Origin of the sequence: Nonomuraea sp. NPDC049400 (genome assembly GCF_044466425.1) — a bacterium.
GTDB lineage: Bacteria > Actinomycetota > Actinomycetes > Streptosporangiales > Streptosporangiaceae > Nonomuraea.
Genome location: NZ_JBITMP010000035.1, coordinates 54,833 through 108,644 on the forward strand (window position 1 = coordinate 54,833; position 53,812 = coordinate 108,644).

A 53,812-nucleotide genomic window follows, 5' to 3' on the forward strand; every position below is an offset into this window, starting at 1 on the left:
CTGAACGAGCGGGGGCTCGTCGACGCCGTCCGCGCCCTGGCCCTGGACGTCCCCCTCCACGTGGCCGTCAGCGCCTACGCCGACCTGCGCCTGGACCCGCCGATCGAGGCCGCCGTCTACTTCGGCGTCGCCGAGCTGCTGACCAACGCGGTCAGACATGCCCAGCCGTCCCGGGCGCGTATCTCCCTCTCCCGGGACGACGGCGATCTCGTCGTCGAGGTCGAGGACGATGGGCGGGGCGGGGCCAATGTGCGCGCCGACGGCGGACTCGCCGGTCTGCGCCGCCGCCTCGCGGTCTTCGACGGCACCCTGGAGATCACCAGCCCGCTGGGCGGCCCGACCCGTGTGAGAATGGCACTGCCATGCGACTCGTTGTAGCCGAAGACCTCTACCTCCTGCGCGACGGGATGGTCCGCCTGATCGAGGCGTACGGACACCAGGTGGTGGCCACGGCGGCCACGGGCCCCGAGACACTGGAGGCGCTACGGAGATGGCGCCCGGACGTGTCCGTCATCGACGTCCGCATGCCGCCGAACCAGTCCGACGAGGGCCTGCGCGCGGCCCTCGCCGCCCGCGCCGAGATGCCCGGGCTGCCGGTCCTCATTCTCTCCCAGCACGTGGAGCAGCTGTACGCGCGGGAGCTCCTGGCCGACGGCTCCGGCGGCGTCGGCTACCTGCTGAAGGACAGCGTGTTCGACGCCGACCAGTTCATCGGCGCCCTGGAGCGCGTCGCGGACGGCGGGACCGCCATGGACCCGGCGGTCATCGCCAAGCTGCTGTCCAGCAGTTCCCCAAGCCGCGGACTGGAGCGGCTCACCGAACGCGAGCACGCCGTGCTGGCCCTCATGGCCGAGGGACTGTCCAACCAGGCCATCGGCCGCCGCCTTTTCCTCAGCGACAGCGCCATCAGCAAGTACACCACCTCCATGTTCGGCAAGCTCGGCATCGTCGACGACGAAGACACCAACCGCCGCGTCCGCGCCGTCCTGGCCTATCTGAACAAGCCCTAGCTTGATCGGGCGCCTGGCACGTTCACCGGACCCACTCATACCCGTCGAACATGGCCTCCGCCCACCACCCCCGCCCTCGCTGTCGTCGGCATCCAGGCCGTCGGGCTGGGCTGGTTCCGGGCCACCCGCCGCCCGGCCAGGCGGCGGCGAACTCGGTACGCCGGCGCTGACCTCAACGCCAGGCCCGCCGGCCACGATCATGGTTCTTCCATCGGAGTTCGTCCAGCCCTTCGAGCAGGCGGAGACGGCGGGCAGCAGCAGAACCAGAGAGAGCAGTGCGAGGCGGGAGGGCAAATCGATGCCCAGACCCCGTCAGTCGTCCTGGCCGCAGCGCATACGCCCATCAGGCCTGGTCGACGTCACCCTTGACCGCCGCCACGACTACCAAGATCAATCTCACCGATAACGGCTGTACCGCTGTTCCTCAGCCCCGGGCTTGCGCGCCGGAGGTGCCTGTCCGCCAGCGCCGTCCGCTTCGGTGGCGAGGACCTCGTGGAGCCAGGCGCGTTCGGCGTGGCTGGTGGCTCGGGCGATCCGCAGCATGCCGCGCCGGTAAGGGTCGGCGATCTCCTGGGCGCGCAGAGGGCGCTCTCCCTGGTAGAAGAAGCTCGCCGGCTCCTCCAGGAACTCCAGGCGCCGGCGCAGCACGGCGTGCTGGTCGGCCAGGTCGGGGAGCAGGGAGAGGAAGGCCAGGATGGTGAAGAAGCGGCCGGCGTCGGTGATCTCGTGGTCCGCGGGCTTGCGCAGGCGCTGGAGCAGCTCGGCGCGGCCGGCGTCGGTCAGGCTCAGGACGTGGCGCTGTACGGCCGCGGATCCGGGTTCGACGCGGCGGTCGAGCAGGCCACGTTTGAGCATGCGGTTGATGGCCGGGTAAAGGCTGCCGTCGCTGACCGGCCGGGTGTAGCCGGACAGCTGGGCAACACGGCGGCGCAGTTCGTAGCCGTGCAGCGGGCCATCGGCCAGGAAGCCGAGTATCGCGACTTCGAGCACGCCACCACCCTGCCACATCGAATCGAGTTATGTCGAAACGACGTATGGGCCCAATGGCTATTCAGGGGCTGCCACGGCCCGTCCGGAGTGGCGGTCACCGTGCCGGTTGCGCCGTTGTCGGGGGATGAAGGGCGGCCGCAGTCGCGAGCGCGCCCTGGAGGGCAGGCAGGCGGCTGCTGCCGTCCCCGCCCTGATTCAGAGGCGGCGGTGCAGGAGCATGCCGGGCCACTCCCCCACGGTGAACGGCGCGCTGCGGGTGAAGCCGCAGCTTTCGTAGAAGGAGACCAGCCGGCCGTCGCCGCCCGCGTAGCAGTCGACCCGCAGAAGGGCGACGCCGCGCCGGCCGGCTTCGTCGTGCGCCCAGTCCAGCAGGGTACGGCCGACGCCGTGGCCGGCGTAGCGGCGGTCGGTGACCAGGGCCTGGACGTACAGCTCGGGTTCGGTGGCGGGGGCGACGTAGTCGTGGGCGGCGCCGACGACGATGCAGCCAGCGGGATGGCCGTCGAGTTCGGCGATGCGCATGTCGCCGAGCTCGAGCCAGCCGGTGACCTGGCGGGTGCGCCGTTCGTTGCCGGTGAAGGGGCTGCTGCCCCATTGGCCGGTGCGTCCCTGGGCGGTGAGCCAGGCGACGGCGCTGTCGAACATGCCCAAAACGATGGGGACGTCGCCGTCGCGGCCTTGGCGGATGTGCATCATGCCTTGCTGTTCTTCAGGGCGCTACCCTTCTTCCACTGGGAGAACGACATCTGCCAGAAGCCCCAGCCGTTGTTCCACTCCAGCTCGCGGTTGGTGCCGATGATGTCGACGACGTCGCCGCGCTGGAAGTTGTCGTAGAACCATTTGGCCTGGTCGGGGCGGGAGTTGATGCAGCCGTGGCTGACGTTGCGCACGCCTTGGGCCCACACGTTGTCCTTGGCGTGGACGTACTCGCCGGAGTTGGAGATGCGGACGGCGTGGTTGATCATGACGTCGTAGTAGCCGGGGTCGCCCTTCTTGCGGCCGGGCGAGATCATGCGGACGGGGTTGCCGCGTTCCATGGTCAGGTGCACGCCGGACGTCGTGGTGTATTCGCGGGTGGTGGCCATTCCCGCACTGATGCGCATGGTTTGTACGCGTTTGCCGTCTTTGTAGACGTACATCATGTGCTTCTTGACGTCGACCTTGCTGATCTGCTTGGCGCCGATCTTGAGCGTGGCCGAGTAGTCCTTGACCCCGTACAGGCCCTTGCCGCCCTTGATGCCGGTGATGCGGGCGTTGAACTTCACCTTCTGGTGGGCGGGCCAGTACTTGGCGGTGCGGTAGATGGCGACGGTGTCGTTGATCCAGCGCCACGCGCCCGCGACCGGCTTCTCGGCCTCGACCTCCAGGGCCCGCTCGATGGTGGCCTTGCTGGTGACGGGCTGGTTGAAGGTGACGATGATGGGGGCGCCGACGCCGACCGTCTCGCCCTTGGCGTTGGGAGTGACGTCGGCGATCCGCAGCGCGCGTTCGGGCTTGACGGTGGTGAACGTGCTGGTGGCGGTGGTGGCGCCGGCCTTGGCCGAGACGGTGTAGCCGGTGGAGGGCTTCAGCGCCGTCTTGGAGACCCACTTGGTCTTGTCGGTGTTGAAGGCGCCCTCGATCTCCTCGCCGTCGGCCTCGACGGTCACGCTCTCCAGGGCGCCGCCGTCGGAGGTGACGACGACCTTCTTCTCCGGGCTGACCTTGGAACTGCCCTCCGCGGGGCTGATCTTGACGGTCGGCGCCTGGGGGGTGGCGCTCGTGGTGGCCTCGGGCGCACCGCCTGATCCCCCGTCGGCGACGGTGCCGCCACCGCCCGATGAGCACGAAGCCGTCAGCGTGGCCGCCGTGAGCAGCGCGACTGCGGTGGCGGGCTTCCTCCAAGCGGGCGTAACGTTCAACACTGTCCTTTCCCCCTACGGCACCAAACGCACCCCAAAAACCTTAATGCTCCTGCATGTAAGACGAGAAACCATTTGGGGAAGTTCGGTCACATTTCAATTACTTGTGACCGAATAAGGTTCTGGTCAGAGGCGGTGGGTCAGGCCGGTGTGCCGCCGCCCGGCCCCCTTGGTGCGTACGGCCTGCGCCAGAGCCCGGCGCGAGCCGACGATGACGACGAGCTTCTTGGCCCGCGTGATGGCGGTGTAGAGGAGGTTGCGCTGCAGCATCATCCACGCGCTGGTGGCCAGCGGGACCACCACCGCGGGGTACTCGCTGCCCTGGGAGCGGTGAATGGAGACCGCGTAGGCGTGGGCGAGCTCGTCGAGCTCGTCGAAGGCGTAGTCGACGGCCTCGTCCTCGTCGGTGACGACGGTCAGCTTGTGCTCGTCGGGCCGGATGTCGGTGACGATGCCGACGGTGCCGTTGAACACCCCGGCGGCGCCCTTGTCGTAGTTGTTGCGCAGCTGGGTGACCTTGTCGCCGACGCGGAAGACGCGGCCCCCGTACCGGCGCTCCGGCATGCCCTCGCGGGCCGGGGTGAGGGCCTCCTGGAGGGCGATGTTGAGGGCGCCGGCGCCGGCGGCGCCGCGGTGCATGGGCGCCAGAACCTGCACGTCGCGGCGCGGGTCGAGGCGGAAGCGGCGCGGGATCCGGCGGGCGACGACGTCGACGGTCAGGGCGGCGATCTCCTCCGGCTCCTCGCATGGGAACAGGAAGAAATCCGTCATGCCCTGCAGGATCGGGTGGTGGCCGGTGTTGACGCGGTGGGCGTTGACGACGACGCCGGACTCCTGGGCCTGGCGGAAGATCTGCGTCAGCCGCACGCGCGGGATGTCGTCGGCGGCCAGCAGATCCTTGAGCACCTCCCCCGCCCCGACCGAGGGCAGCTGGTCGACGTCGCCGACGAACAGCAGGTGCGCGCCCGGGGCGACGGCCTTGACGAGCTTGTTGGCCAGCAGCAGGTCGAGCATGGAGGCCTCGTCGACGACGACGAGGTCGGCCTCCAGGGGGTTGTCGCGGTCGAAGGTGGCCTCGCCGCCGGGCCGCAGCTGCAGCAGCCGGTGCACGGTGGTCGCCTCGTGGCCGGTCAGCTCGGCCAGCCGCTTGGCGGCACGGCCGGTGGGCGCGGCCAGGATGACCTTGGCACGTTTGGCGCGGGCCAGCAGCACGATGGAGCGCACGGTGAAGCTCTTGCCGCAGCCCGGCCCGCCGGTCAGCACGGCGACCTTCTCCGTCAGCGCCAGGCGGACGGCCTGGCGCTGCTCGGCGGCCAGCTCGGCGCCGGTCTGGCCGTGCAGCCAGCTCTCGGCCCGCTCCCAGTCGACATCGGCGAACGCCTTGAGCCGGTCGTGCCCGGAACGCAGCAGCGACAGCAGGCCGGAGGCGAGCGAGACCTCGGCGCGGTGGAAGGGCGGCAGGTAGACGGCCGGCACCACGTTCTCACCCGCCGGGATGGGCTCGCGTACGACGCCTTCGCTCGCGACGAGCTCTTCCAGGCAGGCGGCGACCAGGTCGGCGGGCACATCGAGGATCTTGACGGCGTCGGCGACGAGGTTGGGGGCGGGCAGGTAGCAGTGGCCGTCGTCGGCGGCCTGCGACAGGGTGTAGCGCAGGCCCGCCTTGACGCGTTCGGGGCTGTCGTGGGGGATGCCGACCGCCTGGGCGATGGTGTCGGCGGTCTTGAACCCGATCCCCCACACGTCGTCGGCCAGCTGGTACGGCCGGCTCTTCACGACGGAGACCGACGACTCGCCGTACTGCTTGAAGATGCGCACCGCGATCGAGGTGGACACGCCGACACCCTGCAGGAAGATCATCACCTCTTTGATGATCTTCTGTTCCTCCCAGGCGGCGGCGATCATCTTCGTCCGCTTGGGGCCCAGCCCCGGCACCTCGGCCAGCCGCTGCGGCTCCTGCTCGATTACCTCGAGCGTGTCGGTGCCGAAGTGGTCGACGATCCGCTCGGCCATCTTGGGGCCGATGCCCTTGATCAGGCCGGAGCCCAGGTAACGGCGGATGCCCTGCACGGTGGCCGGCAGCACCGTGCTGTAGGACCACACCTCGAACTGCCGCCCGTAACGAGGGTGGGAGCTCCAGCGTCCGTGCAGCCGCAGCGACTCGCCGACCTGCGCGCCCAGCAGCGGGCCGACCACGGTGAGCAGCTCGGAGCCGGAACGCTCGGTGGCCACACGGGCGATCGTGTAACCGGTCTCCTCGTTGGCGTAGGTGATGCGCTCAAGCACGGCGGAAAGTTCGGTACCGGGGGCACTAGCCGCACTTTCGCTCACCGTTCACCCTCTCCTGCTGGATCGCTTCCCGGGTCAGAGTAGAGGAATGGCCGGACAATAGGCGCTCCCGGTCGCGAGGGGGCGTCCGGTACGCCGCGCCGGAGACCGTGCTCCGTCCGGAGAAATCCGAAGAGCGACAACACCCGCCGGCAGGCGGCGCGCTCTTCCGCCAAGGCTTTGCCCTGCAAGCCGTAAAGAGAAGGATACGAACCACCTGCTGACCGGTTTCTTCATAATGGGAAGCGTAAATTGGAGCATGTAACAGATGCCTGGCGGCAAAAACGCATTGGAGCGTCAGCATGGCTAAGCAGATTCAAGAGATCTTCATCGACGACATCGACGGCAGCGAGGCGTCGGGCACGACCAAGTTCGCTCTCGACGGCACCAACTACGAGATCGATCTGTCGGGCAAGAACCGCGACAAGCTTGAGAAGGCACTTGCTCCCTTCATCAACGCCGCACGCCCTGTTCGTGCCGAGCGTGGCCGTGGCCGGCGCGGAGCAGGTGGCGCCGCGCGCGCCATGAGCCGTGAGAAGTCCGCCGAGATCCGGCAGTGGGCCAAGACCCACGGCCTGCCGGTCAGCGAGCGTGGCCGTATCGCGTCCTCGGTGGTCGAGAAGTACGAGGCCGCGCACCGCAAGTAAGCACAATGGCCCCCCTCCTCAGGTGAAATAGGGGGCTCGTCGTGCCGTTCCGCAGGCGGCATCCAAATGACGGCCGGCGGCACGCCTTTCCGGGCACCGCTTTCGGGTTCGCCCGGCCGCTCGAGGACACACATCAATAACATTGACGACGTAATATGTGTCCTGGTATTCGCAATGTCAGCGTTCATCGACACGTCGTGCACATCGGATCGCCGATCAATGTCGTCAGCGCTTCCCCGCCGGTGCCAATGCCGTCGTCCCGTACGCCGGCCACCACCCGCACACCCGCCGGCCCGCGGCTGGTGCTCAGCCAAGCGCTACTCTTGTCGCCCATGAGCCAGGTGGGAGATGCGACGGCGCGCGCCCTGCTGCGCAGGCTGGCCGTCGAGCAGGCCGAATGCAGGGTGCCGTCGCTGGTGGCGGCGATCGTGCGCGACGGGCGGCCGGCATGGTTCGGCGGGCGCGGCCGGGTGGACGGCGCGCCGCCGACCGCCGCCACCCAGTACCGGATCGGGTCGATCACCAAGAGCATGGTCGCCGTCGTGGTCATGCGGCTGCGCGACGAGGGCGCGCTGCGGCTGTCCGACCCGCTCGAGCAGCACCTGCCCGGCACGCCGCTGGGCCACCTGACCATCGCCCAGCTGCTGTCGCACACCGCCGGCCTGACCGCAGAACCGCCCACCGACTGGTGGGAACGCACCCCCGGCGTCCCCGTCACCGACCTGCTCGAACGCCTGGGGCCCGGCGAGCTCAAACACCGGCCGGGGCGGCGCTTCCACTACTCCAACGTCGGCTTCGCCCTGCTCGGCGAGCTCGTCGCCCGCGCACGCGGCACCACCTGGCTCAAGGCGTTGCAGGCCGAGGTGCTCGACCCGCTCGGCATGAACGACACCACCGCCCGGCCGCGCGCCCCGCACGCCACCGGCTACGCCGTCCACCCGTACGCCGACGTCGTGCTGGCCGAGCCCGAGCACGACGCCGACGCGATGGGACCGGCCGGGCAGCTGTGGTCCACGCCGCACGACCTGGCGCGGTGGGCGGCGTTCGTCGGCGGCGACACCGGCGACGTGCTGAGCCCCGACACCGTCGCCGAGATGCGCGAGCCGGTCGGCGTGGACGACGGGGACGCCTGGACCGGCGGCTTCGGGCTCGGCCTGCAGCTGGCCCGCCTCTCGGGGCGGCGCCTGGCCGGCCACACCGGGTCGATGCCGGGGTTCCTGGCCACCGTGTGGGCCGACCCCGCCGACGGGGTGGGAGTGCTGTTCATGGCCAACACCACCACCGGGATGACCGGCACGCTGCTGACCGACCTGCTGGACATCCTGCAGCAGTACGAGCCGCGCCTGCCCGAGGAGTGGCAGCCGGTCGCGGCCGATCCCGAACTGCTGGCGCTGACCGGGCTGTGGCATTGGGGGCCCAAGCCGTACATGCTGCGGCTGCTGCCCGATCGCGGGCTGTCGCTGGAGCCGGTCGGCGGCAGCGGACGGGCCTCGCGGTTCGTGCCCCAGCCCGACGGGACGTGGCTGGGGCTGGACGGCTACTACGCCGGGGAGACGCTGCGGGTGGCGCCCGGCCACCTGGACCTCAACACGTTCATCTTCACCCGCACCCCGTACGACCCGGGCGCGCCGGTGCCGGGCGGGGTCACCGACTGGCACGCCTGACCGCGCCCCCCTTCTCACCGGAGGGGTCCCGGCGCGGCGCAAGGGGGGTCGCCGCGCCGGGAGTCAGGGGATCACTAGTCGCAGGCGCGGTCGTCGGTGTAGATGATGACCGACTGCCAGGTATTGGTGATTTGCGAGTCGTGAACGGCGTGCGCCCGGCCAGGGCTGAGGCAGCGCGAGTCGCCGGTGCCGTTCGGACCGGTGAACAGCTTGACGTCGAAGCGGGTGTTGTTCTTCGCGCCGGTGACGTTGTAGAGCTTGCGGTCGGCGAAGTTGTTGAGCTGCGGGCTGGAGAACGGGTCCCGGTAGAGGTAGTCGCTGCCGCGACGGTCGAGCCACCCCGATATCAGGCGCTCCCAGACGCACAGGTGGTCCGCCGGGCAGGCCTTCCTGGCCTGAGCACTGATCGCGCCGGTGGCCGCGGAGACGCTGTGAGCGGGTGAAGCCGCCTGCGGCCCGGCGAGCGCCACCACGACGGCGGCGACGACGGCCCAGCGGCCACTCCAGGCGCGCACAGTGAGCTTGTTCATCAGCGACCCTTTCTCTGGGTGACGATACGATGACGCAGCGTGTTGCCATCGACTTGATAATGGATCAGAACCGGGCCGGACGGAACAGGTTTTCTGCGGCCGTGTCGATCGCGGTCGCGGGCGGAGGTCTGGATGCAGCAGCCGGAGGGCGAGGACACCCCTGCGTTCGGGGCGAAACTCCGCTCGAAGGCGCATCGAAGCGGGTAAATCGCTCAAAGACCTCGCACTTGCGGGTCGCGGCTGTTCGGCGATCGGCTGCTTCAGCCCGATGCCTTCTGTGTTCGGCGGAAGGCGCCGGGCGTGGTGTGGGCGTGGCGGGCGAAAAACTTGCCGAAGTTGGTGGGGTCGGCGAAGCCGAGGCGGCGGCCGATGTCGGCGACGGGGACCTCGGTGTAGGCGAGCAGGCGTTTGGCCTCCAGGACGACGCGGGCGTCGATGAGGTGTTTGGCAGGGTGGCCGGCGGCGGCGACGCACGCGCGCGTGAGGTGTTTGACGGTGTAGCCCAGGCGGGCGGCGTAGTGCTCGGCGGAGCGGGTGAGGGCATAGGAGCGTTCGAGCTCGGCCTGGAACCGGTCGAAGAGTTCGGCGGTGGCGGAGTCGACGCGGCGGTCGTCCTCGGTAGGCAGCCGATCGATCCGCAGGAGCAGGACGGCCAGCAGGTGGCGGAGCAGGGCGACGGGCATCGCGTGGACGGACGCGGCGCGTTCAGCGGCGATCTGGTCGATCGTGGTGGAGATGGCGGTGAGGTCGGGTCCGGCCGGGGTCCAGCGGGGAGTGGCGAGCCAGCCGGTGAGCCGCGGCCCTGCGCTGCCGAGATCGGGTGGGAAGTCGGCGGTGAACAGGACCACCTTGCCGTCGAGGCTGCCGGGGTGGTGGAAGCGGTGGGCCTGTCCCGGCCGTACCCACAGCAGGGTGCCAGGCCGGCAGGGGTGGGAAGCGAAGTCGATCTCGTGTCGGCCTTCGCCCGTGGTGATCAGGATGAGGATGTGGAAGTCGGCGCGGTGCGGTGAGGCCAGGGTGTGGGCGGGGATCCGGCCTCTGATGTCGGCCATGGTGACGACCTCGATCCCGACCGAGCGGCCGTCAACTGGCCGGTACCCGAACTGAGGCACACCAACTTGTCGCCGATTGACCATCGTGGATCCCTTATTCACCAGGCTGATCGCTGTTCCCATTATCGCAAGCGCGGCATGGTGGCCTGAATGACCATGCCGGGCGCGATGAGAGGACCAGGATCCGACAACGTCGGACGAACGGAGCGGAGTACACCATGAACGCGAAGGACACTGTTCTGCAGGCCGCCGCTGAGCTGTTCGGGGAGAAGGACCCCTCCGCGGTGGATCGCTGGGTCGCGCCCGGCTACCGCCAGCACAGCTCGCTGGCCGCCGACGGGCCCGAGGCGCTGCGCGCCCTGGTCGCCTCGCTCGGCGACGACTTCCGCTACGAGGGCGTACGCGTGATCGCCGACGGCGACCTGGTCGCCCTGCACGGCATCTACCACGGCTTCGGCCCGGACCCGCTGGTCGCCTTCGACCTGTTCCGCGTCGAGAACGGCAAGCTCGCCGAGCACTGGGACGCCCTGACCCCGCTGGCGCGGGCGACCGTCAGCGGACGCACCCAGACCGACGGCCCGACCGCGCCAACCAACCTGGATGAGACCGCGGCCAACCGCGGCCTCGTTTCCGAGTTCGCCGAGAAGGTCCTCAAGGGCGCCGATTACTCGGCGCTGACCGACTACATCTCCACCCAGGCCTACCACCAGCACAACCCGGAGGCCGCCGACGGCCTGGACGGCTTCGGCGCGGCCGCCGCCAACTGGGCGGAGCAGGGCAAGAATCTTGTGTACAAGAAGATCCACAAGGTCGTCGCCGAGGGCGACTTCGTGCTGCTGCAGTCCGAGGGCGAGTTCGGCGTCCCCGCCGCCTACTGGGACCTGTTCCGCGTCGCCGACGGCAAGATCGTCGAACACTGGGACATCATCGTCCCCATTCCCTACAGCCTCCCGCACGGCAACGGACTGTTCTGATGAACACGCGCACCTACGCCGGACACACCTTCGTCTTCCGCATCGACAACGGAGCGGTGTTCCGCAACACCTACACCTCCGACGGCACCGGCCTGCACTACGAGACGCTGGAAGGCCCCGGCAAGGGCTCCCAGGAAACCGTCGTCCTGCACACAGCCGAAGTCTCGCCCGGCATCTTCATCCTCGGCTGGGTGGAACAGCCCGGCATGACGGTCACGCACCTCATGAACCTCAACACCCACACCGTCCACGCGTTCTGGACCTACGACACCGGCCGTGGACGTACCGCCGAACTCCACACCGGAACCCTTGCAACCACCTGAGCTGATCGGTTGGTGCCAGGGCGCCTGGCACCAACCGATCAGAACGGTCCGGCAGGACCCCGCTGCCTCGTTCGTGGAATGCACGCGGCGACCGGCCAAGCACTCAAGGAGAAGACCGTGTCGACACTGGCCGCCTACCGTGCCGCCATCTGCTTGGACGAGCCGTTCCGCACCGCCGCCCCGGCCGCCGGGCCCGGTGAGCATCCGGGCTTGGCCCGCACCGCGCTGCGCCTGCTCGCCCGCGATCCGGCCGCGGCACGGCTCGGCCCTCCGCTCCCGAACATGTCCCCAGCCGCCCAGGTAGCGGGGTGAGAGATCATGATTGCGGTTCGTGATCGTTTCGGAGGCGGTCGGGTGAAGGGTGGGTTCGGGTGCGTCGGGAGTGGGAGCCGGAGGAGCTGATCGCCGCGTGCGGGGGCAGCGCTGGGCATCGTAGGCGTTCAGCGCCGCGGGTACGGAAAGCGTTGCCGGCGAGGGCGGCGGCCAGGACGACAGCGTCTTCGATCGATTGGCCGGCGCCGACGACCAGGTCGGTGTCCTGCCGATGCAGGGCGGCGCGACGGCAGGCGCGCAGCGGCGTGTTCTGGCCGGTGGAGGCGCGCATCAGGTGGCGACCTGACGGCAGGCGCATGGCGTGGGTGGCCAGGTCAGCATGCTCGCCTCTTCGGCGTGTTCAGCCGCGAGCCGGGCGAGCGCATCACCGACGGTGGCGGGCCGCCGCTGTACCGGAGGGGCGGCTCCGGCGCGAAGATCCTCCGCTGGCCCCTCGACGCGTCCACCGCCCTGCTCAAGACGGGCTCCGACGGTTTGGTTCACCCCACCGAGGGGTGGACCAGCCCGGTGTGGAAACTCCAGGGCGGCGTGTTCACCGGCGGCAACGGCATCGTCGTCGGGTTGTGTCCCGACGGCGCGCCTCCCGTCAGCTACATGCGGGGCGGCACGGCGAACATCTACGGCGACTACCGCAAGTCCTGCCTGCACCGCGTCACGGTCTCCGCCGACCGCGCCACGCTCGACGTCCACTACCTGACGACCGCACCCGGCAACGCGCAGAATGTCGCGTACTGGCCCGCGAGCGGAGAGCTGTGGCTGGTCAACGAGTTCCGCGGGGACTATGACCGCGTGTACGGGAACGACCGCCTGGTGCTGGCGTTGAGCTGCCCGGATCTCACGTGCTAAGAGCCGGGCCCGCTGGCCGGAACGGGAGCCGGTCGCGGCGCGGCCGTCACCCTTGCCCCGACGTGGATGCCGCCGACCCTGGCCAGCATCGTCGACACGTTGAGCAGGATGATCGCCGCCTTCAGCGCGTTCGCTCCCACGTCGTGCGCCGCCATCCAGCGGCCCAGTTCTGGACCGAACACGTGCGTCGCGCCGTACGAGAAGGCAACCTTCGTCAGGGTGATGGCGACCCAGGCGGTCACGTAGGCAAGCCCGGCCCTGGAGTACACGGCCCGCTTGTCCGGCACGTACTCGAACCGCATGAACGAGACCGCGGCCAGTCCCATCGCCAGGCCGAGCACGGTGGCCGCGGCTTCGAGCAGCAGCCCGGTGCCCGACAGCGCGAAGCCGTCAAAGAAGATCGGAACCAGCGCCGCCGCCCCTGCCACAGGGCGCAGGAGCCGGAACAGCCCCACCTTCCGCCGGCCGATGTCGCTTTCGATGGCGATCGCAAAGATGATCAGGTTGAGGAGGAAAACGCTCACATCGCTCATGGCAGACGACGGTATTCGCAGGGCCGGGGCCGATCGTCAAGCCAGAGGTTGGTTCGCGTCAACCCGTGGGTTGAGAGTCGGAGGCGATCCCCCGCCGGTAGGCGTAACGGACGGCCTGCGCGCGGTCCCGCGCCCCGATCTTCGCGAAGATACGGTTGATGTGCGTTTTCACCGTGGCCTCGCTCACGCGCAGCCGCTCCACGATCTCCCGGTTGGACAGCCCCGCCGCGACCAGCTTGAGCACTTCCAGCTCGCGGTTCGTCAACCCGTCCGGAGGCTCGGGGGACGGCGCGGCGTCGAAGAGCGACTCGCGGACCCGCTTGGTGAGTAGGCTGCGTCCCTCAGCGGCGGCGGCCACCGCCTGGTAGATGTCCTCGCGTGAGGCGTCCTTGGTCAGGTAGCTGAGCGCGCCCGCGCGCAACGCCGCCGCGATCTCCCGCTGATCGGAGTAGGTGGTGAGCACGACCACGCCGGTCCGCGGGTGTTCACGGCCGATCCACCGGATGGCCTCGACGCCGTCGAGTTCGGGCATGCGCAGGTCCATCAGCACCACGTCGGGACGGTGCGCCGCCACGGCCGCGTTCCCTGAGCCCGCGCAGCCCGAAGCCGGGGCCGGCCGGCGCGGCAGGGCCCTGGCTGACAACGCTCAGCGTGGCGTGTGTGCCGCAAGCGAGGCGTATGCGCACGGGGCTTCCCGGCGCGTGCTTGCGTGCGTTCGTGAGCGCCTCCTGCACACCCCGATACAGCGTCAGGGTGACGTCGGCGGACAGCTCCGCGGGTGCCGCCTCCATCTCCAGCTCCGCGGGCTTGCCGGCACGGTCGGCGTAGGCCGTGGCCAGGCCGGTCAGCAGCTCCTCCAGCGGCAGCGCCTCGTCCCGCAGCGCGAGAATGGCGCGCCTGGTCTCCACCAGCCCCTCGTCGGCCAGTTCCTGCGCCCGCCGGAGGAAGACTCTGATCCGCTCGGCCTCCGCCCCCTCCTCCACCAGCGCGTCCACCACCTTGAGCTGCACCGAGAGCGCCGACAGCGCGTGCGCCTGGATGTCGTGAATCTCCCTGGCGATCCGCGAACGCTCGGCCAGCGCCGCCGCCCTGGCCTGCTCCTGCGCCGCCCGTTCGACGTTGCCCAGGAGCAGCTCTGCCTGCTCCGCGCGCTGCAGCACCTGCTTCCTGAACGTCCCGAGCAACACGCACGCCACCAGCACCGAGACGTGCGCGACCAGGTACGGCCAGGGCGGGGAGGGCTTCAGCGAGACCGCGGCCGCGACGGTCGCGAACGTGATCGGCAGGACCTGGCGCGGCGGCAGCCTGGCTCCGGCGTCGATGAGCGCCACGGCGGGGAACGCGACGGCCACGCCCGCGCCCGCACCCGTCAGCGCGGCCCCCGCGACACCCATCAGCAGCAGCGCCACGACCAGCGAACGGCGGCCGAGCCAGTCCGAGGCCAGCCAGAGCAGCCATCCCGCGCTCGCCGCCGCGAGCAGTCCGGCCGTCACGACGGGACGGCGGTCGATCAGGCCGGGATCCGCCCGCATGATGGTGACCAGGAGGACCACCAGCCCGGCGAGCCGGACCGCGCGGAGCGGCCACGTGAGCCGGCCGCGGTGCGGGAGCGCGAAGACGAACATCTACCGCACCCGGATCGCTTCCGACACATTCACGCACCGACTGTACGACACGCTCGGTGGTACTCCTCGATCCGGACGCCACCCGATCGCGCTCCGGGATGGACTGCAGGCGCAATGGCTTGCCAATCCTTTGTTCGACCTCGCCAATGAGGTGATCACGCTGTCACAGGAGCCAGTTGTCCGGCTGCTGCAGCGGCACCGCGGCCGGCAAAGGGGTGGCTGCGTCGGGAGCCAGGGCGTCGAGGATGAGTGAGAGATAGCGCCGCCAGCCGTCGCTTTGGGGGTCCATGGTCCACAGCAGTCCCAGGAGCATGACCACGATGCGGGGCAGGTCGTCGGGCACGAGGTCAGCGCGGATGAGGCCGGCCTGCTGTGCGCGGCGGGCCAGCAGGGTCAGCGACTCGAGGGAGCGCGTGCCGGCTTCGGCGGTCATGGCGCCGGCGTTCCTGGCGGCGGCCAGGGTGTTGTGTTCGCGGGCCGCCATGGACAGCGTCGCCTCGAGCACGGTGACCAGGCCGCGCCTGGGATCGTCATCGCTCAGTGCCTGCTCGATGGCGGGGGCGATCTCTTCGGCGAAGGCTTGGTCGAGGGCTGCGCGGACCAGGACCGTCTTGTCGGGGAAATGGCGGTAGAGCGTCGCATTGCCGACGCCGGCGTGGCGGGCGATCTCGTCGAGTTGCGCCTCGGGGCCGCGTTCGGCGTAGATCTCTCGCGCGGCTCGCACGATCTTGTCGAAGTTGCGTGCCGCGTCGGCGCGCAACGGTTTGGGGGCCTCGGTGGTCACCACCTCAGGATAGCAACCGAGATACAACTCTCAATTCGCATGCTATCGTGACGGCGTCATGTGAGAGTTGACTCCCGATTTCGGGATGTCGTCTCGGCGTGCCGGACCGGCCTGGTGCGGGCGCCGCATGCGGATTTCCGGGCCATCGCCGATGTGCTCGGAGGGAGGAGGGCCAGATGAAGGTGACCGTCGAGGCCGACAAATGTGTGGCTGCCGGGCAGTGCGTGCTGATCGCGCCCGAGGTGTTCGACCAGCGTGAGGAGGACGGCATCGTGGTGCTGCTGGAGGAGACGCCCCCGCCACAGCTGCACGACGCCGTCCGCGAGTCGGCCGCGGTCTGCCCGGCCGCCGCCATCCATCTGGCCGAGTCGTGAACCGGATCGTGATCGTCGGTGCTTCGGCAGGCGGGCTGACCACCGCGGAGGCGCTGCGCCGGGCCGGGTACGGGGGTGTGATCACGCTCGTCGGTGAGGAGCCGCATCTCCCCTACGATCGTCCGCCGCTGTCGAAACAGGTCCTGACCGGGGAGTGGGAGCCGGAGCGGCTCGTCCTGCGCGGCAAGGCGGAGATGGACGCGCTGGGCCTGGACCTGCGTCTGGGCGTGCCCGCGATCGGGCTGGACCTGAGCGGCAGGAGCGTGGCGCTGGCCGATGGCGCCGAGGTGCCCTACGACGCTCTGGTCATCGCGACCGGCGTGCGTCCCCGTCACCTGCCGGGCAGCGAGGTCGTGCCGGGAGTGCACACGCTGCGCACCCTGGACGACGCCGTATCGCTGAAGGCGCGGCTGCTTCCCGGGCGGCGACTGGTGATCGTCGGCGCCGGGTTCGTGGGCGCCGAAGTGGCCGCCGTCGCGAGCGGGCTGGGTGTGAAGGTGACACTGCTGGAGGCAGGTCCGCTTCCGCTGGCGCAGACCATCGGCGAGCAGGCCGGCCACGTGCTGGCCGAGATCCACCGCGGCCACGGCGTCGAGCTGCGCACGCACGCCGCCGTCGCCGAGATCGTCAGCGCAGGCGGGGCGGTCACAGGGGTGCGGCTGGCCGATGAGACGGTCCTGCCGGCGGACGACGTGCTGGTGGCCATCGGCTCGGTGCCGAACACCGCATGGCTGGACGGCAGCGGGCTGACCCTGGGCGACGGGCTGGTGTGTGACATGTTCAGCGCCGCCCCCGGCGTGTACGGGGTCGGCGATGTGGCCCGCTGGCACAACCCGCTGTTCGGCACGGCGATGCGCGTCGAGCACCGCACCCATGCGGCCGAGCAGGGCCTGGCCGTCGCCCACAACATGCTCCACCCGCAGACGCGGCGGCCGTTCGCCCCGGTGCCGTACTTCTGGTCCGACCAGTACGGCCGGAAAATCCAGGCCTACGGTCACCTGCGCGACCACGACGAAGCACTCGTCCTGGACAGCGACGTCTCGCAACGGCGTCTCCTGATCGCCTACCGCACCGGAGACCGGGTGGCCGGGGTGCTCGCCGCCGGCATGTCACCCAAAATCCTGCGCACCTGGCGCGCCCTCATCGCGGCCCGAACCCCATGGGCCACCGCCATCGCCGACACGACAGCCGCGTAACTCGCACCGTGGCGTCGCCGACCCGCACCCGACATCTTCAGGAGCTTTCCATGAGCATCACGACCGACTCCAACGACAACGCCGGCCTTCCCGTCTTCCCCGGCATGCGGTCCCAGCGCTGCCCCCTGGACCCGCCCGCCGAATACGCCGACTGGCGCCAGGCCGACGGCCTGCAGCAGGTACGGATGTGGAACGGCCACACCGCCTGGGTGGTGACCCGGTACGAGGACGTCCGCGCGGTCTTGAGCGACCCGCGGCTCAGCGCCGACGCCCAGCGCTACCCGTCCGTGCTCCCGCACACGCAGGTCCCGGCGTTCCCGCGGATGGACGACCCCGACCATGCCCGGCTGCGCCGCATGCTCACCGCCGACTTCACGGTCAAGCGCGTGGAGGCGATGCGTCCGGAGATCCACGAGATGGCCGGGCGATTCCTCGACGAGATGATCAGCAAGGGGCAGCCGGCGGATCTGGTCCGCGAATACGCGCTGCCCATCCCGTCTTTGGTGATCTCGCTCCTGCTTGGCGTGCCGTACGACGACCACGAGTTCTTCCAGCAGCACAGCGCCACCATGAACCATGCGGACGCCTCACCGCAGGACAAGGCGCAGGCAAGCGGGGCGCTGTTCGGCTACCTGCTCGCTCTGGTGGAGCGCAAGGAACGCCAGCCCGGAGACGACCTCATCAGCCGCCTGCTCACCGAGCGGGTCGCCAAGGGCGAGCTCAGCCGCGAAGAAGCCGCCATGAACGGCATGATCCTGCTGTTCGCCGGGCACGAGACCACAGCCAACATGATCGGCTTGGGCACGCTGGCGCTGCTGCAGAATCCGGATCAGGCCGCCCGGATCCGCGACACCGACGACCCGGCCGTGGTGGCGAACGCCGTCGAGGAACTGCTGCGCTATCTGTCCATCGCCCAGGACATGATCGTACGGGTGGCCACCGAGGACCTCACCATCGGCGGGCAGCTCGTCCGGGCCGGCGAAGCGGTGACCGTCAACCTGCCCGCCGCCAACCGGGACACGGCGTTCCTCGACCAGCCCGACACCGTGGACCTCGGCCGCAACACCCGCGGGCATCTGGCCTTCGGCTATGGCATCCACCAGTGCCTCGGTCAGAACCTGGCGCGGGTGGAACTGCAGGTCGCACTGCCCGCGTTGCTGCGCAGGCTGCCGGGGCTGCATCTGGCCGTGCCGCTGGAGGAGGTGAAGTTCCGGCACGACATGTCCGCCTACGGTGTGCACGAACTGCCGGTCGCCTGGTAACGGCGGTTGAGCAGCATGCGAACGAAAACTCGCGTTAGTGGGCCGGGCGGAAGCGGCTTGGCGTGACATTCCGTTCCGGATTGGGCGTCCGAAGGGTCGCCCCCGAATTTCGGCGCTACGAGGTGTCCAGGCAACAGCTCGGAACAGCACGGATCAGTGTCGGCGCCGGGGTGGAGAAAGGTGCTCTGTGACGGCGGCGATGGCCTCAGCTCCGGGTTTGACGTAGCGCATGGCGGTGCGGGGGTTTCTTGTGCCGAGTCTTGCCCATGATGAGCTGCAGCGGCACCTCGGCCTCGCCGAGGTGGGTGGCGGCGCTGTGGCGCAGCTGGTGCAGGTCGAGATCGGCGTACTTCTCCAGCAGGACGCGGGCGCGGTCGTAGCCGAGGCGGGCGCGGCCGGTGTGCGGGCAGATGTCGACGGCGGCCGGGCGGCGAGCGGGGCCGGGCGCCGTGCGGACAGGAACACCGGACCGTGCGTGCGCGTGCTGCCACCCGGGAACCGGAGTAACCGGGGCAACAGGTGGGCGGTGCCGCTGTCCCAGTACACCCACTCAACGGCGCCGCCCTTGGAGCGGACGGGCGCGCGCCGGTGCTCCAGGTCGAGGTCCTCAACGTTCAGCGCCAGGATCTCCGCGGCCCTGGCCGCCGTTTCATAGAGCATCCGCCACAGTGTCTTCTCCCGCAGCGGGATGTCGCGGCGGGACAGCAGCCGGTGGATGGTAGGCCTTGGCGACCGCGCGGGTCTCGTCGGCGCTTTCCTTGCGGCGCTCGGCGTCGGCTTGGACCGATGGGGCGGCCCAGTGCTTCTTGGTCTGGCACCAGAGCAGCCAGGAGGCGACGGCGGCGCGGTTGCGGTTCCAGGTCGCCGGCGCGCATCGGCCCCATAGCTCAGTGAGCGCGGTGCCGATCTCGGCGTCGGTGACGTCGGCGAGCGGCCGGTCGCGGCCAAGCAGGGCGATGACGCGATCGATGGCCGAGGCGTAGGCGCGGTGGGTGTTGGGGTTGGCGGTGCGCGGGGTGGCGAGGAAGGCGTCGGCGGCCGCGGCGAGGCTGACGCCTCCACCGCGAAGGGCGGTGACCTTCGGCGCGGCGCTCATGCAGGCCGCCGGGCGGCAGTCGCCGCGCCCGTCCGAACGATGTACCGGATAACGTGCCGGAGTCGCGTACCGCCCCGGCGACGGGTTGTCCTGGTCGCCGCGCCGCCATGATCGCTCACGTACGTGATAATAAGCAATTATCACGTACGTAAGCATGGCCGTCATCAGACGCTGGGGGCGGCGATGGGGACCAGGAAACTGATTGAGGGTCAGCGGGGCAAACGTGACACCCGCATCCCATTCTGAGCTCGAAGCCGGCAACCAGTGGGCGGTATTCGCGGCCGGTCATCCGGCGACAGTGAGTACGATCTTTCCGGTGGCTCGGTTGGTCTCGCCGAGCTCATGTGCCTTGGCCGCCTGCTCGAACGGCAGGACGGTGTCGACCTCGACGCCCAGCCGTCCCGCCTCGACCAGCTCGGCGATCGTCGCCATCGCGGCGTTGTCCGGCTCGACGAGGACGAAGCCCGCCCAGATGCCGCGCTCCCCGGCCTGGCGAAGGAGTTCCTCGTCAGGCTCCGGGTTGAGCTGGGCAAGAGTGCCGCCGTTCCGCAACGTCTGCAGGGAACGCGCCCCGTAGTCGCCACCGATGCTGTCGATGACCAGGTCAACGTCGCGGACCGTCTCGGCGAAGTCCTCCTCGGTGTAGTCGATCACCTCGTCGGCGCCCAGCGCATGTACGAAGGCGTGCTTGGACCCACGAGCGGTACCGATCACGTACGCGCCGAGATGCTTGGCGAGCTGCACGGCCAGGTGGCCGACCCCGCCGGCCGCGTGCACCTGTACCAGGACCTCCGTCGGCATCGGCTCAGGACGGTCAACCTCGGCCAGCGTCAGCACCTCGGGGCCGCCCGCGGACTCCTGAATGATCGCGCGCATCCGCGCCGTCGTCGTGTCTTCGCTCATGGGAGAACCTTCGTGAAAGCGGGAATGAGTGCGCAGCCCATCGTTATCTGGGTTCTTGGACTCTTCGCGCAGGTCAGAGTGAGATGATCTTTTTCAGGCATGTAAGGCATGTTGACTGGCTCCTCACACCTTGGTGCGAGGAGCCAGACGCTCCCGTGGGCATTTGGCGATCTCGGGCGCGTTGACCCTTTTCGGAAGGGATCGACTGAGTCGCGTCAGCCGTTCGACGGCGCGCTCTTCAGCCAGCAGCGCTGCGTCGTGGTCATCCCTGGCTACCTTCACCGCAGCCGCCCGGTCATGTCGCCGACCAGGGCGCACAGAAGCTCATCGAGCACGCCCTGCCCTGTCGCTGCCCTTCGGCGAGTGCGCCCACCCGCAGGAGTGGATCGCGGCCCGCATCCCGCCCGGGTGACGGGCCGGTCAGCCGGTGAAGGGTTCCAGTGCGAAGCGGCCGATCGCCACGAAGGCGGCCAGGGCAAGGTAGCTCCCGTCCACCAGCGCGGCTTTGGTCTCGCCACGGCGGATCCGCATGATCACGGCGCCGGTCATGAGCAGCGTCAGGCCGCTAGCCGCCAGCGGTACCAGTACCGGCGCGATGCCGAGCAAGGCGGGCAGGATCAGGCCCACGGCACCGAGGACCTCGAGCGCTCCGATGGCCTTAAGGGTGCCGGGCTTGAAGTCGAGGACCCAGCGCGCGGCGTTGGCCATCTGGGCCATCTTCTCCCGTGGCACGAACAGCTTCCCGAAGCCGGAGAACAGGTAGAGGGCGGTCAGCAGGCCGGTGATGATCCACAGTGCGATGTTCATGAGTCTTCTCTTTGGCAGAGTGTCTGGGGGTGGCGGCCGCGGGGCGGACCCGGGGTCCCGGGTCCGCCTGAGAGCCTGAGGGGGAATGTCCGCGTCAGCCGAACTGTCCGGGCTGGTAGTCGCCGCCGGGCGTCCGGGTGATCACGTTCAGCCGGTTGAAGGCGTTGATCGTGCAGATCAGTGCCACCAGAGCCATCAGCTGATCCTCGTCGAAGTGCTTCGCCGCATTCGCCCACGCCTCATCGGTGATGCCACTGGAGTCGGCGAGGCGGGTGCCCTGATCAGTGAGTTCCAGCGCCGCCCGCTCCGCCTCGGTGTAGACGGTCGTCTCCCGCCATGCCCCGACCAGGTTGATCCGCACCATGCTCTCGCCAGCGGCTGCGGCGTCCTTGGTGTGCATGTCAAGGCAGCCGCCGCAGCCGTTGATCTGGCTGGCGCGGATCTTCACCAGCTCCTGCACCGCCTTCGGCAGTGCCGAGTCGGTGATGACCTTGTTCGACGAGATGATGTACTTGGTCCACTTCGACCCGACCTCGTTGACCATGGGGTTGATCCGGGTTTCCATCTCAATCTCCTTCGTCTTCGGATACTTGCACCACTACGACGAAGCACCCCGCCAAGACGTAACAACCCCATGCGACAGACGTGCGCTACTCGGGTCGCGCGGGCAGCCCCATAGTGTCGAGGAGCTTGCGGTCGCTCACGGTAAGGAGCTCGACGATCCGGCCGTCGACCACGGTGCACCCCACCACGCCGAGCACCTTGCCTTTCGCACCCCAGGCCACGAACCCGGGCTCGCCGTTGACCAGGACCGCCAGCGCCGAGGTCATCGACCGGATGCCGCGCAGGATCGGACCGGCCACCTCGGCCGCCCCGACCGTGGTCATCACGCCCTGCGGGTGGTAGGTGCGCCAGGTCACCTTCGGATCGAGCAGCCGTACGAGCCCTTCGAAGTCCCCGTTGCGCGCCGCGGCAAGAAATGCGTCGACCACTGCGCGCTGCCGCCGCGGCTCCTCCTCTGGCAGCGAGGTGCCCTGCACCTTCCGGCGGGCCCGGCTGGCGAGCATCTTGGTCGCGTCGGCGGACCGGCCGATGATCTCGCCGATCTCGGCGAAGGGCACCGCGAACATGTCATGCAGTACGAACGCCAGCCGCTCGGTAGGCGTGAGGGTGTCGAGCACCACCAGCAGTGCCAGCCCGACCGATTCGGCGAGCATCGCGTCGTCCTCGGGTGCCGCCCCGCCGTCCACCGTCACTACCAGCTCGGGAAGCCAGTCGTCGTACGACAGCTCAGCCCGGGTCTTGCGCGAGCGCAGCACGTCGAGGCAGACCCGGCCGACCACCGTGGTCAACCAGCCGGTCAGGTTGTCGATCCTGGCCGCGTCCTGCCGCGCCAGCCGGATCCACGCCTCCTGCACCGCGTCCTCGGCGTCCACCCGCGACCCGAGCATCCGGTAGGCGACCGCCGCCAGGCGCTCGCGCTGCTGTTCGAAGGCTTCCGCCAGTGCTTCGTGAGGACCTGATCCGGTCATGTCGTTACCTTCCTTGCGCGAATTCCGTCATGGTCATGACGCGACCGAAGGTGCCGAGGTAACCGTTCGGCGTGCGTCCTGATGGGAGACCGCAATGCCACAGGGATCGGGTCGCCGGCGCCTCATGGTCGTCAGGACGCCGCGCAAACGATCCACGCGCCTCGTGGAACTTACCGCTGACCTCGAATCCACCGGACGGCTGGTCGAGTGACGCGATCGTCACCGACCGGCCCCCGGCTCAAAGAAACCAAGAAACTAGAGGAGATCCCCACCATGATCCTGGTAACCGGTGCCACCGGAAACGTCGGTTCCCACGTCGTCCGCCAACTCCTGGAGGAGGGTGAGAAGGTCCGCGTCATGACCCGCAACCCCAGCGGCCATGCGTTCCCTGACCAGGTCCAGGTCGTGACCGGCGACCTGACCCAGCCGGAAACCCTGTCTGAGGCACTGTCCGGCATCGATCGGGCCTTCCTGTTCCCCGTTTTCCAGGGGGTCGACGGATTCCTCGACGTGGCCAAGCGAGCCGGCCTGCGGCATGTCGTGATGCTGTCCTCGGTGTCCGTCACGTGGTCCGAGCCCGGCTGGGTCGGCGAGGTGCATCTGCGGCTCGAACGATCCGTCGAAGCGTCCGGGTTGGCGTGGACCTTCGTGCGGCCCGACGGGCTCACGACCAACGACCTGGTCTGGGCGCCCCAGATCATCGAGGGCGATGTCGTACGCGGACGCTACGGCGAGGCCGCGACGGCCCCGATCGACCCGCGCGACATCGCCGCGGTCGCCGTCCGCAGTCTCCTCGATGGGCGTGCCGGCGAGGGGTACTCGGTGACCGGACCGCAGTCGCTGACCCAGATCGACCGCGTGCGCGTCATCGCGGAGACCATCGGGCGGCCATTGCGGTGGGAGGAGCAGTCCGAGGACTGGTTCCGGGACCAGATGGTCCGCCTCGGCATGCCCGCTCCGGGGATCGACGATTACGTCAACTTGCTCACCGCGAGAGTCGGCAAGCCCACGGAGGTCCTGCCGACGGTCGAACAGGTCACCGGCCGACCGCCCTTCACCTACGCACAGTGGGTCGCCGACCACGCCGCCGCCTTCGGCGCGGCGTCGGCCTGACGGATTGGCGGCACCTGCCGGCCTTCGCGCATGTTCCTAGGACGAGCCCGGCGGCACCAGCCGACTGTCAACCGAAGCCGTCTCCCATCGACAAAGTCAGGGCTTGGTATGTCGCCGCGGTGCATGGTATTTCCGCTGGTCGCACGCGTTATGATCATCCTTTGACCGTGGCGGGAACGCTATTGACACTCTCCGCGCGCGAAAGAGCACCCCGTGTCGGAGAGGCGCTCTTTCTGCTGCTGTTCTGTGACGCGATCTATACGGGGGCTCCCTCGTTCTGCTCGACGACGGCGAAGCGCTTCTCGCACAATCCGCTAATGATCGGCCGTCCTCCAGCGCGCGCGGGGCCAGCTGGAGGCGGCGGGGCTGTGTGCACTTGCACTCGACTGCCAGACGCTGACCGGCCCGGCGCCTCTTGGTCTCACTGTCTGTCTGGCGTGGACCGCTGAGAGGTGAGTCCGGGTCGTCGTCTTCCTCAATATCGCCGATCACCAGAGTGAGAATCTCGGTGAGGTCCGCCAGGTACGCCACGGTCTTATCCAGGTCCGCGATCGTCGACTCGTAGCGCTGCGCGCCCGCGTCTTCCAGCTCGCACTGGGCGAAGCAACGTCAGTCGTCCCACTCGGGCTCGTCCGGGTCTCGCAACTCCCGCATGCCTCCAGGGCCGAGATCGGGCAGCGCGAAGGTGTAGGTGCCGATCACGTTGATGTGCCGGCGGCCGAACGGCGACAAGCGGGCGACATCCTCCTCAGCCAGCGGGTAGCCCGCGGCCCGCAGACGGGCCAGGGCCTGATCGATGTAGAAGGTGTTCCACAAGGTGACGCAGTTGAGCACCAGCCCGAGCGCGCCGAGCTGGTCCTCCATGCCTTTGTAGTAGCGCTGGTAGACCTCGCCCTTGCGGCCGTGGAAGATCTTCCCGGCCAGGGCGTGGCGGGATTCCTGCAGGTTGCGGATGCCCTTGATGTCGCGCCGATACGGCTCCTCCACCGCGTAGGTGAGGATGTGCAGCGTCTTGAAAATGCGGCCATGGGCGGCGATCGCGTCCCCCAGCGGGGTGGGGTTGCCGTCGCGCTGCAGCATCCTCATCACGTCATAGGCGCGGATCCGGCCGGTGTAGATCGACACCACCACCCGCAGGATGTCGCCCCAGTGCCGTTTGACCTTGGCCAGGTCGATCTTCCCGCGGGCGAAGCGCGCCAGCGGGGCCGCACGGACTGGCACATCACCCTGTGGGCCGTCGCCGGTATCGGTCTCATCGCGGCCCTTGGAATCGTCATCGGCCTACCCCGCGTGAAGCTCCCCGCCGCCTCGCTGAGCGACCGGCTGCGACCGCTCAAGCAGGGCCGGGTCCTCGGGCTTCTGGCTGTCACCCCGCTGGTCTTCCTCGGCGTCTACACCCTCTACACCTACATCGGCCCGGCCCTGCAGGGGACGACCGGCGGCTCCGAGTCGCTGCTCACGGTCATTCTGCTGGCCTGGGGAATCGGCACGCTGGCCGGAAACATCATCGCCGGACGGCTGGTCGACCGGCACAACCCCGCGCACGTGTTGACCGGACCCTCCTCATCGCCGCCGTTGCCCTGGCCCTCACCCCCGTGGTGACCGCCGCTCTGGTGTCCACCCTGGTGTGGGCTGCGATCTGGGGTGCGACAGTGGGCGTCATCGTCGTACCCCAGCAGCACCGGCTCATCGCCCTCAGCCCGGCGGCGGCCCTCGTTCTGCTCGGCCTCAACTCCTCGGCCATCTACATCGGGGTCGCCCTCGGCGGCGGCCTCGGTGGACTGGCGCAGGAGTGGCTCGCCCTCGCGCCCGCCACACTGGGGCTGCCCGCCGCCGGCATCACCATCCTGGCCCTGCTCTACCACCTGACCACGGTCCGCCGCCGCCCACCCGCGGTGCCTCTGTCGACCCCGTCCACCCCGGACAAAGCCAGGGCATAACGCCCATCGAGCCGATGACGATGTCGGAGTAGCTGGGCCGCGGCGGCAGCGCCAACCCCCACACCCCGCAGAGGTGTCCGCGAGGGTCTCGGTCAGGCGCCGACGTAGGTCGCGAGGTGCTCGCCGGTGAGAGTGGAACGGGCGGAGACAAGGTCGGCGGGAGTGCCTTCGAAGACGATCCGGCCGCCGTCGTGGCCCGCGCCGGGGCCCAGGTCGATGATCCAGTCGGCGTGCGCCATGACCGCCTGGTGGTGCTCGATGACGATGACCGACTTGCCGGCGTCGACCAGCCGGTCGAGCAGGCCGAGCAGGTGCTCGACGTCGGCCAGGTGCAGGCCGGAGGTCGGCTCGTCCAGGACGTAGACGCCGCCCTTGTCGGCCATGTGGGTGGCCAGCTTGAGCCGCTGCCGCTCGCCGCCGGACAGCGTGGTGAGCGGCTGGCCGAGGCTGAGGTAGCCGAGCCCGACGTCGGCGAGCCGGCCGAGGATGGCGTGCGCGGCCGGCGTGCGCGCCTGCCCGGCGCCGAAGAACTCCTCGGCCTCGGTCACCGACATCGCGAGCACCTCGCTGATGTCGCGGCCGCCGAGGTGGTACTCCAGCACCGAGGCGTCGAACCGCTTGCCCTCGCACTCCTCGCAGGTGGTGGAAACACCGGCCATCATCCCCAGGTCGGTGTAGATGACGCCGGCGCCGTTGCAGTTGGGGCAGGCGCCTTCGGAGTTGGCGCTGAACAGCGCCGGCTTCACGCCGTTGGCCTTGGCGAAAGCCTTGCGGATCGGGTCGAGCAGCCCGGTGTAGGTGGCCGGGTTGCTGCGTCGTGAGCCGCGGATGGGCGTCTGGTCGACCGAGACGACGCCCGCCGAGGCGGGGATGGAGCCGTGGATCAGCGAGCTCTTGCCGGACCCGGCGACGCCGGTGACGACGCAGAGGACGCCGAGCGGGATGTCGACGTCGACGTCCTGGAGGTTGTGGCGGGTGGCGCCGCGGATCTCCAGCACGCCGGTGGGCTTGCGCACCGCCTCCTTGAGTGCGGCCCGGTCGTCGAGATGGCGGCCGGTGATGGTGCCGCTGGCCCGCAGGCCTTCCAGGGTCCCCTCATAGCAGATGGTGCCGCCCGCCGTACCGGCGCCGGGGCCGAGGTCGACGACGTGGTCGGCGATCGCGATCGCCTCCGGCTTGTGCTCCACGACGAGTACCGTGTTGCCCTTGTCCCGCAGCCGCCGCAGCAGGGCGTTCATCCGCTGGATGTCGTGGGGGTGCAGACCGATGGTGGGCTCGTCGAAGACGTAGGTGACATCGGTGAGCGAGGAGCCGAGGTGGCGGATCATCTTGACGCGCTGCGCCTCGCCGCCCGACAGCGTGCCCGCCGGCCGCGCCAGCGAGAGGTAGCCCAGCCCGATCCCCACGAACGAGTCGAGCGTGTGCGCCAGCGCGGCGAGCAACGGCGCGACCGACGGCTCGTCGAGGTCGCGGACCCATGCGGCCAGGTCGCTGATCTGCATCGCGCAGGCGTCGGCGATGTTGATGCCCTTGATCCGCGAGGAGCGGGCCTCCTCGCTGAGCCGGCTGCCGTCGCACTCGGGGCAGGTGGTGAAGGTGACCGCCCGGTCCACGAAGGCCCGGATGTGCGGCTGCATCGCCTCCCGGTCCTTGGAGAGGAACGACTTGTGGATCTTCGGGATCAGCCCCTCGTAGGTGAGGTTGACGCCGTCGACCTTGACCTTGGTCGGCTCCTTGTAGAGGAAGTCGTCGAGCTCCTTCTTGGTGTAGTCGCGGATCGGCTTGTTCGGGTCGACGAACCCCGACTCGGCGTAGACCCGTACCGTCCAGAAGCTGTCGGACTTCCAGCCGGGGATGGTGAAGGCGCCCTCGGCGAGCGACTTGGAGTCGTCGTAGAGCTGGGTGAGGTCGAGATCGGAGACGGTGCCCCGGCCCTCGCAGCGCGTGCACATGCCGCCGATGCGGGTGAAGCTCGCCCGCTCGGCCTTGCGGGTGCCGCGTTCGACCGTGATCGCGCCGCTCGCCCGTACCGTGGGGACGTTGAAGGAGAAGGCTTGGGGCGAGCCGATGTGCGGCTGCCCGAGCCGGCTGAACAGGATGCGCAGCATCGCGTTGGCGTCGGTGGCGGTGCCGACGGTGGAGCGGGGGTCGGCGCCCATCCGCTGCTGGTCGACGATGATCGCGGTGGTCAGCCCGTCGAGTACGTCGACCTCCGGCCGCGCCGTCGTCGGCATGAAGCCCTGCACGAAGGCGCTGTAGGTCTCGTTGATCATCCGCTGCGACTCCGCGGCGATCGTGTTGAACACCAGCGAGCTCTTGCCCGAGCCGGAGACACCGGTGAACACCGTCAGCCGGCGCTTGGGGATCTCGATGCTGACGTCCTTGAGGTTGTTCTCGCGCGCGCCGTGGACGCGGATCAGATCGTGGCTGTCGGCAAGGTGCGGCGCAGGCGAGTGCGTGTCCGTCCTTGTGGTCATGCTCATCGTCTCTCCATCTGTGAGGCGGAGCCGCGTTCGTGGTCTCCGTCTCTGTCTGCGTCGCCTGGCGTGTGACCAGTTTCGAGCATTATGTCGGTTCTCGTTCGTCGGTGCGGTCGCGGCAACGGTCCGCCGTCCACCTGATCGGCGGGTGCCGGCCGGCGTGGCCATCGCTGTCGCGACGACGCCGGGCCAGGGCCGGCAATCACCGATCCTGAAGCAGCCCCAGGACGTTGCCGTCGGGGTCGGTGACAGTGGCCACCAGGCGGCCGCCACCGACGTCGCGTACGGGCTCCTTCACGGTGGCGCCCGCGGCGGTCACCTCGGCCAGTTTCGCCTCGATGTCCGGCACGTGCCAGTAGGCCACCGGCGAGCTCATGCCCTGGGGCCCACCGCCCGGCACCAGCCCGATGTGCTGGCCCTCGGCCTCGAAACCGACATAGTAGGACTCGTCGGTCTGCGGCGGGATGCCGAGCAGGGCGGCGTACACCGCCTTGGCCTTCGCCAGGTCGGACACGGGATGCAGCACGGTCTTGATTCCCTGGGTGGAAGAGCCGGTCATGGTCGCTCCTGAAAGTCGTGGCCCACCTTGACCCGCTGGGTCTTGGTGAACGATGAGGTCCATGCCGGTCACGCTAGTCGCGGCCCGCTGAGCGGCGCTTCTTGATTCCTGACCGGTCCGGTCACCCGCTTGGCCACAATGTCAGCAGGCTCGCGGCTTCCACGACAAGACCACCTCACGACCACACCCACCGAACAAGAGAGGAAGCCCCATGCCGAGCCGGACATACGAGGCTGAATGCTGGCTCACCCCAAGCGCTCAGCCCCAGCTCTCCCCCATCCACGGCACCGGACTGTTCGCCATCAAGCACATCCGCCAAGACGAGGTCGTGATGCGGCTCGGCGGACGCGTCATCAGCGATGAGGCCCTGGCCCGCCTCACACCGCCCTACAGCAGCCTCACCGTCGAAGAAGGCATCCACCTGCTGGTCGATCCCGCTCACCCGGTGCGCTACGGCAACCACTCCTGCGACCCCAGCCTCTGGCACCGCGACGCGACAACGGTGACCGCTCGACGCGACATCAGCCCAGGCGAGGAACTCACCATCGACTACGCCACGCACACCGGCGTCGAAGCCTGGTCGATGACCTGCCGTTGCGACACGCCTTTGTGCCGTCGCGTCGTCACCGGCAACGACTGGCGACTGTCACGACTGCAGGCCGCCTACGGCACCCACTGGAGCCCGCCCCTGCTCGAACGCATCATCTCCCGGTGACAGGCCACGCCGCCCGTCACCGCACCCAGACAGGCTCGATGAGCTTGGCGGCCTCGGGCGCCTGCCGTACGCCTGCCTGGTGGACCGGCGACCAAGCGGCACGGTTGCTGAGATCGACGCCGAGGGCTAGCTGGGCCGCCGGATCAGGCGCGAGCCGAACCGCCGCGCCGTGCGCTGGCGTGTCCGCGCGGAACAGGTGGGCCAGCGGTTCGACGACGATCGCCGCCCCTGCGCCCTCGGCGAGGTCGGCGTTGGTACCCGACCGGAGCGCACCGTCCATGTAGCGCCGGCCGTTGATCGTGATCGGCGGGGCGCTGCCGGGGAAGGCGGAACTCGAAGCCACCGCCGCCACCAGCGCCACGCCGCTGGATGCGGTCCACACCAGCGGCTCGCCGGTTTCGACGTCCACCGCGGGGATCATAAGCCTCCTGTCCTCGGGCCACTCGCGGCCCCCGATCAGGAATTCCATCCGCGCCAGGTACGCCTCCTCGGCACCGGTCTCGGCAGCCAGCGCGAGCCTGCCGACGCGGCGCAGGGCCGCAGCCGGTTCCAGCGCGGAGTCGTTGAGGATGGCGAACGCCTGCCCCAGCCGCTCGTGATCCGTCTTGACCGCCGGCTCGCCCTCCGGGTCGGGAAGCACCGCGAGCCGTTCCAGGTCCCGCCCCGCTGCCAGCGCCGCACCGACGATCGCCCCCGCCGACGTGCCGGCGATCAGATCGGCCTTCGCAAGGTCGAGTCCCTCGCGCCGCAACCCGGCGACCAGTCCGGCCATCCAGGCCGTCCCCAGCATCCCGCCAGGCCCGAGCACTACCGCTGTCTCTCGGCTCATGGCCATCAGCCTGCAGCATCAAGTCAGCTTGAGGTCAACATCGCCTCGAACGCCGGATGCTGTCTTATGCTAGTTCCAACTAGCATAAGACAGCGCAACTGGAGGCCAGGCGGTGGCGGAGCATGACGAACTGCGCGCATGGGTCGAAGAGGTGGCCACGTTCTTCGCCGAGCAGTACGGACACCCACCCATCTCCGGCCGGATCCTGGGCTGGTTGATGGTGTGCGACCCGCCCGAGCAGTCCGCCACGCAGATCGCCGAGGCGATCGGCGCCAGCCGCGCCTCCCTGACCACCAACCTCAACCTGCTCACCGCCTCCGGCCTGGTACGCCGCCGAGCCGGGCAGGGCGAGCGCACCACGTACTTCCGGGTCGACGACGACGCCTGGCCGGAGGTGATCAAGCGGCGGATCGCCACCCTGGCCTCGTTCGCCGACGTCGCGCAGAAAGGCATGGACATGTTCGAGCCCGGCAGCGCCCGCGCGGGCCGGCTGCGGGCGGCGCGCGAGACGTTCGCGTGGATGGCCAGGGCGTTCCAGCGGAACGAGGAGCGCGATGTCTGAGGGGTCGGCGGTCGTCGCCCTGCCGGCCTACGTCCGCGGCCGGGTCGTCCTGCTGGGCGACGCCGCGCACGCCGCCACGCTCGGCATGGGCCAGGGCGCGTGCCAGGCGATCGAGGACGCGGTCACGCTCGCGGCGACCACGGACGACCTGGCCGCCTACGACCGGGCCAGGCTCGGCCGCACCCACCGGGTCGCCTCGATGGCCGGCAGGAAGGGCATGATCGCGGTGTCGCGGTCCAAGCTTGTCCACCGGCTGCAGGTCATGGGCATGCGCCGGGCGCCCGCCTCGCTCGTACGCAGGCAGAGCGGCAAGCCGTGGGACTGGACGCCACCCGCCCCCGCCTGAACGGGGCGCTCACCCGACCACCCTGTCCAGGAAGGACGACAGGTTGGCCCGGGTGCGGGCGACCTTCTCCGCCGGGGTGAGGGACTCATCGACGACCCCGTCCCCCGCGGCCTCCTTCTTGCCGCGCACGTACAGGGAACAGTCCAGGTCGGTGCAGAGATACTGCCCGACCGAGTTGCCCTGGCGGCCCGCCTCGCCGGTCCGGCGCGCGGTCATCAGCGCCACGCCGCCGCTGGTGTGCGTGGTCAGGCACAGCGAGCACATGCTGCGCGAGGTGAAACCTCGCGACGCACCCGATGTCACCCGGAGCGCGATCCCGACGAGGCCGCCGCCGTGTTCGGCCACCAGGTAGGCGCGTTCGGGCGCGCCTGGATCTCGCCACCCGAGGAAGTCGAGGTCCTCCCAGGAGCTGTCGGTGAAGTCCCTGGGAAGGTTGAGACGCTTGGTCTCCCCCTTGGAGCAGTTGACGAACGACGTGCGGATATCGCGCTCAGTGACTGATCTCATGAGCAGGGAGGCTACTCATCCTTAAAGGTATTATGCAAACAGTTAAAGCCTGTAAGTTTGCGGGAGAGGACGACCGATGGCACGTGCGGGCCTGACCGCGGAGCGCCTGACCCGGGCGGCGGCCGACCTGGCCGACGAGATCGGATTCGAGAACGTGACCGTCTCGGCGCTCGCGCGCGGATTCGGCGTCAAGCCCGCCGCCCTGTACGCACACATCAAGGACGCACAGGACCTGCGGGTACGAGTGGCCGAGCTGGCCCTGACCGAGCTCGCCGACCGGGCCGCCGCCGCGCTGGCCGGCCGTGCGGGCAAGGACGCGCTGGTGGCCTTCGCCAACGTCTACCGGGACTACGCCAAGGAGCATCCGGGCAGGTACACCGCGGCGCAGATCGAGCTCGACCCGCAGACGGCGGCCACCGTCGCGGCAGGCCGCCACGCGGAGATGACCCGGGCGATTCTGCGCGGATATGACCTGCCGGACCCCGACCAGACCGACGCGGTACGGCTGCTGGGCAGCACCTTCCACGGATATGTGTCCCTGGAGACGACGGGCCGGTTCGGCCGCCACCCGCGCGACGTGGACGCCTCATGGTCCAGGACCCTGGACGCGCTCGACGTCCTGCTCAGACACTGGCCGCCGGCCGCTCCGGGCCCGCACCCCGGGGAGTCCCGATGAGACCCGTGTACGTGGCCGCCGCCGTCCACGTGCCGGCGCCGCCGGAGCAGGTGTTCGCGACGATCACCGACTGGGAGCGGCACCGGGAGTGGATGTTCATGACCGATGCCCGGCAGGTGGGCGAGCACGCCGTCGAGGCCTACACCGGGGTGAGGCCGTTCGGGTTCCTGGACACGATGACGATCACCCACTGGGAGCCGCCGTCGCTGGTGCGGGTCACCCACACCGGCCGCGTCGTGCGCGGCGAGGGCGTCATCCGGGTACGGGCGCAGGACGGCGGCAGCCGCGTCGTCTGGGCCGAACGGCTGCAGTTGCCCCTCGGGCCGCTGGGCCGGGCCCTGTGGCCGCTCATCCGTCCCGTCTTCGCCGCCCTCGTCCGCCACAGCCTGCGCAAACTGGCCACCCTGCGCCCCCGGACCTGACACCCCTCCCCCGCGGCGGAACCTCGACGGCGCGGGCGGTGTAGGCATGACATGGCTCCCTACACCAGACGCCAAGCGCTCCTCCTGTGCGGCGCCGCCGCCGTCCTGTCGGCCTGCGCCGCCGACGAGCGGCCCCAGCCTCCGCCCACGACGGCCCCACTGCCCGGGCGGCTGTTCGCCGACACCGCCGCCGGGCTGGCCGTCGCCGACCTGGCCGGCGGCACGGTCCGCGCCACCTACCCCGGCACGGTCGCCGAACCCCGCTGGGCCAGGCTCTACCAGCTGCGCGACGGCCAACTGCGCACCTACCAGGCCGGCAACGGCACCCTCATCGACGAGCTGCCGACGTCCGCTCTGCAGATCAAGGCCGTCTCCGCCGGCCTGGCCGCGCTCGGCCCGCCGCCGGGCCCGCGGACCCGTACCACGATCACCGTGGCCGGCGCCGGACGCCAGCGCACGCTCCACCTCGACGGCAACCTCGAACCGGAGGCCTTCTCCACCGACGGCAGCGCGATGTACGTCCTGGACCGCCTGCCCCCGCAGGCCCCCGACCGCTACCGGGTGCGCGTGTACGACCTGGACAACGGCACGATGGGCGCCCTGCTGACGCGCGACAAGCGGCAGATCCCGCCAGGGCGGGAGGAGGAGATGCACGGCCAGAGCCGCCAGGCCGTGCTCGACCCCGGACAGAACATCCTCTACACCCTCTACACCCACCAGGACGCCCACCTGCACACCCGGGACCTGGCCGCGGGCAAGGACCTCAGCCCAGGAGTGCACGCCTTCGTACACGTCCTGCACCTCGACCAGCGCTGGGCGTACTGCCTGGACCTGCCGGCCCCGTTCGGGCTCGGCCCGCCCGAGGCACACGCGCTGGCGGTGGACGGCACGCGGCTGTACGTGTTCGACGCCTCCACCGGACGCGTGGTCTCGGCCTCCACCCAGGACCTGACGATCACCCGGTCGGGGCTGCTGGCCAAGCTCCTGAGCCCGGCCCCGGCCTCCTCGCCGCTCCGGAACCCGGATGCCGGCGGCCCGGGTGAGGCGTTCGCGGTGGCGGGGGGCGGGCGGCTGTTCATGGCCGCGGGCAACCGGCTGCTGGCCGCCGACGGCGCCACCCTCGCGCCGCAGGCCGCCTGGGACCTGCCGGGGCAGACGCGCGGGCTGGCATACCTGGAAGGGGAGCTGCTGGCCGGGGCCGGCGAGCAGGTGCTGCGCCTGGAGCCGGGCACCGGCGCCCGCCTGGGCGCCATGACGATTCCGGGACTGCGCGCGCTCCGCCACGCCGAACGCACCGCCGGATGACCCCGCCGACACCGCCCGCGTGCTCCGCGCGGCCACCGCGATTCCACCCTTGCCCCGCTTCTGCCCGGTCACCGCCCGCAGCCGCCGGACACCGGCACGCGATCGCCGAGGAAGGCCGGTCTTACGAGAGGAAAACACCGTGCTCCGCCCTGACCGCGCTGTTCTGGTCCAGCTCGACCGGCTGCTGGATGGCGGGACGCTGCAAAGAGCTCCGGCCGCCGCCGCGTCGCCGACACGCGCCAAGGTGGCGTCAGGCGGGCTGCGGGGCGGGCGTCGCCGGAGCGGCCGCGACCTTGCGGGTCTCGCGCATCATCAGCAGGCCGTTGACCACCATCAGCGTCGCGGTCAGGCCGTGGACGCCGAGCGCGGTGGCCACGGAGCCGTGGTGAGCCAGCACGGTGGTCATGTCGCCGTACGCGGCGAGGGCCTCCACCAGCAGCACCCAGCCCAGCGCCCGGCGGTGGCCCGTCACCAGCAGGATGCCCAGGACCAGGGCCAAGACGACGTCGCGGATTCCCTTGATGATCAGGAAGCCGCCGCCGTCGCCGGACGGCCAGCTCGGCAGGCCGAAGCCCGGTGCCGTCGTCTCCGGGCTCAGGATGAACTCCATCCCGAACCAGAGAATGAAGAGGATGAAGGCGGCGGCCAGGACGGTGTTGATCTTCTTCAGCGACATTGTTCTTCTCCTTGCGAGTCTTTGTGAGCTTCGTGGAGCTCGGGTGGGCTTGGGAGCCCTGTGGGTCTGGTCAGACGGCGCGGACGCGGCTGATGTGGCGGTCGTAGCGCGGGCGGCCGATGATGTGCCAGATGCCGCGTACCGGAGCGGCCAGGGCGGCCACGAGCGTGTCGCGCTCGTCCGCCCCGGCGGCGGCCTCCCACGCAGGGACCGCCGCGTCCAGCCTGGTCAGCGTGGCCGCGACGCGCTCGTGCTGGGCCTCCATGCGCAGCACGATGTCGGCCTCCAGATCGACCCGGGACAGCAGCGGCGGCCACAGCAGCTCGTCCTCGCCCTCGTGGTGGTTCTTCAGTCCCAGCCGGTAGTCGCGGAAGTGGTCGGCGATCACCTTGGCGCGAGCGGTGTCACCTGGGGCGACCGCCGCGACGAGCTCCATCAGCAGCCGCGACTCGCGGCGGAAGGCGCGGTGGACGATCTCCATGTCCTGGGTGTTGACGCTCATTTCGTTCCTGCCCTTCATCGGTTCGACGTGTTAAGGCTGCTCCCGGCGTTTGGAAGGCACTTGGAACCGATTTGGAACACCCGCGCGCTTAGGATGTTCCACGTCATGGTCTTGATCCGGGTTTTGGGCTCTTTCGGCGCTGAGGTCAACGGCGAGTCCGTCCCCCTGGGCGGGCCGCGGCAGCGCGGCGTCCTGGCCCTCCTGGTCGCGGCGCGCGGACAGGTCGTGTCGGTCGACCGGATGATCGAGGACCTCTGGCGCGGCGAGCCACCATCCCGTGCGCTGGCCTCCCTGCAGGCGTACGTCTCCAACCTGCGCCGGCTGCTGGAGCCCGGCCGCCCGCCCCGAACCCCGGCCCGCCTCCTGGTGAGCGCACCCCCCGGCTACGCGCTGCGGCTGCCGCCGGAGTCGGTGGACGGGTGGCGTTTCGAGGACCTGCTCGACGAGGCCCGCACGCTCACCGAGCCTCAGGCCGTCCGCGCCCGGCTGGCCGAGGCGCTGGGCCTATGGCAGGGACCCGCGTTCGCCGAGGTCGCCGACGAGCCGTGGGCCGCCGCCGAGACCGCCCGCCTGAACGAGCTGCGCCTGCTCGCCCGCGAGCTCCACGTCGCGGCGGGCCTGCGGACGGGCGACCCCGCCTCGGTGGTCCCCGAGGCCGAGCGCCTCACCCGCGACGAACCCCTGCGCGAAGAGGGCTGGCGCCTGCACGCCCTGGCGCTGTGGAGCAGCGCCCGCCAGGCCGACGCCCTGGCGACGCTCCGCCGCGCCCGCGCCACCTTCGCCGACGAACTCGGTCTCGACCCCGGCCCCGACCTGGTCTCCCTGGAAGAGGCGATCCTCGCCCAGCGCATCGACATCCTCCGCACGGCCGTCCCCCCACCTCCGGCGGCCACCAAACCCCCACACGCCAGGCCCTCGCACGACGCGACCCTGCATCGCGCTGTCTCATTCGTGGGGCGGGAGGGCGAGCTTGCCGCGCTGGTTTCGGCCGCGGGGGAGGCTGCCGCCGATGGGGCGCGCGTCGCTCTTGTCACTGGGGAAGCGGGGCTGGGCAAGTCGACGCTCTTGGAGCATCTCGGCGCGCAGTTGGAGCGCGACGGCTGGCTCGTCGCCGCCGGGCGTTGTCCGGAGGTCGACGGCGCGCCGCCCGCGTGGGCGTGGGTCGAGGCGCTGCGGGCCGTCGCCGCGACCGTTCCTCCGGGGGAGTTCGCGGAAGACCTGGCGCCGCTGCTCTCCGACTCCATACCGGTGGACGGCGACGCCGCCGCCGGGCGGTTCCGCCTGCGCCGGGCCGTGTGGGGCTGGCTCGCGGCGGCCGCCACGGAACGGCCGGTCGCCGTCGTGCTGGACGACCTGCACTGGGCGGACACGACCACGCTGGGGCTGCTCGGCGGCGGCGTCGGCGTGCGGGCCCCGATCCTGGTCGTCGCGGCGTACCGCCCGGACGAGAGCGAGCACCTCACCGAGACGCTGGGTGCGCTCGCCCGCACCGCGCCGCTCCGGATCGCGCTGCCCGGGCTCGACGGCGCGGCGGTGGCCGAGCTCGTACGGGCCGAAAGCGAGGCCGACGACGCGACGGTGGCGGGGATCGCCGAGCGCACCGGCGGCAACCCGTTCTACGTGCGGGAGAGCGCGCGGCTGCTGAACGGCGAGGGTGCGCTGGTCGCGCTCTCCGAGGTCCCCGAGGGCGTACGGGACGTGCTGCGGCGCCGGCTGGCAAGGCTCCCCGAGAGCAGCGTGTCCGTCCTGCGGCTGGCGGCGGTGGCCGGCAGGGAAAGTTCGGTGGACGTGCTCGTGCAGGCCGCCGACTCCGACGGGGACGGCGTGCTGGACGCGCTGGACGCGGGCGTCATCGCCGGGTTGCTCGACGAGCCGGGGCCCGGGCGCGTCCGGTTCGTTCACGCGCTGGTCAGGGACACGCTGGTCGCCGACGTCAGCCGGTTGCGGGCCGCAAGGATGCACGCCCGGATCGCCGCCGCCCTGGAGGGCACTGGCGACGTCGCGGCGCTCGCCCATCACTATGCGCGAGCGGGATCGCCGAAGGCCGTCGGCTATTGCGTGCGGGCCGCCGAACTGGCCGAGGCGCGCTACGCCCACGACGTGGCGGCTGCCCTCCTCACCGACGCGGTCGCCAACTCCAGCGAACCGGACGAGCGCGTCGGCCTGCTCGGCAGGCTGCTCCGGGCGCAGATCAGGGCCGGGGCCGTCGCTGCGGCCAGGGACACGCGCGAGCAGGCCGTGGAGTACGCCGAGTCCATCGGCCGCGACGACCTGATGATCGCCGCGTTCACCGCCTGGACCGAGCCCACCCCCTGGCAGGCCCGCACGTACGGCACGGTCGACCGTCCCATCGTCGGCCGCCTCAGCCGCCTGCTCAAGCGGACCGATCTTGCCCCCGACGTGCGGTCCCGCCTCCTCATCGCGTACGCCAACGAGCTGGTGGGCGAGGACGATCCGACGGTCATGGCGGCGGCGCGGGAAGCCCTCGACCTCGCCACCGATCCCCGCCTCAGGGCCGCAGCGCTCCTGGTCCTCGCCAGCGACATCGGGCGGGAGGAGTACTCCCGCGAGCTGGTGGAGATCGGCGTCGAGCACGACCTGCCCGTCTACCGCGTGACCGGGCTGCTCAGCCAGGCCGCGAACGCCGCTGCGGCCAACGACCCGGCGACGATGCGCCGCGTGACTGGGGAGGCGCTCGACCTCGCCCGCGCCTACCGGATGCCGGAGGCGATCGGCGCCGTCGAGATCGCGCTGGCGACCCTGGTGCTCATCGAGGGCCGGTTCGCCGACGCCGAGCGCCTCTACGTCGAGGCCACCGAACGCATGGAACGCGCCGGATCGGTACACGTCGGCTTCCTCCCCCTCGCGCTGGCGGCGATCTGGCTGAACGACGGCACGCTCGGCGACCACCTGGACGACGTGCGCGCTCTCCACGAGGCGCTCGGCCCGATGGTCGCCGACCTGCTCGCGCTCGCCCTCCACGCCGCCGGCCGCAGCGACGAGGCACGCCGGGCCCGCACGTCACCGAGCCCGATCCGGCCCGACTTCTTCTTCACCTTCCTGACCACTCTGCGCGCCATGGTCGTCATCGCACTGAACGACACCGGCGCCGCTGAGGAGTGCTACGCGGCCCTGCTCCCCCATCGCGACGGTCCTCCGGCCGGCGCCACCAGCCTGTCGCTGGCCGTGCGCCCGGTCGCCCACACGCTCGGCGAGCTGGCGCTGCTGCTCGGCCGCGACGACGAGGCCGCCGCCCACTTCGCCCGGGCCGCCGCCATCGCCGACCACTGGAACGCCCCCCACTGGTCCGCCCCAGCTCGCACACACCTCTGACCAGCCCAGCCCGGACGGAAGATTCACAAACCTTGGCGCTGCCCTCGGGGCCGGGGGCTGTTCCGTCAGGGATGGCGGCCAGGCGCGACAGCGGGTGCGCGGCCTTCATTCGGCTCGACCAGCCGCTCGCCGGTGCCGGGGTGGCAGCCGTCCATCAGCGCCCGGGCGGCACGGTCACGCCCGTCACGGGTGGCCGTCATAAACGGCCACCGTCAACGTTCCGGGGCGCCGCAGGTATTCGGGGATGGACGTCTCCAGCCGGACCCTGATCGTTGTCGTCTTCTAGCTGCCCGGCCGTTTGCCCAAGTGGAGGAACCCGGACCCGCGGCCGGTCGGCGGGGCGGAGCAGTTGTCGGAGCCCTTGACCGGGCGCCCGTTCACCCACAGCTTGTGGCTGAGCCGCTCGGCGAGACCGTCCCCGCAGTAGGTGACGATGGCCAGGCCGCGGCCCCTGTTCGGCACGGTGAGCGTCACCTCGCGGGTGCCGGGCCAGGTGGCGCTGCCCATGGTGACCAGCCTGAGGTCCTCCCCGATCTTCGCGAGCCGCGACCTCCAGCCCGTCTCCTGTGCCCTTGATGGTCGCCGTTGCCCCGTCGTGGTCCTGGTCGTGCTCGCCCATCGCCCATCACCTCACCCCCGGATCTGCCCGCTTTCACGTCGATCATGTGGCATGGCGGCGGGTTCTTACCTCAAGAGCGAAAGAAAATCTGTAGTCGCCACGGTAGACATTCGCGCTGTGGGCGGCTAGAGTTCCTGACATCGCAAGGGACGGATCCACGAGGGCAGCGCAGCACGAGCACCACGATGGGGCTGCCCGGACGGACGTGGACAGCAGTACAGAACACAGCAGTACAGAACGAGGTAGAGGGCAGAAGGTCGGACTGCCGCGGCCAGTGTGGTTGAGCAAGAGGGCCGGGGCGGTGGACGCGCTGCCGCTTGCAGGAAGTCGGCGCCAGCGGTCGGGGTGCCGAGGTACGGATAACTGGAAGGGAGTGTTGAACGCCATCAGGATCGCCCGTCGCCGGCCGCATGTCGCCGCACGGGTACCGCAGCTCCACGAACAGGACGGTGGTCTACGGTCACGCTTACGCGATCCCCGCACCCCCGCATCGGGCGGCTGGTGCGGCATATGTGAACCGCCCCTGCAGCACGCAGGCAGGGCCGGTCGATGGTGTTAACCTCTGGGCCCCGGCGCACCATGGCGCCGGGGCCCCTGTTCGCATTCAGGAAGGTTGAATGGATCAAACACCTCAGGCAACGGTCACCGCCTCCAGGCGGGAGCAGCCCCGCCCCACCGGCGCTCACCCGGCCGATCACCCGGTCCAGGCGGTCGAAGCGGCCGGCACTCTCGGGCAGCGGCTCGATGACGAGGACTATCCCGCCTACAGCATGGGCCGGGCCGCCGAGATCCTCGGCGTCACCCCGGCGTTCCTGCGCAGCCTCGGCGCCGCCAAGCTGATCGAGCCGCTACGCAGCGAGGGCGGGCACCGCCGATTCTCCCGCTACCAGCTGCGCCTGGCCGCCCGCGCCCGCGAACTCGTCGACGCTGGCACCCAGCTGGAAGCGGCCTGCCGCATCATCATCTTGGAAGACCAGCTCGCCGAGGCGCTGCGCATCAACGAAGAACTCCGCCAGCGCCACTGACCGCTTTCGGCCCCCGGCCACACCCGGGGGCATCAGGACCGGCCGCGCCCGAAACGCCGAGCAGCCCCACGACAGCGTGGCCCGCGCGGCGTCGGCCGTTGAAGCTGACCCGCCCTTCTCCGAGAAAGGCGTCCCGTCACCGAGGACCACGGCTCCCCCGAGCGCCGCCGGCGAGCTCGCCACCGGGAACGGCGGGGAACTGCGTCGGGCCCGCCGCCTCGAACTCGACCTCGTCGCCTGACTCACCCCGCGATCACGCCGACGAGCGAGGCAGGACGCTCCGGCCGGGCAGTAGGCCGGCCAGAGCGGTTCGCACGGCCGCCCGGCTCACCCCATGAGCCCGCGCCAGGGCCGCGATCGAAGTGCCCTCATCCTGGAAGGCTGCCCGCACGACCTCGCGCCGGTCGCCGTCCAGCGCTGGCGGCCGACCGCGGTAGCGTCCCTGCGCCTCGGCCGCACAGACGCCCTCGGCGGTCAGCTCGTTCTGCAGATCGCGCTGGAACTGTCCCACAGCGGTGATCACGTTGATGATCAGGTCAGTGGTGGCGTCGTTGGCGGCCAGGTCGTGGAAGTTCGACAACGGCCCGGACAGGACCCGAAGCACCACGGCGCGGGCCTGGCACCAGCTGCGGACGGCGTGGATGTCGACCAGATCGCGGCAGAGCCGAAACAGCTCCGACACCGTCAGGGTGTCACCGGGGTGGGCGGCGGCGGCGACCTTGGCGAACGCGGGCCGCTCCAGCGCGGGAATCTTGGAGGTGGTCGCCAGGTCCTCGAACAGCAGCACGCCCTCGGCCGGGTGAAACCCCTCGGCGACGCCCCCGCTGCGGATCAGGAGGCCGGCCTCGGTGAGGATGTGTCGCTGCCGCAGCCGAGACTGGGTCGCGGTGGACGCGCGGGAGTAGACGATCCGCACCGGCACTCCTCGGGGAAGGGACAGAACCCCCTTCTATCTGTCGGGAATGTCGTCAATCAGCGCTCGAAATCAGCCACCCGGAGCGAGGTTTCATCCCGTAGTGTCCTGTTTTCCGGGGCGTCGGGAGCCGGTCGAGCGGCCTGTCGGGAAAACCTTCTAATCCCGACACCCTTCCGGGCTCGAGTGAGTCACGGCCGGCGGCTCAGCCCCGCGGTGCGAACATGATCACCAGGACGCCGGCCAGGCAGACCAGCGCGCCGATGACATCCCAGCGATCGGGCCGGAATCTGTCGATGACCATGCCCCACGCCAGCGATCCGGCGACGAACACCCCACCGTAGGCATCGGGATCATGGCAGGAGCACGGTCCCAGCGCCGGTAAATACGTTGCGGGGTCCAGAACGGGCGGGGCATGCTGGGTCGATCGAGCGGCGGAGAGCGCTGCCTGGACTAAGGAGGGCTGACGAATGGCCATCACTGCGCTGCGGCATGTCCGCATCAGTCCCACCTCTTTGTTCAGGAGCACACCCGTTGTCTTCCGAGTACGAACCCTCTGATAGCTACTCCGACCTCCGCTCCCCCTGGTCCGAATTCACCGGTGACGAGTTCCAGCCAGATCCGGCCGCAGCCTTCGTCTTCGAGTTCCATTCGGTCGACGAGGAGCTGGGCCCGGATCAGCGGTGGTCCACCTGGCTGGAGGTCGAGCGCGGTTCTCGCGGCCCGGAACCACGCCCCTCGTGGGTTGTGACGGAACAGGCTGCGATCGACACCGAGCTCGGCGTCCTCAAAACCGGCAAGGAAGCCGACGTCTTCCTGCTCGAACGGGCCGTCGAAGCCATCGGCGACAACCCGGCGAAGTCCTCGCTGCTGGCCGCGAAACGGTACCGCACCGAGGAGCACCGGTCCTTTCACCGCAGCGCGTCGTACGTCGAAGGCCGCCGTACCCGCAACAGCCGCGACAGCCGGGCGATGGCGAAGAAGACCTCGCACGGCCGCAGTGTCGCGGCCGGTCAGTGGGCCTACGCCGAGTGGGACGCCCTCAACCGGTTGTGGAAGGCCGGCGTCCCGGTGCCGTATCCCGTGCAGGTGGACGGCACCGAGTTGCTGATGGAGTTCATCGACGACGGCGAGGGCGGTGCCGCGCCCCGGCTCGCCCAAGTCCGGCCGTCGAAAGAGCTGCTCGGTGTGAATTTCGAGCAGCTCCGCAACGGCATGCGTGAACTGGCCCGCGCGGGACTCGCGCACGGCGACCTTTCGCCGTACAACGTCCTCGCGCAGGACGAGCGGGTCGTGATGATCGACCTGCCCCAGGTCGTCGACATCGTCGGCAACCCGAAGGGCGTGGACTTCCTGATGCGCGACTGCCACAACATGGCCACCTGGTTCACGAACCGTGGGCTCGAGATCGACGAACAGGAGCTGTTTGCCGACCTGCTCACGATGGTGTTCTGATCGCCTTATGCACGACAACACACTCGGACACCGACAGGTCTATCCGGAACCTACAGCGGTGCGGCGAAGTCGGTGACGACCAGTGGCTGATCGAGACCGTGGGCGAGGGGCTGGTGGCAGCCTTTGGTCTGTACCTGGACGGTGCTGCCTGGATCACTCTCCTCCCGGCGAACTGATCAGTGCCCTGAAGGCCGCTGGCTCTCATTCCGGCTCGGGGCCTCGTCGGCTCCTCCTCAGTAGCTCTGCGCAGTGTTCCGATCTCGTCACGCTGAGATCACGTCACAGCGAAGCCCTTTACTACATGGCCTTGCCTTAGGCGAGTGGCTCCGTGGTATCCGGCCACGGAGCCTTCGCGAAAACCCGTTGGCGGACCATGGCGACCACTGCTAGCTTTCTGGAGGCCGTGCGAGAGAACGAGGAGGTGGTGCCCGTGAACGCAGTATCGACATGGGTGCTCCCCTCTGGGGTCACGGTCGGGCGATAGGTCGTCCGGGAGCGCCGTTCAAGAGCACTCCCGAAAGGCACGACCTTGCGATTCACTTCTGAACAGCGCCTCGACGACGGCGTCGTCGAACGCGAATTCACCCTCGGTGAGATCCCCGGCATCCTGTGGACGCCCTCATCCGCGTCCGCACCGGTCCCGCTGATCCTGCTCGGCCACCCCCCGCTCGGGCTGCGCAAGATGTACCCCCGGCTGGTGGTGCGGGCCCGGCAGGCCGCGGCGGATGGCTTCGCCGCCGCCACCATCGAGCTTCCCGGGAGCGGTGACCGGCCCCGTTTGGCCGGTGCCGAGCAGGCCGGCGCCGACCTGCGCCGGGCTATGGAGGCCGGCGAGCCGGTCGGTGACGAGATCATCGACGCCCTCATCCTCCCGCTGGTCGACAAGGCGGTCCCGGAATGGCAGGCCACCATGGACGCCCTCCTGTCGCTGCCCGAGATCGGCGGCCCGGTCGGGTACTCGGGGGGAGTGATCTCCATCGGCATCCGGCTTGCGGTGGTTGAGCCGCGCATCGTGGCCGCCGGCTTCTTCGCCGGGAGTTTCGTGCCTCGCACCATGTTCGAGGAAGCCCGACAGGTCACCATTCCGCTGCATGTCCTGCTGCAGTGGGATGACGAAGGGAACGACAGGCAGGCGGCCCTGGACCTGTTCGACGCCTTCGGCTCCAAGGAGAAAACGCTGCACGCCAACATGGGCGGGCACACTGGTGTCCCGCAGTTCGCCGGGAAGGACGCGGCCGGGTTCTTCGCCCGGCATCTGCGCTAGCCGCAGGCCAGGGCCCGCCGCCAGGCCAGCAGCAGGCGGTAGGCGGCGCCGGCCAGCACGCCGCTCATCGAGGACAAGCCTCGGCCCTCCTCGATAGCGGTGGCCAGCAGATACACAGCAGATACACAACCGCCCCGACCGGCTGGTACCGGCCGGTCGGGGCGGCGGGCTACTTGCTCATCAGAGAGGAAATCCACAGGCATGAGCAGGAACGCTAGGACGCTCGACCAGGGCAAACAGCCGTCACCGAATCGTCGTCAAGATCGACTCTCTAGCGCCAAAACTCCGGTCCGATCCTCCCCGGAGACCACCTTGCTGGGGCTCAGCATCCACGATGTGATCACGAATCGCATCGTGATCACACACAGCTACGTTGGGGCTGGAGCCAGCTTCGGGAGCGGAGGGCCGGTACGGACAGCGCACCGCGTCCTCGTCGAGGAGAGCCATCCGGGGAGCTCCGGGTGTCTCCTGGCGACTATGAGCTGTCCGCCCCCAACGGGCCGATATGCCGGAAGCGAGCTCATCATGGATGAGTGCCGCGGATCTCACCGTCCGTGACGGCGACGCGGCAGCCCCGACGCAACACCCTCCCTGCGCCCGAAGGAGATGCCATGACCGACACCGCACCTACGGTCCCGACTGCACCAGGGGTGCGGTCTTGGTGGGGGATCCCGTACGCCACCGCCGAGCGGTACCGCCGCCCAGTGCTGGTGGACTTCGATCCGGAGCGACCCTACGACCGCAAGGGTGTCGCCCCGGTCCAGCCCGACAGCGGCGACTGGCTGGAGGCGGACAGCGGGATGGGCGAGGACTGCCTGAACCTGAACGTGTGGGCTCCCGAGGAGCCTGCCGGGGAGGCGCTCCCGGTGGCCGTGTACATCCATGGGGGCGGATTCGAGTACGGCGCGAACACGCAGATCACCTCGAACGCCTCCGGCCTGGCCGCGACGGGACGCGTGGTGGGCGTGTCGATCAACTACCGGCTCGGCGCCCTGGGCGCGGTCTCGCTCTCGCAGTACGGCGGGCGGCTCGCCGAGGCCAGCAACCTCTGCCTGCAGGACGTCATCGCCGCGCTGACCTGGATCAAGCAGAACATCGCCCGCTTCGGCGGCGACCCCGGCAACGTCACCGTCTACGGCCACAGCGCCGGCGCCTTTTCCACCTTCGGGCTGCTCGGCGCCCCCGCCGCCAACGGCCTGTACCGACGCCTGGCCGGATTCTCCGGAGGCCCCTCGCGTATCCAGCCGGCCTGGTGGGCCGAGGAACTCGCGCACCGGTTCGTCACCGAACTCGGTGTCGCGGACAACCCGGACAAACTGCTCGATCTCGACACGGCCGCGCTGGTGGCCGCCCTGCACAAGGTCACCCCGACAGACATCGGCGTCCGCGGCGGGATGTTGGGCACGAGTATCGGTGTCGTCCTGGACGCCGGACAGCCCGGAGCGGTGCTGCGCGCCCACCCCATGGACGTCCTGGCCTCCGGTACGCACCGGGACGTGGACGTCCTGCTGAGCGCGGCCAGTGACGAGATGGGCTGGTGGGTGGCGAACGACCACGACCGGTTCGACCCGCACACCGTCGAGGCCGTCACCGACGAAGTCGCGGGGTGGCGCCTTACCCGTTCCCGCGCGAAGAGGATCGTCGACGCCTACGACCGGGGCGGCCGCACCCCGGCCGAGGTCCGCGCCGCGTACCTGACGGACTACGCCTTCGCCCTGCCCGCGGCCCGCGGCGCCCTGGCCCACGCCGCTGCAGGCGGCAACGCCCACCTCCTCCTGATCGGGCCCGCCGAGGGCGCACCCGCCGTGCACGGCACCGAGATGTATGCCCTGGTCGGTCAGGAGCAGCCGGGCCGCGGCGCCGAACAGACCGAGCGTGACACGCGTATCCGCGACATCGTGCTCGACTTCGCCACCGGCGAACGGACCCGTCTGTGGCCCGCCGTCACGGACCGGCCCACCTCGGGAAGCGTCGGTAACCCGCCCTTCGAGACCACCGCCCACTACCAGGCCGTGCTCGACTTGTTCGATAACATCGCCCGCCCCTGACAGCCACCCAGCGATACAGGGTCGCGGAACGGCGCAGGGCCGTCGTCGTTACCCGGCCCGGCGGCCTGGACGCATTGGAGCGAACACTGCGCCGCCGCCCTGACTGCCGGGCATCCCGATACCGGGTGACCGGAGCGGTCGTCGCCGGTCGAGTACGCCGCCGTAGGTGATGACCTCCATCGGGTGGAGGCGGACGACGACCTCGCCGGGCACGCCGCTGCGTCTGGAGCCACGGCTGCGGGTTCACATCTCAGCGGGCAAGAATACGAAAGAGGAGTTCGGTATGAACCAGCCGACAGCAGCCGACGACGCCGCACCGGCGACGATGCGGGCCGTCGTCGTCACCCGGCCCGGCGGCCTGGACGCACTGGAGATCAAGGATGTGCCGGTGCCCGTACGCACGCCGGGCTGGGTGCGGATCAAGGTGAAGGCGTTCGGCGTCAACGAGTCCGAGGTCACCACCCGCAAGGGCGAGTCGGACCCGGAGGTCACCTACCCCCGTATCCCCGGCATCGAGGGCGTCGGCGTGGTCGACCAGGCCGACGAGGACAGCGGGCTGCGACCGGGCCAGCAGGTGGCGACCATGATGGGCGGCATGGGCCGCTCGTACGACGGTGCCTACGCCCAGTACGTGACCGTCCCCGCCGGGCAGGTCATCCCGTTCCAGACCAGCCTGCCGTGGGACGTGCTCGGCGCCCTGCCGGAAATGTTCCAGACCGCGTACGGCTCGCTGACCCGCGGCCTGGACCTGAAGGCCGGGCAGACGCTGCTGATCCGCGGCGGCACCTCCACGGTGGGCCTGAGTGCGGCGACGATGGCCAAGGAGATCGGCGCCACCGTCATCTCCACCACGCGGCACGCCAACCGTGTCGACGAGCTGCGGGCGATGGGTGTCGACCACCCGGTCGTGGACGACGGGCGCCTCGCCGAGAAGGTTCGCGACCTCGTGCCGCAGGGCGTCGACACGGCGCTGGAGCTGGTGGGCTGCACGGTCCTGCCGGACACCTTCGGATGCGTGCGAGTGCACGGCACCGTGTGCTTCACCGGCGCTCTGGCGGGCGGGTGGTCCATCCCCGACTTCACCCCGTTCATGATCCCGAGCGGGGTGCGGCTGACCAGCTACGCGGGCGAGGCCGCCGACCTGCCGTCCGACGTCTTCGCCCGCCAGCTCCAGGCCCTCGCCGAAGGCCGCCTCACGGCCCCGGTCGCGAAGGTCTACCACGGCCTGGAACAGGTCAGTGACGCCCAGGCCGACGTCGAGTCCGGCACCATCCCGGGCAAGCACGTCGTTGTCCTGAACGACTGAGAGACGAGCCTGCGGGGCGCCGCACTCCGCTCACGGATCGGTCGTCAGCGCGCGGGCTGCGAAGGCGGCTGGGGTGATGCCGGTGCGGTCGCGGAAGAAGCGGCCGAAGTTCGCGGGATCGCTGAAGCCGAGGTGGGCGGCCACACTCCGGGCGTCCCACCGGGCGCTTCCCAGCAGGCGCCGGGCTTCAAGGAGGCGCCGCTCGTCGATCAGGTCACGCACCCCTTTGCCAGTGGCGTCCCGAGCGGCGCGGCTGAGGGTGCGGACCGAGCAGCCCAGCAGCTCGGCGTAGTCCGCCGCCCGGTGCAGTTCGCGGAAGTGCAGCTCCAGGGCGTCCACGAACCGACCATAGGTATCACCACGGCCCGTGCCGGTCGTCGCCGCACCCGTGGGGGTGATGCCGGGGGCGTTGGCAAGGCGCAGCAGCAGCGATTCGAGCAGGCTGCGCCGCAGGGCATGGTGGACATCCAGGGGGCGATGTCCAAGCGCCCGGTGTTCGTCAAGGAGCTGGAGTGCCGTCTGCTGGAGCCACGCGGCGTCGTCGGGGTGCGGGCTCAGCACGGCGGGGGCCTCGCGCGCGGTGATCGGGGCCAGGAGGCGGGCGGTGCCGGGTGTCAGTACGTCCGGTTCGAACAGGATGAACGGGCCGCGGGCGGTGCCGGGCGGATGCCAGCACTGCGCGTGCCCGGGACGCACCCACAGCCACTGGCCGGGGGCGACCGTCCGCATGACGTGGTCGACATCGTGCCGCAGCTCGCCCTCGGTGACCGCGATGAGGTAGTGGAAGGTGGCGCGGCCCGGACGGGGCGGGTTCCACGGCCAGTCGTCGTGCTGGACGAAGAAGTCCTCGACGGTGCTCACCTCCAGCCCATAGGGAGTGCCGACCGGGGGCTGAAAACCGTACAGCGGAACCGCAGCAGGTCCGGCCAGCCCGCCCGGCCTGGGGTGTCGTCTGTCGACCATCACGTGTCCGCAGTCTACTGCCTGATTTGCCGCTTTCACGGAAAGGATGGGGGGTGCCGCCGCGACTGCGCGGCGCGCTGTTCGCGTCCCTCGGCGCCCAGCCCGCCACCACTCGAGGAAGGAAACGTTCATGAACGGACCGACCCTGCACAAGACCGCCGCCGACTGTGCTCAGGAACTTCCCGGAGCCCACCTGGATCATCCCTTCGGCGACGACTGGGAGGTCTTCAAGGCCCTTGCCCTGCGGAAACACAACAGCCACATAACCCCCGGCTACCACATGAACAAGAAGCACTGGATCACGCTGGAAGGCGGGGAAGGCGTCGATAAGTCACTCGTCAGGGAACTCGTCACCGAGTCCTACCGGCTCGTCGTCGCCCACCTGCCCAAGGCCGAGCAGCCCGTCGACCCGCACACCTGTGGCAGCGGCGCGCGGGCGGCCCGGTGAGCGCGGCCGGCGACCGGCTCCAGGAGACCGCCCGCCGGACGGCCCTCGCACTGCCCGGCGTCAGCAACGGACGCCCCTTCACCCCCCAGCTCGACGTGTACAAGGTCGCGGGCAAGGTGTTCCTGATCGTCACCGACGACCCGGACGAGCAGATCATCACGGTCAAGCGCGACCCCGAACTCGCCCGTGCGTACATGCACGGCCACGCCTCGATCACACCGGGCCGCTACCTCGACAAACGTCACTGGATCTCGCTCGGGCCGGGACCCGGCATCACCGAGCGCCTCGTCGCCGACGCGGTCGAGGATTCCTACGACCTGGTCGTCGAACGGCTGCCGCGACGCGACCGTCCCGGTGCCGGATAAGCCCCACAAGCGGCTGAGCCCTCGCTCGCCAGTGTCCCGTGCAAGGCTCGCCACGCCCGCACACATCCGCCAGCCGGACCGAACGCGTTGAGGGCGGCTCGTCGGTGAGCGGCAGCCCCGCGCCGGGGAGCCCTCCCGTACGGCCGAGCGGACGATGCCCGAACACATGGTGGAGCACGGCCACGAGCAGCGCCCCGACGCCGAATCTGCATGGCACCCCAAATCCAACAGTGGTTATATAAGCTCTGTTACAGTTTCCTCATGGCCGACCCTCAAGCGCTCGATCCCACCCAGCAGAGCCTCTGGCGCCCTCTGCGGCTTCTCCAGGCTTCCATGGACGCCGACATCGCCCAGATCTACTCCGAGGGACAGATCGAAGGGCTCAAACCGAGCTTCGTGATGGAGTTGCTCCGGCTCAACGCCTGCGGGCCCATGACCATCACCGAACTTGCCGAGTCGGTCGGCCGGACACATTCGGCGCTCAGCCAGAAGGTCGCCGCCATGCGCGCGGCCGGCTGGGTGGAGACCATCGCGGGTGACGACGCGCGCAGCAAGAAGGTGACGCTCACCGACAACGCCCGCAGCATCATCGGCCGCCTGGCGGCTGAATGGCGGGCCACCGAGGCCGCCGTCGCCGACCTCGAGGCAGAGCTTCCCTATCCGCTCTCCCGCGTCGTCGCCGACATCGAACAGGCCCTCGAGCGCAAGAGCTTCCACGACCGGATCGCCGAGAAGCTGGCGGAGGACCCCGCATGGGGCTGAGGCACACCCTGCTCGACGTGACCCCGCTACGGTCGTCACCGCAGTTCCGGCGGTTATGGATCGGCCAGGCCCTCTCCGGGTTCGGCAGCCAGATGACGCTCGTCGCCGTGATGTTCCAGGTCTGGCAGACGACCAAGAGCACCGCCTGGACCGGGGCCGTCGGCCTGGCCGGGGCGATTCCGCTGGTCGTGCTCGGGCTCTTCGCCGGATCGCTCGTCGACCGCGTCGACCGGCGCAAGGTCTACCTGCTCACGACCGGCGGGCTGGCTGTGTGTTCGCTCCTGCTCGCCCTTCAGGGCTTCCTCGGGCACCTCCCGGCCGCCGGGGTTGTGGCGCTGGTCGCGGCGCAATCCTGCTTCTCAGCCGGCGGCGGCCCCGCCTCGCGCACCTTCATCCCGCAACTGCTGCCCAAGCACCAACTGGCCGCCGGGCTCGCGCTGAACCGGATCGCCTTCCAGGGCGCCATGCTGATGGGCCCCGCGCTGGGCGGGCTGATCGTGGGCTGGCTGGGTGTCGGCGGCTGCTACTTGATCGACGCGCTGACCTTCGGCGCCGCGCTCTACGGCGCGTTCGGCCTGCCGCGGATGGGCCCCGGAGCCGAGCCCTCCCGCCCCGGCCTGCGCGGAGTGGCGGACGGCCTGCTCTTCCTGGTCCGCACCCCCGTCGTCCGCGGCGCCCTGCTCACGGACCTGGCCGCCACCGTGCTGTCGATGCCGATCAGCCTGTTCCCTCTGATCAACGCAGAACGGTTCGGCGACAACCCGCGCACCCTCGGACTGTTCCTCACCGCCATAGCCGTCGGCGGCGTCGCCGCGTCCCTGTTGTCCGGGACCTTCACCCGGCTCCCCCGCCCCGGCCTGGTCATGCTCGGCGGGTCCGCCACATGGGGCGCGGCCCTCGCGCTGTTCGGCATGTCGCCCCACCCGTGGATCGGGCTCGCCTTCCTCGTCCTGGCCGGCGCCGCCGACACCATCGCCGTGGTGTCCCGGAGCACCATCGTCCAGCTGCACACCCCGAACGAACTACTCGGCCGGGTCGGCGCCGCCGAACAGATCGTCGGGCAAGCCGGCCCCGACATCGGCAACATGCGCGCAGGCCTCGTCGCGGACGCCACCACGGGGACGGCGGCCCTGATCGGCGGCGGCCTGCTGTGCCTCGGCGCCGTCGCCGTGGTGGCCGCCATCACGCCGGACCTACGTTCGTCCCCAGCGGCGTCCCCCGACGCAGCAGCATCTAGGCTCCCCGCTCGGGTTCGCGCCACCAGCCCCAAAGTAACTCTGAGTAATGTTTCTGGTTCAGCACGTAGTGGTCACGGCTGAGCGGTACCGGGCCGTAGCCATGTTCGTGCCGAGCAGGCTGCTTGCGAATCTTCGGTGCGATCGGGGGAGAAGGGATCCCTGCCGATGCGCAGAGAATGGCAGCTGGAAGACCTCATCGAGTGCTGGACGTTGGATGAGGCCGAGGTCGAACTGCTGGCGAACAAGAGCGGCGCCACCCGTCTCGGATTCGCCGTAATCCTCAAGTTTTTCGAGCTGGAGGGCCGTTTCCCCCGCCGCGAGGACGTCCCGAAGGCGGCCGTGGACTACGTGGCGGGCCAGGTGAAGGTCGATCCAGTCCTGTTCGCCCAGTACCAGTGGGCGGGCAGCACGATCGAGTATCACCGGGCGCAGGTCCGCCAGTTCCACGGCTTCCGGCAGCCGACGGTCGCCGATGAGGACAAGCTGATCTTCTGGCTGGCCGGCGAGATCTGCCCGGTGGAGACCGCGCGAGAGCGGCTGCGGGCCGCGCTGCTGGCCCGCTGCCGGGAGGAACGGATGGAGCCTCCTGCGGCCAAGCGCATCGAGCGCCTGGCGGGAGCGGCCGAGGCGATGTTCGAGCGGGAGTTCACCGCCACCACGGTCCAGCGCTTGCCGGCCGCGGCTGTCGCCGCGCTGGAGGACCTGATCACGGTTCCCGATCCCGTCCCGGAGGGCGAGGAAGAGGGCGGTGAGGGCGGCGCGGCGCTGCGCAGCTTCTTGCAGGAGCTGAAGGAGGACCCGGGGCCGCTGCAGCTGGAGACGCTGCTGGCCGAGATCGTCAAGCTGGAGCGGGTCAAGGCGATCGGGCTGCCGGAGACCCTGTTCGAGGGGACCTCGGAGAAGGTCGTGGAGGCGTGGCGGGCGCGGGCGATGCGCATGTACCCCTCCGACTTCGCCGCCGCGCCGGAGGCGATCCGGCTGACCCTGCTGGCGGCGCTGTGCTGGGTGCGCAGGACCGAGATGATCGACGGCCTGGTCGAGTTGCTGATCCAGCACAAGATCAGCGTGCGGGCCGAGCGGAAGGTCGAGAACGAACTGAGCAGCGAGTTCCGGCGGGTGCAGGGCAAGCACGGCATCTTGGCCCGGCTCGCCCAGGCCGCCCTGGACCTGCCCGAGGAGCTCGTCCGCACGGCGATCTACCCGGTGGTGGGCACGGCCACGCTGGCCGACATCATCGCCGAGGCCAAGGCGAATGAGAAGGAGCTGCGGACCCGCGTGCGGGTCAAGCTGCGCGGCTCCTACTCGCGCCACTACCGGCGGGGCCTGCCCAAGCTGCTGCGCGCGCTGGACTTCCGCTGCAACAACACCACCTTCCAGCCGGTGATGGACGCGCTGGCGCTGCTGGAGCGCTACGCCGATTCCGAGGCCGTCTTCTACGATCACGCCGAGACGGTGCCGATCGAGCACGTGGTGCCCGAGGACTGGCAGGAGGCGGTGGCCGACGAGCGCGGCCGAATCGAGCGCATCCCGTACGAGCTGTGCGCGCTGGTGGCGCTGCGCAAGGCCCTGCGCCGCCGGGAGATCTGGGTGGAGGGCGGCAAGACCTGGCGTAACCCGGAGGCCGACCTGCCGGCCGACTTCGACGACAACCGGGACGTGCACTACGAGGCCCTGTCCAAGCCGCGCGATCCGGCGGCGTTCATCGCCGACCTGCAGCGCCGCCACACCGCCGCCCTGAACCGGCTGGAGACCGCGCTGCGCAAGGGCACCACCGGCGGGGTGACGATCACGCGGAAGAAGGGCGAGCCGTGGATCAGCGTGCCGCCGCTGGACAAGCAGGAGGAGCCGACCGGCCTGAAGGCGCTGAAGGCGGAGATCTCCCGCCGGTGGGGCGTGATCGACCTTTTGGACGTGCTCAAGGACGTCGCCCACGTCACCGGCTACACCGCCGCGTTCACCTCGGTGGCCTCGCGCACGGTCATCGAGGAGGCGGTGCTGCAGCGACGGTTGCTGTTGTGCCTGTACGGGCTGGGCACGAACGTCGGGATCAAGCGGGTCGCCGACGGGGTGGCCGCGGCCGCGCTGCCGGCCGACCAGCTCGACACCGAGGCGGCGCTGCGGCGCACCCGCCGGCTGTTCATCAACCGCGACAACCTGCGCGGCGCGATCCGCCTGATCGTCAACGCCACGCTGACGGCGCGCGATGTGGCCCTGTGGGGCGAGGGCACCTCGTGCGCGTCCGACTCGCGCAAGTTCGGCTCGTGGGCGGCCAACGCGATGACCGAGTGGCACCAGAGGTACCGCGGGCCGGGGATCATGGTGTACTGGCACGTCGAACGCCGGTCCGTGTGTATCTACAGCCAGGTCACGTCCACGACCGCCTCGGAAGTGGCCTCGATGTTCGAGGGCCTGCTGCGGCATCTGACGGACGCCGACATCGATCGCCAGTACACCGATACGCACGGCGCTTCGATCGTCGGGTTCGCCTTCTCCGAGTTGCTGGACTTCAAGCTGCTGCCCCGGTTGAAGAACATCGGCTCGGCGCGGCTGTACCGGCCCGGGATAGGTGAGGACGAGGCGTGGCCGCGCCTGGAGACGGTGCTGTCGAACAAGACCATCGACTGGGATCTGATCGCCCGCCACTACGATCAGATGATCAAGTACGCGACCGCGCTGCGGCTGCGCACCGCCGAGTCCCACCAGATGCTGCGCCGCTTCACCCGCGGCGGTC

At 70.0% G+C, this 53,812-nt stretch carries 59 protein-coding genes (2 of these 59 cut by a window edge); 31 read left to right on the top strand and 28 right to left on the bottom strand.

Annotated elements, in window-relative coordinates; genetic code table 11:
* Nucleotides 1–378, top strand: partial view of a sensor histidine kinase gene (locus ACIBVN_RS40255; protein WP_397145545.1) — the 3' end only. It extends 510 nt beyond the left edge of the window; the window shows 378 of its 888 coding nt (coding positions 511–888); its start codon lies off the left edge, out of view; the stop codon is at nucleotides 376–378.
* Entirely contained in the window at nucleotides 363–1,010 is a 648-nt protein-coding gene (locus tag ACIBVN_RS40260) for a response regulator (RefSeq protein ID WP_397145546.1), read from the top strand. The genes ACIBVN_RS40255 and ACIBVN_RS40260 overlap by 16 nt, the downstream gene beginning before the upstream one ends.
* Nucleotides 1,011–1,406: 396 nt before the next feature.
* On the opposite strand, the gene ACIBVN_RS40265 is transcribed toward ACIBVN_RS40260, so the two are convergent.
* The 4 genes from ACIBVN_RS40265 to ACIBVN_RS40280 form a co-directional block, all read right to left on the bottom strand.
* Entirely contained in the window at nucleotides 1,407–2,000 is a 594-nt protein-coding gene (locus ACIBVN_RS40265) for a PadR family transcriptional regulator (protein WP_397145547.1), read from the bottom strand.
* A gap of 195 nt (nucleotides 2,001–2,195) precedes the next feature.
* Nucleotides 2,196–2,645, bottom strand: coding sequence for a GNAT family N-acetyltransferase (locus ACIBVN_RS40270; RefSeq protein ID WP_397145548.1), 450 nt, complete (start codon nucleotides 2,643–2,645; stop codon nucleotides 2,196–2,198).
* 47 nt (nucleotides 2,646–2,692) lie between these two features.
* Nucleotides 2,693–3,904, bottom strand: a complete 1,212-nt coding sequence (locus ACIBVN_RS40275) for an Ig-like domain-containing protein (protein WP_397145549.1) — start codon at nucleotides 3,902–3,904, stop codon at nucleotides 2,693–2,695.
* A 123-nt stretch (nucleotides 3,905–4,027) separates the two neighbouring features.
* Nucleotides 4,028–6,187 (bottom strand): ATP-dependent RecD-like DNA helicase, encoded by a 2,160-nt coding sequence (locus ACIBVN_RS40280; protein WP_397145550.1) that lies wholly within the window; start codon nucleotides 6,185–6,187, stop codon nucleotides 4,028–4,030.
* Between the two features lie 344 nt (nucleotides 6,188–6,531).
* Here ACIBVN_RS40280 and ACIBVN_RS40285 point away from each other — a divergent pair, with 344 nt between their 5' ends.
* Together ACIBVN_RS40285 and ACIBVN_RS40290 are read left to right on the top strand one after the other, a co-directional pair.
* Nucleotides 6,532–6,876, top strand: a complete 345-nt coding sequence (locus ACIBVN_RS40285) for an Lsr2 family protein (protein ID WP_349456914.1) — start codon at nucleotides 6,532–6,534, stop codon at nucleotides 6,874–6,876.
* Between the two features lie 332 nt (nucleotides 6,877–7,208).
* Complete coding sequence (locus ACIBVN_RS40290) at nucleotides 7,209–8,540, top strand: serine hydrolase domain-containing protein (protein ID WP_397145551.1); 1,332 nt, start codon at nucleotides 7,209–7,211, stop codon at nucleotides 8,538–8,540.
* Between the two features lie 74 nt (nucleotides 8,541–8,614).
* Here ACIBVN_RS40290 and ACIBVN_RS40295 read toward each other — a convergent pair whose 3' ends face one another.
* Nucleotides 8,615–9,070, bottom strand: coding sequence for a hypothetical protein (locus tag ACIBVN_RS40295; protein ID WP_397145552.1), 456 nt, complete (start codon nucleotides 9,068–9,070; stop codon nucleotides 8,615–8,617).
* Between the two features lie 260 nt (nucleotides 9,071–9,330).
* Nucleotides 9,331–10,122, bottom strand: a complete 792-nt coding sequence (locus tag ACIBVN_RS40300) for an AraC family transcriptional regulator (protein WP_397145553.1) — start codon at nucleotides 10,120–10,122, stop codon at nucleotides 9,331–9,333.
* 218 nt (nucleotides 10,123–10,340) lie between these two features.
* Between ACIBVN_RS40300 and ACIBVN_RS40305 the strand changes: the two genes are divergently transcribed.
* The 4 genes from ACIBVN_RS40305 to ACIBVN_RS40320 all read left to right on the top strand — a co-directional run bounded on the left by ACIBVN_RS40305 (nucleotide 10,341) and on the right by ACIBVN_RS40320 (nucleotide 12,598).
* A complete protein-coding gene (locus ACIBVN_RS40305) occupies nucleotides 10,341–11,096 on the top strand; it encodes a nuclear transport factor 2 family protein (RefSeq protein WP_397145554.1) in 756 nt (251 codons plus the stop codon).
* On the top strand, nucleotides 11,096–11,419 hold the full coding sequence (locus tag ACIBVN_RS40310; RefSeq protein WP_397145555.1) for a MoaF-related domain-containing protein: 324 nt from the start codon (nucleotides 11,096–11,098) through the stop codon (nucleotides 11,417–11,419). Before ACIBVN_RS40305 ends, ACIBVN_RS40310 begins: the two co-directional genes overlap by 1 nt.
* Before the next feature lie 117 nt (nucleotides 11,420–11,536).
* On the top strand, nucleotides 11,537–11,731 hold the full coding sequence (locus tag ACIBVN_RS40315; protein ID WP_397145556.1) for a hypothetical protein: 195 nt from the start codon (nucleotides 11,537–11,539) through the stop codon (nucleotides 11,729–11,731).
* A gap of 357 nt (nucleotides 11,732–12,088) precedes the next feature.
* Complete coding sequence (locus ACIBVN_RS40320; RefSeq protein WP_397145557.1) at nucleotides 12,089–12,598, top strand: hypothetical protein; 510 nt, start codon at nucleotides 12,089–12,091, stop codon at nucleotides 12,596–12,598.
* On the opposite strand, the gene ACIBVN_RS40325 is transcribed toward ACIBVN_RS40320, so the two are convergent.
* The 4 genes from ACIBVN_RS40325 to ACIBVN_RS40340 form a co-directional block, all read right to left on the bottom strand.
* On the bottom strand, nucleotides 12,595–13,131 hold the full coding sequence (locus tag ACIBVN_RS40325) for a hypothetical protein (RefSeq protein WP_397145558.1): 537 nt from the start codon (nucleotides 13,129–13,131) through the stop codon (nucleotides 12,595–12,597). The two genes, ACIBVN_RS40320 and ACIBVN_RS40325, sit on opposite strands and share 4 nt — an antisense overlap.
* Nucleotides 13,132–13,189: 58 nt before the next feature.
* Nucleotides 13,190–13,663 (bottom strand): LuxR C-terminal-related transcriptional regulator, encoded by a 474-nt coding sequence (locus tag ACIBVN_RS40330; protein WP_397145559.1) that lies wholly within the window; start codon nucleotides 13,661–13,663, stop codon nucleotides 13,190–13,192.
* Complete coding sequence (locus ACIBVN_RS40335) at nucleotides 13,617–14,756, bottom strand: sensor histidine kinase (RefSeq protein ID WP_397145560.1); 1,140 nt, start codon at nucleotides 14,754–14,756, stop codon at nucleotides 13,617–13,619. The genes ACIBVN_RS40330 and ACIBVN_RS40335 overlap by 47 nt, the downstream gene beginning before the upstream one ends.
* 163 nt (nucleotides 14,757–14,919) lie before the next feature.
* Nucleotides 14,920–15,540 (bottom strand): TetR/AcrR family transcriptional regulator, encoded by a 621-nt coding sequence (locus tag ACIBVN_RS40340; protein ID WP_397145561.1) that lies wholly within the window; start codon nucleotides 15,538–15,540, stop codon nucleotides 14,920–14,922.
* Nucleotides 15,541–15,716: 176 nt separating this feature from the next.
* Between ACIBVN_RS40340 and ACIBVN_RS40345 the strand changes: the two genes are divergently transcribed.
* Genes ACIBVN_RS40345 through ACIBVN_RS40355 form a run of 3 tightly spaced genes read left to right on the top strand, consistent with a single transcriptional unit; the run spans nucleotide 15,717 to nucleotide 18,372 of the window.
* Nucleotides 15,717–15,914, top strand: coding sequence for a ferredoxin (locus ACIBVN_RS40345; RefSeq protein WP_397145562.1), 198 nt, complete (start codon nucleotides 15,717–15,719; stop codon nucleotides 15,912–15,914).
* Nucleotides 15,911–17,110, top strand: a complete 1,200-nt coding sequence (locus ACIBVN_RS40350) for an NAD(P)/FAD-dependent oxidoreductase (protein ID WP_397145563.1) — start codon at nucleotides 15,911–15,913, stop codon at nucleotides 17,108–17,110. Before ACIBVN_RS40345 ends, ACIBVN_RS40350 begins: the two co-directional genes overlap by 4 nt.
* 50 nt (nucleotides 17,111–17,160) lie before the next feature.
* Nucleotides 17,161–18,372 (top strand): cytochrome P450, encoded by a 1,212-nt coding sequence (locus ACIBVN_RS40355; RefSeq protein ID WP_397145564.1) that lies wholly within the window; start codon nucleotides 17,161–17,163, stop codon nucleotides 18,370–18,372.
* A gap of 205 nt (nucleotides 18,373–18,577) precedes the next feature.
* Here the strand turns inward: ACIBVN_RS40355 and ACIBVN_RS40360 are convergent, their stop codons facing one another.
* The 6 genes from ACIBVN_RS40360 to ACIBVN_RS40385 all read right to left on the bottom strand — a co-directional run bounded on the left by ACIBVN_RS40360 (nucleotide 18,578) and on the right by ACIBVN_RS40385 (nucleotide 22,710).
* Nucleotides 18,578–18,922, bottom strand: a complete 345-nt coding sequence (locus ACIBVN_RS40360; RefSeq protein ID WP_397145565.1) for a hypothetical protein — start codon at nucleotides 18,920–18,922, stop codon at nucleotides 18,578–18,580.
* A gap of 99 nt (nucleotides 18,923–19,021) precedes the next feature.
* Entirely contained in the window at nucleotides 19,022–19,468 is a 447-nt protein-coding gene (locus tag ACIBVN_RS40365; RefSeq protein WP_397145566.1) for a hypothetical protein, read from the bottom strand.
* Nucleotides 19,469–19,753: 285 nt separating this feature from the next.
* Nucleotides 19,754–20,371, bottom strand: coding sequence for a zinc-binding dehydrogenase (locus ACIBVN_RS40370; RefSeq protein ID WP_397145567.1), 618 nt, complete (start codon nucleotides 20,369–20,371; stop codon nucleotides 19,754–19,756).
* A 420-nt stretch (nucleotides 20,372–20,791) separates the two neighbouring features.
* Entirely contained in the window at nucleotides 20,792–21,178 is a 387-nt protein-coding gene (locus ACIBVN_RS40375) for a DoxX family protein (RefSeq protein ID WP_357631771.1), read from the bottom strand.
* 94 nt (nucleotides 21,179–21,272) lie between these two features.
* A complete protein-coding gene (locus ACIBVN_RS40380; protein ID WP_397145568.1) occupies nucleotides 21,273–21,743 on the bottom strand; it encodes a carboxymuconolactone decarboxylase family protein in 471 nt (156 codons plus the stop codon).
* An 85-nt stretch (nucleotides 21,744–21,828) separates the two neighbouring features.
* A complete protein-coding gene (locus tag ACIBVN_RS40385) occupies nucleotides 21,829–22,710 on the bottom strand; it encodes a sigma-70 family RNA polymerase sigma factor (protein ID WP_397145569.1) in 882 nt (293 codons plus the stop codon).
* 273 nt (nucleotides 22,711–22,983) lie between these two features.
* On the opposite strand from ACIBVN_RS40385, the gene ACIBVN_RS40390 reads away from it, so the two are divergent.
* Entirely contained in the window at nucleotides 22,984–23,823 is an 840-nt protein-coding gene (locus tag ACIBVN_RS40390; RefSeq protein WP_397145570.1) for an NAD(P)H-binding protein, read from the top strand.
* A gap of 609 nt (nucleotides 23,824–24,432) precedes the next feature.
* Here ACIBVN_RS40390 and ACIBVN_RS40395 read toward each other — a convergent pair.
* Complete coding sequence (locus ACIBVN_RS40395) at nucleotides 24,433–25,044, bottom strand: Tn3 family transposase (RefSeq protein WP_397145571.1); 612 nt, start codon at nucleotides 25,042–25,044, stop codon at nucleotides 24,433–24,435.
* A 69-nt stretch (nucleotides 25,045–25,113) separates the two neighbouring features.
* Here ACIBVN_RS40395 and ACIBVN_RS40400 point away from each other — a divergent pair, with 69 nt between their 5' ends.
* Both ACIBVN_RS40400 and ACIBVN_RS40405 read left to right on the top strand, forming a co-directional pair.
* On the top strand, nucleotides 25,114–25,425 hold the full coding sequence (locus ACIBVN_RS40400) for a hypothetical protein (RefSeq protein ID WP_397145572.1): 312 nt from the start codon (nucleotides 25,114–25,116) through the stop codon (nucleotides 25,423–25,425).
* Entirely contained in the window at nucleotides 25,419–25,763 is a 345-nt protein-coding gene (locus tag ACIBVN_RS40405) for a hypothetical protein (RefSeq protein WP_397145573.1), read from the top strand. The genes ACIBVN_RS40400 and ACIBVN_RS40405 overlap by 7 nt, the downstream gene beginning before the upstream one ends.
* 92 nt (nucleotides 25,764–25,855) lie before the next feature.
* Here the strand turns inward: ACIBVN_RS40405 and ACIBVN_RS40410 are convergent, their stop codons facing one another.
* Nucleotides 25,856–28,246: an ATP-binding cassette domain-containing protein gene (locus ACIBVN_RS40410; RefSeq protein ID WP_397145574.1), complete on the bottom strand. Its 2,391-nt coding sequence runs from the start codon at nucleotides 28,244–28,246 to the stop codon at nucleotides 25,856–25,858.
* A 199-nt stretch (nucleotides 28,247–28,445) separates the two neighbouring features.
* Nucleotides 28,446–28,802 (bottom strand): VOC family protein, encoded by a 357-nt coding sequence (locus ACIBVN_RS40415; RefSeq protein WP_397145575.1) that lies wholly within the window; start codon nucleotides 28,800–28,802, stop codon nucleotides 28,446–28,448.
* A gap of 211 nt (nucleotides 28,803–29,013) precedes the next feature.
* On the opposite strand from ACIBVN_RS40415, the gene ACIBVN_RS40420 reads away from it, so the two are divergent.
* Nucleotides 29,014–29,517 (top strand): SET domain-containing protein, encoded by a 504-nt coding sequence (locus ACIBVN_RS40420; protein WP_397145576.1) that lies wholly within the window; start codon nucleotides 29,014–29,016, stop codon nucleotides 29,515–29,517.
* Nucleotides 29,518–29,533: 16 nt separating this feature from the next.
* Here the strand turns inward: ACIBVN_RS40420 and ACIBVN_RS40425 are convergent, their stop codons facing one another.
* Nucleotides 29,534–30,346 carry a patatin-like phospholipase family protein gene (locus ACIBVN_RS40425; protein ID WP_397145577.1) on the bottom strand — a complete coding sequence of 271 codons (813 nt, stop codon included), beginning with the start codon at nucleotides 30,344–30,346 and terminating at the stop codon, nucleotides 29,534–29,536.
* Nucleotides 30,347–30,458: 112 nt separating this feature from the next.
* On the opposite strand from ACIBVN_RS40425, the gene ACIBVN_RS40430 reads away from it, so the two are divergent.
* Both ACIBVN_RS40430 and ACIBVN_RS40435 read left to right on the top strand, forming a co-directional pair.
* Nucleotides 30,459–30,908, top strand: a complete 450-nt coding sequence (locus ACIBVN_RS40430) for a GbsR/MarR family transcriptional regulator (protein ID WP_397145578.1) — start codon at nucleotides 30,459–30,461, stop codon at nucleotides 30,906–30,908.
* Nucleotides 30,901–31,254: an FAD-dependent monooxygenase gene (locus ACIBVN_RS40435; protein ID WP_397145579.1), complete on the top strand. Its 354-nt coding sequence runs from the start codon at nucleotides 30,901–30,903 to the stop codon at nucleotides 31,252–31,254. The genes ACIBVN_RS40430 and ACIBVN_RS40435 overlap by 8 nt, the downstream gene beginning before the upstream one ends.
* Nucleotides 31,255–31,263: 9 nt before the next feature.
* On the opposite strand, the gene ACIBVN_RS40440 is transcribed toward ACIBVN_RS40435, so the two are convergent.
* Complete coding sequence (locus tag ACIBVN_RS40440) at nucleotides 31,264–31,761, bottom strand: FBP domain-containing protein (RefSeq protein WP_397145580.1); 498 nt, start codon at nucleotides 31,759–31,761, stop codon at nucleotides 31,264–31,266.
* 76 nt (nucleotides 31,762–31,837) lie between these two features.
* Here ACIBVN_RS40440 and ACIBVN_RS40445 point away from each other — a divergent pair, with 76 nt between their 5' ends.
* From ACIBVN_RS40445 to ACIBVN_RS40455, 3 genes are read left to right on the top strand one after another with little or no spacing between them, the layout of a single operon-like run.
* Nucleotides 31,838–32,437, top strand: coding sequence for a TetR/AcrR family transcriptional regulator (locus ACIBVN_RS40445; RefSeq protein ID WP_397145581.1), 600 nt, complete (start codon nucleotides 31,838–31,840; stop codon nucleotides 32,435–32,437).
* A complete protein-coding gene (locus ACIBVN_RS40450) occupies nucleotides 32,434–32,859 on the top strand; it encodes an SRPBCC family protein (RefSeq protein WP_397145582.1) in 426 nt (141 codons plus the stop codon). The genes ACIBVN_RS40445 and ACIBVN_RS40450 overlap by 4 nt, the downstream gene beginning before the upstream one ends.
* A 51-nt stretch (nucleotides 32,860–32,910) precedes the next feature.
* Complete coding sequence (locus ACIBVN_RS40455; protein WP_397145583.1) at nucleotides 32,911–34,164, top strand: hypothetical protein; 1,254 nt, start codon at nucleotides 32,911–32,913, stop codon at nucleotides 34,162–34,164.
* 250 nt (nucleotides 34,165–34,414) lie between these two features.
* Here ACIBVN_RS40455 and ACIBVN_RS40460 read toward each other — a convergent pair whose 3' ends face one another.
* Together ACIBVN_RS40460 and ACIBVN_RS40465 are read right to left on the bottom strand one after the other, a co-directional pair.
* On the bottom strand, nucleotides 34,415–34,840 hold the full coding sequence (locus ACIBVN_RS40460; protein WP_397145584.1) for a DUF4267 domain-containing protein: 426 nt from the start codon (nucleotides 34,838–34,840) through the stop codon (nucleotides 34,415–34,417).
* Nucleotides 34,841–34,910: 70 nt separating this feature from the next.
* A complete protein-coding gene (locus ACIBVN_RS40465) occupies nucleotides 34,911–35,342 on the bottom strand; it encodes a hemerythrin domain-containing protein (protein ID WP_397145585.1) in 432 nt (143 codons plus the stop codon).
* A 105-nt stretch (nucleotides 35,343–35,447) separates the two neighbouring features.
* Here ACIBVN_RS40465 and ACIBVN_RS40470 point away from each other — a divergent pair, with 105 nt between their 5' ends.
* Nucleotides 35,448–38,675, top strand: a complete 3,228-nt coding sequence (locus ACIBVN_RS40470) for a BTAD domain-containing putative transcriptional regulator (protein ID WP_397145586.1) — start codon at nucleotides 35,448–35,450, stop codon at nucleotides 38,673–38,675.
* Between the two features lie 65 nt (nucleotides 38,676–38,740).
* Here the strand turns inward: ACIBVN_RS40470 and ACIBVN_RS40475 are convergent, their stop codons facing one another.
* Together ACIBVN_RS40475 and ACIBVN_RS40480 are read right to left on the bottom strand one after the other, a co-directional pair.
* The gene (locus ACIBVN_RS40475) at nucleotides 38,741–38,875 is read right to left on the bottom strand and encodes a hypothetical protein (protein ID WP_397145587.1); all 135 of its coding nucleotides are present in this window, start codon (nucleotides 38,873–38,875) and stop codon (nucleotides 38,741–38,743) included.
* 82 nt (nucleotides 38,876–38,957) lie between these two features.
* Nucleotides 38,958–39,182 (bottom strand): hypothetical protein, encoded by a 225-nt coding sequence (locus ACIBVN_RS40480; protein ID WP_397145588.1) that lies wholly within the window; start codon nucleotides 39,180–39,182, stop codon nucleotides 38,958–38,960.
* Nucleotides 39,183–39,911: 729 nt separating this feature from the next.
* Here ACIBVN_RS40480 and ACIBVN_RS40485 point away from each other — a divergent pair.
* Nucleotides 39,912–40,319: a MerR family transcriptional regulator gene (locus ACIBVN_RS40485; protein ID WP_397145589.1), complete on the top strand. Its 408-nt coding sequence runs from the start codon at nucleotides 39,912–39,914 to the stop codon at nucleotides 40,317–40,319.
* 253 nt (nucleotides 40,320–40,572) lie between these two features.
* On the opposite strand, the gene ACIBVN_RS40490 is transcribed toward ACIBVN_RS40485, so the two are convergent.
* Together ACIBVN_RS40490 and ACIBVN_RS40495 are read right to left on the bottom strand one after the other, a co-directional pair.
* Entirely contained in the window at nucleotides 40,573–41,235 is a 663-nt protein-coding gene (locus tag ACIBVN_RS40490) for a recombinase family protein (RefSeq protein WP_397145590.1), read from the bottom strand.
* Between the two features lie 202 nt (nucleotides 41,236–41,437).
* A complete protein-coding gene (locus tag ACIBVN_RS40495; RefSeq protein ID WP_397145591.1) occupies nucleotides 41,438–41,761 on the bottom strand; it encodes a YnfA family protein in 324 nt (107 codons plus the stop codon).
* Nucleotides 41,762–41,766: 5 nt separating this feature from the next.
* Here ACIBVN_RS40495 and ACIBVN_RS40500 point away from each other — a divergent pair, with 5 nt between their 5' ends.
* The 4 genes from ACIBVN_RS40500 (at nucleotide 41,767) to ACIBVN_RS40515 (ending at nucleotide 47,305) form a co-directional block, all read left to right on the top strand.
* Nucleotides 41,767–42,687: a serine protein kinase RIO gene (locus ACIBVN_RS40500; RefSeq protein ID WP_397145592.1), complete on the top strand. Its 921-nt coding sequence runs from the start codon at nucleotides 41,767–41,769 to the stop codon at nucleotides 42,685–42,687.
* A gap of 529 nt (nucleotides 42,688–43,216) precedes the next feature.
* Nucleotides 43,217–43,951: an alpha/beta hydrolase gene (locus ACIBVN_RS40505; RefSeq protein WP_397145593.1), complete on the top strand. Its 735-nt coding sequence runs from the start codon at nucleotides 43,217–43,219 to the stop codon at nucleotides 43,949–43,951.
* A gap of 611 nt (nucleotides 43,952–44,562) precedes the next feature.
* Nucleotides 44,563–45,999 carry a carboxylesterase family protein gene (locus ACIBVN_RS40510; RefSeq protein WP_397145594.1) on the top strand — a complete coding sequence of 479 codons (1,437 nt, stop codon included), beginning with the start codon at nucleotides 44,563–44,565 and terminating at the stop codon, nucleotides 45,997–45,999.
* 283 nt (nucleotides 46,000–46,282) lie between these two features.
* Nucleotides 46,283–47,305 (top strand): alcohol dehydrogenase catalytic domain-containing protein, encoded by a 1,023-nt coding sequence (locus tag ACIBVN_RS40515; protein ID WP_397145595.1) that lies wholly within the window; start codon nucleotides 46,283–46,285, stop codon nucleotides 47,303–47,305.
* A 30-nt stretch (nucleotides 47,306–47,335) separates the two neighbouring features.
* On the opposite strand, the gene ACIBVN_RS40520 is transcribed toward ACIBVN_RS40515, so the two are convergent.
* Nucleotides 47,336–48,268: a helix-turn-helix domain-containing protein gene (locus tag ACIBVN_RS40520; protein ID WP_397145616.1), complete on the bottom strand. Its 933-nt coding sequence runs from the start codon at nucleotides 48,266–48,268 to the stop codon at nucleotides 47,336–47,338.
* A 130-nt stretch (nucleotides 48,269–48,398) separates the two neighbouring features.
* On the opposite strand from ACIBVN_RS40520, the gene ACIBVN_RS40525 reads away from it, so the two are divergent.
* From ACIBVN_RS40525 to ACIBVN_RS40545, 5 genes are all read left to right on the top strand, one after another.
* Complete coding sequence (locus ACIBVN_RS40525; protein WP_397145596.1) at nucleotides 48,399–48,716, top strand: MmcQ/YjbR family DNA-binding protein; 318 nt, start codon at nucleotides 48,399–48,401, stop codon at nucleotides 48,714–48,716.
* On the top strand, nucleotides 48,713–49,081 hold the full coding sequence (locus tag ACIBVN_RS40530; RefSeq protein ID WP_397145597.1) for an MmcQ/YjbR family DNA-binding protein: 369 nt from the start codon (nucleotides 48,713–48,715) through the stop codon (nucleotides 49,079–49,081). Before ACIBVN_RS40525 ends, ACIBVN_RS40530 begins: the two co-directional genes overlap by 4 nt.
* Before the next feature lie 261 nt (nucleotides 49,082–49,342).
* Nucleotides 49,343–49,843, top strand: a complete 501-nt coding sequence (locus tag ACIBVN_RS40535) for a MarR family winged helix-turn-helix transcriptional regulator (RefSeq protein WP_397145598.1) — start codon at nucleotides 49,343–49,345, stop codon at nucleotides 49,841–49,843.
* On the top strand, nucleotides 49,834–51,162 hold the full coding sequence (locus tag ACIBVN_RS40540) for an MFS transporter (RefSeq protein ID WP_397145599.1): 1,329 nt from the start codon (nucleotides 49,834–49,836) through the stop codon (nucleotides 51,160–51,162). The genes ACIBVN_RS40535 and ACIBVN_RS40540 overlap by 10 nt, the downstream gene beginning before the upstream one ends.
* Nucleotides 51,163–51,246: 84 nt before the next feature.
* Nucleotides 51,247–53,812, top strand: the 5' portion of a protein-coding gene (locus ACIBVN_RS40545) for a Tn3 family transposase (RefSeq protein ID WP_397145600.1). 431 nt of this gene lie beyond the right edge of the window; the window shows 2,566 of its 2,997 coding nt (coding positions 1–2,566); it begins with the start codon at nucleotides 51,247–51,249; the stop codon falls past the right edge of the window.

What these genes read in the sequence shown, in the direction of transcription:
- ACIBVN_RS40260 (WP_397145546.1), top strand. Translation starts at nt 363, where the DNA reads ATGCGACTCGTTGTAGCCGAAGACCTCTACCTCCTGCGCGACGGGATG.
- ACIBVN_RS40270 (WP_397145548.1), bottom strand. Translation starts at nt 2,645, where the DNA reads ATGTTCGACAGCGCCGTCGCCTGGCTCACCGCCCAGGGACGCACCGGC.
- ACIBVN_RS40285 (WP_349456914.1), top strand. Translation starts at nt 6,532, where the DNA reads ATGGCTAAGCAGATTCAAGAGATCTTCATCGACGACATCGACGGCAGC.
- ACIBVN_RS40290 (WP_397145551.1), top strand. Translation starts at nt 7,209, where the DNA reads ATGAGCCAGGTGGGAGATGCGACGGCGCGCGCCCTGCTGCGCAGGCTG.
- ACIBVN_RS40295 (WP_397145552.1), bottom strand. Translation starts at nt 9,070, where the DNA reads ATGAACAAGCTCACTGTGCGCGCCTGGAGTGGCCGCTGGGCCGTCGTC.
- ACIBVN_RS40300 (WP_397145553.1), bottom strand. Translation starts at nt 10,122, where the DNA reads ATGGCCGACATCAGAGGCCGGATCCCCGCCCACACCCTGGCCTCACCG.
- ACIBVN_RS40305 (WP_397145554.1), top strand. Translation starts at nt 10,341, where the DNA reads ATGAACGCGAAGGACACTGTTCTGCAGGCCGCCGCTGAGCTGTTCGGG.
- ACIBVN_RS40310 (WP_397145555.1), top strand. Translation starts at nt 11,096, where the DNA reads ATGAACACGCGCACCTACGCCGGACACACCTTCGTCTTCCGCATCGAC.
- ACIBVN_RS40325 (WP_397145558.1), bottom strand. Translation starts at nt 13,131, where the DNA reads ATGAGCGATGTGAGCGTTTTCCTCCTCAACCTGATCATCTTTGCGATC.
- ACIBVN_RS40330 (WP_397145559.1), bottom strand. Translation starts at nt 13,663, where the DNA reads ATGCCCGAACTCGACGGCGTCGAGGCCATCCGGTGGATCGGCCGTGAA.
- ACIBVN_RS40335 (WP_397145560.1), bottom strand. Translation starts at nt 14,756, where the DNA reads ATGTTCGTCTTCGCGCTCCCGCACCGCGGCCGGCTCACGTGGCCGCTC.
- ACIBVN_RS40345 (WP_397145562.1), top strand. Translation starts at nt 15,717, where the DNA reads ATGAAGGTGACCGTCGAGGCCGACAAATGTGTGGCTGCCGGGCAGTGC.
- ACIBVN_RS40355 (WP_397145564.1), top strand. Translation starts at nt 17,161, where the DNA reads ATGAGCATCACGACCGACTCCAACGACAACGCCGGCCTTCCCGTCTTC.
- ACIBVN_RS40365 (WP_397145566.1), bottom strand. Translation starts at nt 19,468, where the DNA reads ATGAGCGCCGCGCCGAAGGTCACCGCCCTTCGCGGTGGAGGCGTCAGC.
- ACIBVN_RS40370 (WP_397145567.1), bottom strand. Translation starts at nt 20,371, where the DNA reads ATGAGCGAAGACACGACGACGGCGCGGATGCGCGCGATCATTCAGGAG.
- ACIBVN_RS40375 (WP_357631771.1), bottom strand. Translation starts at nt 21,178, where the DNA reads ATGAACATCGCACTGTGGATCATCACCGGCCTGCTGACCGCCCTCTAC.
- ACIBVN_RS40380 (WP_397145568.1), bottom strand. Translation starts at nt 21,743, where the DNA reads ATGGAAACCCGGATCAACCCCATGGTCAACGAGGTCGGGTCGAAGTGG.
- ACIBVN_RS40385 (WP_397145569.1), bottom strand. Translation starts at nt 22,710, where the DNA reads ATGACCGGATCAGGTCCTCACGAAGCACTGGCGGAAGCCTTCGAACAG.
- ACIBVN_RS40390 (WP_397145570.1), top strand. Translation starts at nt 22,984, where the DNA reads ATGATCCTGGTAACCGGTGCCACCGGAAACGTCGGTTCCCACGTCGTC.
- ACIBVN_RS40410 (WP_397145574.1), bottom strand. Translation starts at nt 28,246, where the DNA reads ATGAGCATGACCACAAGGACGGACACGCACTCGCCTGCGCCGCACCTT.
- ACIBVN_RS40415 (WP_397145575.1), bottom strand. Translation starts at nt 28,802, where the DNA reads ATGACCGGCTCTTCCACCCAGGGAATCAAGACCGTGCTGCATCCCGTG.
- ACIBVN_RS40420 (WP_397145576.1), top strand. Translation starts at nt 29,014, where the DNA reads ATGCCGAGCCGGACATACGAGGCTGAATGCTGGCTCACCCCAAGCGCT.
- ACIBVN_RS40425 (WP_397145577.1), bottom strand. Translation starts at nt 30,346, where the DNA reads ATGAGCCGAGAGACAGCGGTAGTGCTCGGGCCTGGCGGGATGCTGGGG.
- ACIBVN_RS40435 (WP_397145579.1), top strand. Translation starts at nt 30,901, where the DNA reads ATGTCTGAGGGGTCGGCGGTCGTCGCCCTGCCGGCCTACGTCCGCGGC.
- ACIBVN_RS40440 (WP_397145580.1), bottom strand. Translation starts at nt 31,761, where the DNA reads ATGAGATCAGTCACTGAGCGCGATATCCGCACGTCGTTCGTCAACTGC.
- ACIBVN_RS40445 (WP_397145581.1), top strand. Translation starts at nt 31,838, where the DNA reads ATGGCACGTGCGGGCCTGACCGCGGAGCGCCTGACCCGGGCGGCGGCC.
- ACIBVN_RS40450 (WP_397145582.1), top strand. Translation starts at nt 32,434, where the DNA reads ATGAGACCCGTGTACGTGGCCGCCGCCGTCCACGTGCCGGCGCCGCCG.
- ACIBVN_RS40455 (WP_397145583.1), top strand. Translation starts at nt 32,911, where the DNA reads ATGGCTCCCTACACCAGACGCCAAGCGCTCCTCCTGTGCGGCGCCGCC.
- ACIBVN_RS40460 (WP_397145584.1), bottom strand. Translation starts at nt 34,840, where the DNA reads ATGTCGCTGAAGAAGATCAACACCGTCCTGGCCGCCGCCTTCATCCTC.
- ACIBVN_RS40465 (WP_397145585.1), bottom strand. Translation starts at nt 35,342, where the DNA reads ATGAGCGTCAACACCCAGGACATGGAGATCGTCCACCGCGCCTTCCGC.
- ACIBVN_RS40470 (WP_397145586.1), top strand. Translation starts at nt 35,448, where the DNA reads ATGGTCTTGATCCGGGTTTTGGGCTCTTTCGGCGCTGAGGTCAACGGC.
- ACIBVN_RS40475 (WP_397145587.1), bottom strand. Translation starts at nt 38,875, where the DNA reads ATGACGGCCACCCGTGACGGGCGTGACCGTGCCGCCCGGGCGCTGATG.
- ACIBVN_RS40480 (WP_397145588.1), bottom strand. Translation starts at nt 39,182, where the DNA reads ATGGGCAGCGCCACCTGGCCCGGCACCCGCGAGGTGACGCTCACCGTG.
- ACIBVN_RS40485 (WP_397145589.1), top strand. Translation starts at nt 39,912, where the DNA reads ATGGATCAAACACCTCAGGCAACGGTCACCGCCTCCAGGCGGGAGCAG.
- ACIBVN_RS40510 (WP_397145594.1), top strand. Translation starts at nt 44,563, where the DNA reads ATGACCGACACCGCACCTACGGTCCCGACTGCACCAGGGGTGCGGTCT.
- ACIBVN_RS40515 (WP_397145595.1), top strand. Translation starts at nt 46,283, where the DNA reads ATGAACCAGCCGACAGCAGCCGACGACGCCGCACCGGCGACGATGCGG.
- ACIBVN_RS40520 (WP_397145616.1), bottom strand. Translation starts at nt 48,268, where the DNA reads ATGGTCGACAGACGACACCCCAGGCCGGGCGGGCTGGCCGGACCTGCT.
- ACIBVN_RS40525 (WP_397145596.1), top strand. Translation starts at nt 48,399, where the DNA reads ATGAACGGACCGACCCTGCACAAGACCGCCGCCGACTGTGCTCAGGAA.
- ACIBVN_RS40535 (WP_397145598.1), top strand. Translation starts at nt 49,343, where the DNA reads ATGGCCGACCCTCAAGCGCTCGATCCCACCCAGCAGAGCCTCTGGCGC.
- ACIBVN_RS40540 (WP_397145599.1), top strand. Translation starts at nt 49,834, where the DNA reads ATGGGGCTGAGGCACACCCTGCTCGACGTGACCCCGCTACGGTCGTCA.